Annotated in this window: 46 protein-coding genes and 3 pseudogenes (2 of these 49 only partly in view); 27 read left to right on the top strand and 22 right to left on the bottom strand. The window is 71.4% G+C overall.

Annotated elements, in window-relative coordinates; genetic code table 11:
- Window positions 1-934, bottom strand: partial view of a substrate-binding domain-containing protein gene (locus C3492_RS28815; protein WP_181140601.1) — the 5' portion only. 158 nt of this gene lie to the left of the window's left edge; 934 of the gene's 1,092 nt are visible here — the first part of the coding sequence; the start codon lies at window positions 932-934; the stop codon falls past the left edge of the window.
- Between the two features lie 388 nt (window positions 935-1,322).
- Here C3492_RS28815 and C3492_RS28810 point away from each other — a divergent pair, with 388 nt between their 5' ends.
- The 5 genes from C3492_RS28810 (at window position 1,323) to arr (ending at window position 9,590) form a co-directional block, all read left to right on the top strand.
- On the top strand, window positions 1,323-2,534 hold the full coding sequence (locus C3492_RS28810) for an ROK family transcriptional regulator (protein ID WP_181140600.1): 1,212 nt from the start codon (window positions 1,323-1,325) through the stop codon (window positions 2,532-2,534).
- Window positions 2,535-2,895: 361 nt separating this feature from the next.
- Window positions 2,896-4,770, top strand: a complete 1,875-nt coding sequence (locus C3492_RS28805; protein WP_103815483.1) for a carbohydrate-binding protein — start codon at window positions 2,896-2,898, stop codon at window positions 4,768-4,770.
- A gap of 112 nt (window positions 4,771-4,882) precedes the next feature.
- Complete coding sequence (locus C3492_RS28800) at window positions 4,883-7,300, top strand: glycoside hydrolase N-terminal domain-containing protein (RefSeq protein WP_103815481.1); 2,418 nt, start codon at window positions 4,883-4,885, stop codon at window positions 7,298-7,300.
- A gap of 310 nt (window positions 7,301-7,610) precedes the next feature.
- Window positions 7,611-8,792 carry an SGNH/GDSL hydrolase family protein gene (locus C3492_RS28795; RefSeq protein ID WP_258055943.1) on the top strand — a complete coding sequence of 394 codons (1,182 nt, stop codon included), beginning with the start codon at window positions 7,611-7,613 and terminating at the stop codon, window positions 8,790-8,792.
- 369 nt (window positions 8,793-9,161) lie between these two features.
- Window positions 9,162-9,590, top strand: coding sequence for an NAD(+)--rifampin ADP-ribosyltransferase (gene arr / locus C3492_RS28790; protein WP_103815478.1), 429 nt, complete (start codon window positions 9,162-9,164; stop codon window positions 9,588-9,590).
- Window positions 9,591-9,805: 215 nt separating this feature from the next.
- Here arr and C3492_RS28785 read toward each other — a convergent pair whose 3' ends face one another.
- The 3 genes from C3492_RS28785 to C3492_RS28775 form a co-directional block, all read right to left on the bottom strand.
- Window positions 9,806-10,249 (bottom strand): universal stress protein, encoded by a 444-nt coding sequence (locus tag C3492_RS28785; RefSeq protein ID WP_103815476.1) that lies wholly within the window; start codon window positions 10,247-10,249, stop codon window positions 9,806-9,808.
- Between the two features lie 537 nt (window positions 10,250-10,786).
- Complete coding sequence (locus C3492_RS28780; protein ID WP_181140599.1) at window positions 10,787-11,662, bottom strand: universal stress protein; 876 nt, start codon at window positions 11,660-11,662, stop codon at window positions 10,787-10,789.
- 223 nt (window positions 11,663-11,885) lie between these two features.
- Window positions 11,886-14,270, bottom strand: a complete 2,385-nt coding sequence (locus C3492_RS28775; RefSeq protein WP_103815473.1) for a phosphoketolase — start codon at window positions 14,268-14,270, stop codon at window positions 11,886-11,888.
- 671 nt (window positions 14,271-14,941) lie between these two features.
- Here C3492_RS28775 and C3492_RS28770 point away from each other — a divergent pair.
- The 5 genes from C3492_RS28770 to gap all read left to right on the top strand — a co-directional run bounded on the left by C3492_RS28770 (window position 14,942) and on the right by gap (window position 19,874).
- Entirely contained in the window at window positions 14,942-15,151 is a 210-nt protein-coding gene (locus C3492_RS28770) for a ferredoxin (RefSeq protein ID WP_103815594.1), read from the top strand.
- The gene (locus C3492_RS28765; protein ID WP_103815472.1) at window positions 15,141-16,496 is read left to right on the top strand and encodes an NAD(P)/FAD-dependent oxidoreductase; all 1,356 of its coding nucleotides are present in this window, start codon (window positions 15,141-15,143) and stop codon (window positions 16,494-16,496) included. The genes C3492_RS28770 and C3492_RS28765 overlap by 11 nt, the downstream gene beginning before the upstream one ends.
- Before the next feature lie 31 nt (window positions 16,497-16,527).
- Window positions 16,528-17,712 (top strand): cytochrome P450, encoded by a 1,185-nt coding sequence (locus tag C3492_RS28760; protein WP_103815470.1) that lies wholly within the window; start codon window positions 16,528-16,530, stop codon window positions 17,710-17,712.
- Between the two features lie 94 nt (window positions 17,713-17,806).
- The gene (locus C3492_RS28755; RefSeq protein ID WP_103815469.1) at window positions 17,807-18,763 is read left to right on the top strand and encodes a GlxA family transcriptional regulator; all 957 of its coding nucleotides are present in this window, start codon (window positions 17,807-17,809) and stop codon (window positions 18,761-18,763) included.
- A 112-nt stretch (window positions 18,764-18,875) separates the two neighbouring features.
- Window positions 18,876-19,874, top strand: a complete 999-nt coding sequence (gene gap / locus C3492_RS28750; RefSeq protein WP_103815467.1) for a type I glyceraldehyde-3-phosphate dehydrogenase — start codon at window positions 18,876-18,878, stop codon at window positions 19,872-19,874.
- Window positions 19,875-19,973: 99 nt separating this feature from the next.
- On the opposite strand, the gene C3492_RS28745 is transcribed toward gap, so the two are convergent.
- The 4 genes and pseudogenes from C3492_RS28745 to C3492_RS28730 form a co-directional block, all read right to left on the bottom strand.
- Window positions 19,974-20,861, bottom strand: a complete 888-nt coding sequence (locus C3492_RS28745; protein ID WP_103815465.1) for an SDR family NAD(P)-dependent oxidoreductase — start codon at window positions 20,859-20,861, stop codon at window positions 19,974-19,976.
- A 70-nt stretch (window positions 20,862-20,931) separates the two neighbouring features.
- Window positions 20,932-21,684 (bottom strand): annotated as a pseudogene (locus tag C3492_RS46690) (TauD/TfdA dioxygenase family protein).
- Between the two features lie 31 nt (window positions 21,685-21,715).
- Window positions 21,716-22,542, bottom strand: a pseudogene (locus tag C3492_RS28735) (ABC transporter ATP-binding protein).
- Window positions 22,543-22,814: 272 nt separating this feature from the next.
- Window positions 22,815-23,618, bottom strand: a complete 804-nt coding sequence (locus tag C3492_RS28730) for a tetratricopeptide repeat protein (RefSeq protein WP_103815464.1) — start codon at window positions 23,616-23,618, stop codon at window positions 22,815-22,817.
- 624 nt (window positions 23,619-24,242) lie between these two features.
- On the opposite strand from C3492_RS28730, the gene C3492_RS28725 reads away from it, so the two are divergent.
- From C3492_RS28725 to C3492_RS28710, 4 genes are all read left to right on the top strand, one after another.
- The gene (locus C3492_RS28725; protein WP_181140598.1) at window positions 24,243-25,148 is read left to right on the top strand and encodes an NAD-dependent protein deacetylase; all 906 of its coding nucleotides are present in this window, start codon (window positions 24,243-24,245) and stop codon (window positions 25,146-25,148) included.
- Window positions 25,149-25,546: 398 nt separating this feature from the next.
- A complete protein-coding gene (locus C3492_RS28720) occupies window positions 25,547-26,038 on the top strand; it encodes a sortase (RefSeq protein ID WP_103815462.1) in 492 nt (163 codons plus the stop codon).
- A 152-nt stretch (window positions 26,039-26,190) separates the two neighbouring features.
- Window positions 26,191-26,775, top strand: a complete 585-nt coding sequence (locus tag C3492_RS28715; protein WP_103815590.1) for a class F sortase — start codon at window positions 26,191-26,193, stop codon at window positions 26,773-26,775.
- Between the two features lie 61 nt (window positions 26,776-26,836).
- Complete coding sequence (locus C3492_RS28710; RefSeq protein ID WP_103815461.1) at window positions 26,837-27,604, top strand: class I SAM-dependent methyltransferase; 768 nt, start codon at window positions 26,837-26,839, stop codon at window positions 27,602-27,604.
- A 174-nt stretch (window positions 27,605-27,778) separates the two neighbouring features.
- Here the strand turns inward: C3492_RS28710 and C3492_RS28705 are convergent, their stop codons facing one another.
- Window positions 27,779-28,738 carry a hypothetical protein gene (locus C3492_RS28705; RefSeq protein ID WP_103815459.1) on the bottom strand — a complete coding sequence of 320 codons (960 nt, stop codon included), beginning with the start codon at window positions 28,736-28,738 and terminating at the stop codon, window positions 27,779-27,781.
- Window positions 28,739-28,820: 82 nt separating this feature from the next.
- Here C3492_RS28705 and C3492_RS28700 point away from each other — a divergent pair, with 82 nt between their 5' ends.
- Complete coding sequence (locus C3492_RS28700) at window positions 28,821-29,108, top strand: hypothetical protein (RefSeq protein WP_258055941.1); 288 nt, start codon at window positions 28,821-28,823, stop codon at window positions 29,106-29,108.
- A gap of 86 nt (window positions 29,109-29,194) precedes the next feature.
- Here C3492_RS28700 and C3492_RS28695 read toward each other — a convergent pair.
- A pseudogene (locus C3492_RS28695) lies at window positions 29,195-29,449 on the bottom strand (VOC family protein); the annotation flags it as partial.
- 44 nt (window positions 29,450-29,493) lie between these two features.
- Window positions 29,494-30,255 (bottom strand): TioE family transcriptional regulator, encoded by a 762-nt coding sequence (locus C3492_RS28690; protein WP_103815458.1) that lies wholly within the window; start codon window positions 30,253-30,255, stop codon window positions 29,494-29,496.
- A 58-nt stretch (window positions 30,256-30,313) separates the two neighbouring features.
- Between C3492_RS28690 and C3492_RS28685 the strand changes: the two genes are divergently transcribed.
- On the top strand, window positions 30,314-31,516 hold the full coding sequence (locus C3492_RS28685) for an erythromycin esterase family protein (protein ID WP_103815456.1): 1,203 nt from the start codon (window positions 30,314-30,316) through the stop codon (window positions 31,514-31,516).
- A 129-nt stretch (window positions 31,517-31,645) separates the two neighbouring features.
- Here the strand turns inward: C3492_RS28685 and C3492_RS28680 are convergent, their stop codons facing one another.
- From C3492_RS28680 to C3492_RS28670, 3 genes are all read right to left on the bottom strand, one after another.
- Window positions 31,646-32,572 (bottom strand): NADP-dependent oxidoreductase, encoded by a 927-nt coding sequence (locus C3492_RS28680; protein WP_103815586.1) that lies wholly within the window; start codon window positions 32,570-32,572, stop codon window positions 31,646-31,648.
- 81 nt (window positions 32,573-32,653) lie between these two features.
- On the bottom strand, window positions 32,654-33,997 hold the full coding sequence (locus C3492_RS28675) for an MFS transporter (protein WP_258055940.1): 1,344 nt from the start codon (window positions 33,995-33,997) through the stop codon (window positions 32,654-32,656).
- Window positions 33,998-34,022: 25 nt separating this feature from the next.
- On the bottom strand, window positions 34,023-34,661 hold the full coding sequence (locus C3492_RS28670) for an HD domain-containing protein (protein ID WP_181140596.1): 639 nt from the start codon (window positions 34,659-34,661) through the stop codon (window positions 34,023-34,025).
- Window positions 34,662-34,796: 135 nt separating this feature from the next.
- On the opposite strand from C3492_RS28670, the gene C3492_RS28665 reads away from it, so the two are divergent.
- The 4 genes from C3492_RS28665 (at window position 34,797) to C3492_RS28650 (ending at window position 38,463) form a co-directional block, all read left to right on the top strand.
- Window positions 34,797-35,771 (top strand): GlxA family transcriptional regulator, encoded by a 975-nt coding sequence (locus tag C3492_RS28665; RefSeq protein ID WP_103815453.1) that lies wholly within the window; start codon window positions 34,797-34,799, stop codon window positions 35,769-35,771.
- A 222-nt stretch (window positions 35,772-35,993) separates the two neighbouring features.
- Window positions 35,994-36,608, top strand: a complete 615-nt coding sequence (wrbA, locus tag C3492_RS28660; RefSeq protein WP_103815451.1) for an NAD(P)H:quinone oxidoreductase — start codon at window positions 35,994-35,996, stop codon at window positions 36,606-36,608.
- Window positions 36,609-37,117: 509 nt separating this feature from the next.
- Complete coding sequence (locus tag C3492_RS28655) at window positions 37,118-37,804, top strand: TetR/AcrR family transcriptional regulator (RefSeq protein WP_103815450.1); 687 nt, start codon at window positions 37,118-37,120, stop codon at window positions 37,802-37,804.
- A 125-nt stretch (window positions 37,805-37,929) separates the two neighbouring features.
- A complete protein-coding gene (locus C3492_RS28650; RefSeq protein ID WP_103815448.1) occupies window positions 37,930-38,463 on the top strand; it encodes a DUF4863 family protein in 534 nt (177 codons plus the stop codon).
- A gap of 131 nt (window positions 38,464-38,594) precedes the next feature.
- On the opposite strand, the gene C3492_RS28645 is transcribed toward C3492_RS28650, so the two are convergent.
- The 3 genes from C3492_RS28645 to C3492_RS28635 are packed head-to-tail and all read right to left on the bottom strand — an operon-like array spanning window position 38,595 to window position 39,602.
- Window positions 38,595-38,921: a DUF1048 domain-containing protein gene (locus tag C3492_RS28645; RefSeq protein WP_103815446.1), complete on the bottom strand. Its 327-nt coding sequence runs from the start codon at window positions 38,919-38,921 to the stop codon at window positions 38,595-38,597.
- A 1-nt stretch (window position 38,922) separates the two neighbouring features.
- Window positions 38,923-39,279 (bottom strand): DUF1048 domain-containing protein, encoded by a 357-nt coding sequence (locus C3492_RS28640; protein WP_103815445.1) that lies wholly within the window; start codon window positions 39,277-39,279, stop codon window positions 38,923-38,925.
- Window positions 39,276-39,602: a PadR family transcriptional regulator gene (locus C3492_RS28635; protein ID WP_103815443.1), complete on the bottom strand. Its 327-nt coding sequence runs from the start codon at window positions 39,600-39,602 to the stop codon at window positions 39,276-39,278. Before C3492_RS28635 ends, C3492_RS28640 begins: the two co-directional genes overlap by 4 nt.
- Window positions 39,603-39,782: 180 nt before the next feature.
- Here C3492_RS28635 and C3492_RS28630 point away from each other — a divergent pair, with 180 nt between their 5' ends.
- Window positions 39,783-40,508, top strand: a complete 726-nt coding sequence (locus tag C3492_RS28630; RefSeq protein WP_103815441.1) for a bifunctional 2-polyprenyl-6-hydroxyphenol methylase/3-demethylubiquinol 3-O-methyltransferase UbiG — start codon at window positions 39,783-39,785, stop codon at window positions 40,506-40,508.
- 119 nt (window positions 40,509-40,627) lie between these two features.
- Here C3492_RS28630 and C3492_RS28625 read toward each other — a convergent pair whose 3' ends face one another.
- Window positions 40,628-41,755: an ABC transporter substrate-binding protein gene (locus C3492_RS28625; protein ID WP_374938383.1), complete on the bottom strand. Its 1,128-nt coding sequence runs from the start codon at window positions 41,753-41,755 to the stop codon at window positions 40,628-40,630.
- A gap of 128 nt (window positions 41,756-41,883) precedes the next feature.
- Entirely contained in the window at window positions 41,884-42,870 is a 987-nt protein-coding gene (locus C3492_RS28620; RefSeq protein ID WP_103815437.1) for a helix-turn-helix domain-containing protein, read from the bottom strand.
- A gap of 221 nt (window positions 42,871-43,091) precedes the next feature.
- On the opposite strand from C3492_RS28620, the gene C3492_RS28615 reads away from it, so the two are divergent.
- The 4 genes from C3492_RS28615 to C3492_RS28595 all read left to right on the top strand — a co-directional run bounded on the left by C3492_RS28615 (window position 43,092) and on the right by C3492_RS28595 (window position 48,719).
- Complete coding sequence (locus tag C3492_RS28615) at window positions 43,092-43,697, top strand: sulfite oxidase-like oxidoreductase (RefSeq protein ID WP_219822100.1); 606 nt, start codon at window positions 43,092-43,094, stop codon at window positions 43,695-43,697.
- 2 nt (window positions 43,698-43,699) lie between these two features.
- On the top strand, window positions 43,700-44,422 hold the full coding sequence (locus C3492_RS28610) for an FAD-binding oxidoreductase (RefSeq protein ID WP_103815433.1): 723 nt from the start codon (window positions 43,700-43,702) through the stop codon (window positions 44,420-44,422).
- A gap of 29 nt (window positions 44,423-44,451) precedes the next feature.
- Window positions 44,452-44,724, top strand: a complete 273-nt coding sequence (locus C3492_RS28605; protein ID WP_103815431.1) for a DUF6510 family protein — start codon at window positions 44,452-44,454, stop codon at window positions 44,722-44,724.
- Between the two features lie 164 nt (window positions 44,725-44,888).
- The gene (locus C3492_RS28595) at window positions 44,889-48,719 is read left to right on the top strand and encodes a S8 family serine peptidase (RefSeq protein ID WP_258055937.1); all 3,831 of its coding nucleotides are present in this window, start codon (window positions 44,889-44,891) and stop codon (window positions 48,717-48,719) included.
- A 171-nt stretch (window positions 48,720-48,890) separates the two neighbouring features.
- On the opposite strand, the gene C3492_RS28590 is transcribed toward C3492_RS28595, so the two are convergent.
- The 3 genes from C3492_RS28590 to C3492_RS28580 form a co-directional block, all read right to left on the bottom strand.
- Window positions 48,891-49,895 carry a LuxR family transcriptional regulator gene (locus C3492_RS28590; protein ID WP_103815430.1) on the bottom strand — a complete coding sequence of 335 codons (1,005 nt, stop codon included), beginning with the start codon at window positions 49,893-49,895 and terminating at the stop codon, window positions 48,891-48,893.
- A 105-nt stretch (window positions 49,896-50,000) separates the two neighbouring features.
- Window positions 50,001-51,119: a glycosyltransferase family 4 protein gene (locus C3492_RS28585; RefSeq protein ID WP_219822099.1), complete on the bottom strand. Its 1,119-nt coding sequence runs from the start codon at window positions 51,117-51,119 to the stop codon at window positions 50,001-50,003.
- 206 nt (window positions 51,120-51,325) lie between these two features.
- On the bottom strand, window positions 51,326-53,476 hold the full coding sequence (locus C3492_RS28580) for a glycogen debranching N-terminal domain-containing protein (protein ID WP_103815428.1): 2,151 nt from the start codon (window positions 53,474-53,476) through the stop codon (window positions 51,326-51,328).
- Between the two features lie 253 nt (window positions 53,477-53,729).
- Here C3492_RS28580 and C3492_RS28575 point away from each other — a divergent pair, with 253 nt between their 5' ends.
- Both C3492_RS28575 and C3492_RS28565 read left to right on the top strand, forming a co-directional pair.
- Entirely contained in the window at window positions 53,730-54,479 is a 750-nt protein-coding gene (locus tag C3492_RS28575) for a hypothetical protein (protein ID WP_103815426.1), read from the top strand.
- Window positions 54,480-55,572: 1,093 nt separating this feature from the next.
- Window positions 55,573-57,166: the 5' end (the start) of a discoidin domain-containing protein gene (locus tag C3492_RS28565; protein WP_103815425.1), read on the top strand. 2,495 nt of this gene lie beyond the right edge of the window; 1,594 of the gene's 4,089 nt are visible here — the first part of the coding sequence; its start codon is at window positions 55,573-55,575; the stop codon falls past the right edge of the window.

Raw genomic sequence — 57,166 nt, 5'->3', positions numbered from 1 at the left:
GCAGCAGCGCCAGCACCCAGGTCCCCACCTCGGCCTGTCCCACGGGGTTCTGCACGACGGTCGCGGCGACCGAGCCGTCCTTGATCGCGCCGAGGATCTTGGCGTCGTCGTCGATGGCGACGACCTTGGCGGCGGACCCGGAACTCTTCACCGCGTCGGCGGCGGCGACGGCCGGGTTGTAGGCGGTGGTGACGATGCCCTGGATCCGGTCGCCCTTGGCCGCGAGCAGGTCGGAGACCGCCTTCTGCGCGGTCTGCAGGTCCTTGTCGACGTCGGTGACGGTCTGCAACAGCCTGACCTGGCCGCCGGACTCCTGCACCGCCTTGGCCACGCCCTTGATGCGCAGCTGCGTGTTGGCGTCCACGTTGTTGCCGGTGAGGTGGACGAGCGTGCCCTTGCCGCCCATGGCGTCGATCGCGGCCCTGGCGGCCTTGTAGGCGGCGACCTCCACATCCGTGGACAGGCAGAAGTCGGCCTTGTCGGTGGGGCCGGCAGGGCAGGACGCGAGCGAGGCCACGGCGAAACCCTGTGACCTGAGGTCCTGGAAGGTGGTGTTGATGTCGGTGGGCGACACCCCGAAGACCCCGAACGCGTTGTAGCCGCGGGCCGCGAGCGTGGAGAGCAGGTTGTCCTGCTTCTGCTGGTCCCACTCGGAGGTCTCGTCGAAGGTCACGTCGCCGAGGCCGTACTCCTTCCTCGCGGCGGCGCCCGCCGCTTTCCAGGGCTGGAAGTACGGGTGGGCGCCGCCGGGCACGAGGGCCACCTTGACGCCCGACCCGTCGGCCAACTCGGTGGTGCCGGTGCCGGACTTGCCGGGCGCGGGGGCCCGGGTGCCGGTCCCGGCACCGGAGTTCTTGATGGTGCAGGCCGCCGGGGCTGCCAGGAGCACGGCGACGGCGACACCTGAGAGGACGGAACGGGTCGGGGGACGCATCTCCACCACACCCCAGAATCACATAGGAAATTGGTACGGCGATGCTTGGCCACCGAGCGTCGCCCGTCAACCCCTCGAACCACACAATCGGCTTCGACCTGGTCAGGGAGGCGGAGGAATCCGGCTGTGACGGGTCCACCGATCAGTCATCGTCGGTTCGAACCGGATCAAAACCCTATAGGAACCGGGAAGTCAGCGGTGGGCCCCAGGACCTGCCGGGAACGGCCGAGATGCTTCCCGGGTCGCCAGGACCGATCCCTTGGATCCACCGTCAACATCCGTGCAGAGCTCGCCATTTCCTAGGTTGAGCACCCCTCCAGTAAGCACTTCTGAAGAAGTATGGTTTTTTCATTGACAGCGGAAAAGAGGGACGCCTAGGTTTCCGGCCATGCGCCCGACCTCCCCCCGTGAGTCGGTCCCCACCATGACTCCGGCCGCTTCCCTGGTCTTCACCACGCTGCTCTCCCACGGTCCGCTCACCCGGGCCGAGGTCGCGCGGCGGACCAGCCTGTCCGCCGCCGCCGTCACCAAGGCGGTTCGTCCGCTGATGGAACTCGGCTATCTGGTCGAGGGGGTGGACGAAGAGGCGCCGCCCGCCGTGGGACGCCCGGCCAACCTGGTGTGGGTGGACGGCGGGAGGGCGCTGTTCATCGGGCTCAAGGTGACGGGCGACGAGATCATCGCCGTACTGGCCGATCTGTGTTGCCGTATCCGGATGTCCCGGCACGTACACCTCACGGGCCGCGAGCCGGAGGTGGTGCTCCCCGCCATCATCGCGCTGGTACAGGAGTTGCTCACCGAAGCGGCCGGATTCGGCGTACGGGTGCGGGGGTTGGGCATCGCCATCTCGGGGGACGTGGACCGGGCCGAGGGGGTCGTCCGTTACTCGCCCTTCCTGGAGTGGCGGGACGTGCCGCTCGCCGAACTCGCCGCGGCCGCGACCGGATTGCCGGTCACGGTCGACAACGACGTGCGGGCGCTCACGGTCGCCGAGCACTGGTTCGGGGCCGGAGTCGGACTCTCGCACTTCGCCCTGGTCACCGTGGGCGCCGGCATCGGCTGTGGCCTGGTGGTGCACGGACGGGTGGTGTCGGGCGCGCACGGCGTGGCCGGTGAGATCGGGCATCTGTCCCTCGACCCGCTCGGCCCGCCGTGCCACTGCGGAAACCGGGGGTGCGTGGAGGCGATCGCGGCGGACCCCGCGATAGTCCGCGCGGTGCGCGCGGCCACCGGCGAGCGGGTGGCCGACACCGCTGAGGCGCTGGATCTGGCCCGCCGCGAGGACCCCGGTGCCCGGGCGGTCTACGCACGGGCCGGCGAGGCCATCGGCAAGGCGATCGGCTCCCTGGTGAACCTCCTCGGTCCCGAACGGGTGATCATCTCCGGGGAGGGCCTGGCCGCCTACGACCTCTTCGCCGAGGGCATCCGGGACGCGTTCGCCGCGTCCGCCTTCGGTACCGCCGCGCGATGTGACGTGGTGACACGTCCGCTCCCCTTCGAGGAGTGGGCGCGCGGGGCCGCGGCCACCGCGATCCAGTCCTTCATGGGATCGGACACGTACGAGGAGCAGCCCATGACGCTGCAGAGCCGCAGCCCGTAGACCGCGGGCGCCTCCGGCCGCCGGACGGCCCCCGGACGCCAGGGCCGTCATCAGCCCGGCCCTGCCCGCTCTCGCCGTCGGCGGCACCGTGCCGGCGCGAAGGCGGTTCCCCCTCCCCACGTTCGTCGCGGCAGGTGCGTCCACGACCACGACCCCCCTGCTCCCGGTGCGCCGCACGCCACGGCGACAGCGCACCAGCGGGCTCCCCATCGGCTCGGGCACGGACCGGGCCACCGATCCGACGCCCCGGCGGCCGGCCGCTCGGCCGCCTCCCCCGGCGTCCGTCCTGCCCGATACCACACCCGACCCCCACCGGGTACCACCGCACGATTCCGCTCACCCCACCCCCAGGAGGCGACCCATGCGGTCATCCCCGTACACAGCCCTGCGCGGAACCCACCCCGGCCTCCCGCGCCGTACCCTCAGAGCGACGCTGGTCCTGGCCGTCACGGCCGGGCTCGCCACAGCGGTCCCGGCCGTCGACCGGGCCGTGGCCGCCACCCCCGACTCCCCCGTCGCGGCCGTCGGTTCCGCTTCGACGACGGCCGACGCCACCCCCGGCCTCGCGGCCAAGCCCTACATGGGCTGGTCCAGCTGGAGCATGCAGTCCTCCCAGTACCCGGGGCTGAACCCGAACGGCAGCTACAGCTACCTCACCGAGGCCAACGTCCTGAAGCAGGCGGACGCCTTGGCCACCACCCTGAAGAAGTACGGCTACGAGTACGTCAACATCGACGCCGGCTGGTGGATGGACCAGAACTGGACGTCCGAGTTCGACCAGTACGGCCGGCAGACGCCCGACCCGGTCCGGTTCCCGAACGGCATGAAGTCCGTGGCCGACCACATCCACGCCAAGGGCCTCAAGGCCGGTATCTACCTGCCCGTCGGACTGGAGAAGGGGGCGTACGGCGAAGGGAAGGTGCCGATCCGGAACGCCCCCGGCTGCACCACCGCGGACGTGGTCTACCCCGACCTGCGCACCACCAACGGCTGGGACAGCGCCTACAAGCTGAACTTCGACAACCCCTGCGCGCAGAAGTACATCGACTCGCAGGCACAGATGCTCGCGGACTGGGGCTACGACTTCCTGAAGCTCGACGGCGTGGGTCCCGGCTCGTTCAGGTCCGGAGACAACTACAACAACGTCCCGGACGTCGCCGCCTGGCACAAGGCCATCGGCGACACCGGACGCCCGATGCACCTGGAACTGTCCTGGTCGCTCGACATCGGCCACGCCGCCGACTGGAAGAAGTACTCCAACGGCTGGCGCATCGACACCGATGTGGAGTGCTACTGCAAGACGCTGGTCACCTGGGAGAACTCGGTCAACGACCGTTGGGACGACGCCCCCGCGTGGAGCGGCAAGGCAGGCCCCGGGGGCTGGAACGACCTCGATGCGATCGACGTCGGCAACGGGGAGATGGACGGCCTCACCCCTGCCGAGCGGCAGAGCTATATGACCCTGTGGGCCATCAACAAGTCGCCCCTGTTCACCGGTGACGACCTCACCAGACTGGACGACTACGGCCTCTCCCTGCTGACCAACCAGGAGGTCATCGCCGTCGACCAGAACGACTCGCCGGTCGCACGCCCCGTCACCCCGATGGGCGACCAGCAGGTCTGGGGGAGCAGGAACCCTGACGGCAGTTACACCGTCGCCCTGTTCAACCTCGCTGACTCTTCGGCCTCCGTCACCGCCGACTGGGCATCGTTCGGCTTCACCGGCGCGGCCTCCGTGCGCGACCTGTGGAGGCACCAGAACCTCGGGACGTACAAGAACAGGATCACCGCGACGCTGCCCGCGCACGGCTCACGGCTGTTCACCGTCAAGCCGGGCGGCCCTGCGCTCGCGACCACCCGCTACGAAGCCGAGTCCGGGAACAACACCCTGACCGGGAACGCCTCCGTCGCCTCGTGCGACGCCTGCTCCGGCGGCAAGAAGATCGGCAACCTCTACCTCGACAGCCGGCTGCAGTTCAACGACGTCAAGGTGAAGAAGGACGGCATCTACACGATCGACGTCGCCTACGTCAGCGGCGATCCCCGGTCGGTGACCGTCTACTCCAACAGCGGCAACGGCACCCGGCTCAAGTTCCCCTCCACGGGTGACTGGAGCACGGCCCGCACCGTCAGCGTCCAGTTGGCCCTGAAGGCGGGCTCCAACAGCATCACGTTCGACAGCGGCTGGGACTACTCCCCCGACATCGACAGGATCGACGTCCCCAAGTCCGCCTGACCCGCGCGTGGGCCCGGTACGGCTCCGGGCCCACCCGCCTCGCACCACACACCCGACGGCCCCGCATCCGTCGTTCCCGCATGCGCCGTTCCCCGGACATGGAGTGCACCACGTGGACACCCAGCACACCGAATCGCGCGAGAACCGTCCCAGCCGCAGAGGCTTCCTCTCCCTCGCCGCCACCGCCGGCGCGGCCGCCGCGCTCGGCGGTCTGCCGAGCTTCACCGCGTCGGCGGCCCCTTCCCGCCCCACTTCCTCGCCCATGCTGTCCGGCGCCGCCGCCACGAAGAACCAACTGTGGTGGCGGGCCCCCGGCTCCCCCACCTCGATGATCCGGCAGGGCCTGCCGGTCGGGAACGGGCGCCTCGGGGCGCTCGTGAGCAACGACCCCTCCAGCGAACTGCTGACGATCACCGACGCCACCCTGTGGACCGGTGGCGTCAACGACACCCTGCAGAGCGACGGCCAGTTCCCCTACGGGCGGGACGACTTCGGGTCCCTGACCCTGCTGGCCGAGCTCACCGTCGACATCCCCGGTCACGACCTGGGCTCCGTCGACAACTACCGTCGCACCCTGGACCTGGCCCAGGGCATCGTCAGCGCGTCCTACGACCTGTCCGGCGTCACCTATCAGCGGCAGATCTTCGCCAGCCGCCCCGACGACGTCATCGTCGTCCACTTCTCCCAGCTCGGCGGCGGCACCTACACCGGCACCGTCACGCTGGCCGGCACCCACGGCGAGCACACCACCGCGGCCGGCGCGGGCCGCTACGCCTCGTTCGGGGCTTCCCTCGCCAACGGCCTGAAGTACGGCGCCGCCGTCACCGCGACCAGCGGAACCGGCACGGTGACCGTCAGCGGTACGTCGATCACGTTCAGCGGCTGCAAGGACCTCACCGTCGTGTTCAGCGGCGGCACGAACTACGCGCCCGACGCGGCCACCGGGTTCCGCGACCCGGCCCTGGACCCGGAGCGTCTGGCGCGCACCAAGGTCCAGGACGCGGCCGGCCACTCCGCGAGCACCCTGCTGCACACCCACGTCGCGGACTTCCGCCCGGCGTTCGAGCAACTGGCCGTCGACCTCGGCACCTCGTCCACCGCACAGCGCAAGCTGGACACCTGGCAGCGCGTACAGGCCCGCTACCGGGACAACGTGCCGGACCCGGAACTGGAGGCGGCGTACCTCCAGTTCGGGCGCTACCTGATGATCTCCGGGTCACGGGGCGTCCTGCCGATGGGGCTGCAGGGACCGTGGCTCGACGGCAACGACCCGGACTGGATGGGCGACTACCACACCGACATCAACGTCCAGATGAACTACTGGCTGGCCGACCGCGCCGGCCTGTCGGACTGCTTCGACGCCTTCACGGACTACTGCCTCGCACAACTGCCCTCATGGACGGACGTCACGCGGCGGCTCTTCAACAGCCCGACCAACAGGTACCGCAACTCCAGCGGGAAGATCGCCGGTTGGACCGTGGCCATCTCCACCAACCCCTACGGCGGAGGCGGCTGGTGGTGGCACCCGGCGGGCAACGCCTGGCTCTGCCAGAACCTGTTCGAGCACTACGAGTACACCCAGGACCGCGCCTACCTGGAGAAGATCTACCCCCTCCTCAAGGGCGCCGTGGAGTTCTGGGAGGCCCGGCTCATCACCACGACCGTCACCGACGCCTCCGGCTCCGCACGCGAGGTCCTCATCGCCGACAGCGACTGGTCCCCCGAGCAGGGACCGCTGGACGCCAAGGGCATCACCTACGCCCAGGAACTGGTGTGGAACCTCTTCGGCAACTACCGCACCGCGACCGGAGTGCTCGGCAGGGACGCCTCCTACGGTGTGACCGTCGACGGACTGCGCCAACGCCTGTACCTGCCCGTGGTCAGCCCCAAGACCGGCTGGCTGGAGGAGTGGATGTCGCCCGACGACCTGGGCGAGACCACCCACCGGCACCTGTCCCCGCTCGTCGGTCTCTTCCCGGGTGACCGGATCCGGCCCGACGAGTCCACGCCGAAGGACATCCTCGCCGGCGCGACCGCCCTCCTGACCGCGCGCGGCATGAACAGCTACGGCTGGGCCAACGCCTGGCGCAGCCTGTGCTGGGCCCGGCTGAAGAACGCCGAGAAGGCCTACCAACTCGTCGTCAACAACCTGAAGCCGTCGACGGGCGGCAGCAACGGGACCGCGCCGAACCTCTTCGACATCATGGACATGGGGCAGGGCCGCGGCATCTTCCAGATCGACGCGAACTTCGGCACCCCCTCCGCGATGATCGAGATGCTGGTCTACTCGCGGCCGGGCCACGTCGAGCTGCTGCCCGCACTGCCCGCCGCGTGGGCGGCGTCCGGCTCGGTGTCCGGCGTCGGCGTGCGTGGCGGCTTCGTCGCCGACCTCAGGTGGAAGAACGGCAAGGTCACCCAGGTGACCTTGAAGAGCGTCGGCGGCCGTGACACGACCGTGTTCGCGGGCGGCACTTCGCGGAGGATCAGCATCGAGCCGGGTGGGTCCGTCACGTTGAACAACCTCGGCTGACGGCACGCTCAGCGGCCTCGGCCGAGGCCGGTACGGCACCCACGAACCCCCCGAGCCAACCCCGATGACCCGTCGTCAGCGGACCGTCCCGCCGCCCGGAGTCCCTCCGTCCGGAATCCCTCCGTCTTCGGCGGAGGCGGGACCGGGCCGGACTCCCCGCGGAGCCGGCCCGCCGCGGACGACGCGGAGAGTGGAGAGAACAACGATGTCCCCGGAGAAGGAAGGCACGGCGGCGGATCGCCGACCGCGTCGCGGATCCCTGCTGTCCGTGTTCGGCGCTGTGACCGGAATGATGCTCACGGTCGTTCCGTTGAGCACCGCGCACGAGGCGGACGCCGCCGCCACATCACCGTCGCAGGGCAAGGGCACCAGGGTCAGTGCCTGGTCCCCCAGCATGACGACCGGCGGCCCGTCCTTCGACAACCAGACCATACGGATGGTGGTGCACAGCAGCGTCGCGGGCTCGGGCGTACGCATCACCCTGTCGAACCGGTACGGCACCGCGCCCCTCGATCTCAGCACGGTGGACCTGGCCGTCCAGGCGAGCGGCGGCGAGGCGACGCGCGGCACCACTCGGAACGTCGCCTTCGGCGGCTCGCGGCACGTCACGATCCCCGTCGGCGAAGAGGCGGTCAGCGACGTCGTCCCGATCTCGGTCAGCGCCGGCGAGAACCTGCTCGTCAGCCTCTACGTCCCCGGCGCCACGGGAACGTCGACCTGGCACTCCGACGCGTTCGACACCACGTACATAGCCTCCGGCAACCACGCCGGGGACGACGGCGCCGCCGCGTTCGGCACCACCACGACCTCCTGGTACTACCTGGCCGGGATGGACGTCGTGTCACCGACCGCGAGGGGCACCGTCGTCGCCTTCGGCGACTCCATCACGGACGGCTACCATTCCTCGACCGGCACCTACACCCGGTGGCCCGACTTCCTCGGTCGCCGGCTGGGCTCCGGACCGGGCCCGCAGAAACTGAGTGTCGTCGACGCCGGAATCGGCGGCAATCGGGTTCTCACCGACGTCCCGAACCTGTGGCAGGGGGTCAGCGCTCTCAAGCGCTTCTCCCACGACGCCCTCGGCCAGCCAGGCGTCAAGGACGTCATCCTCTTCGAAGGCATCAACGACATCGGCAACAACGCGGGCCCCGACGGCCGGGCACTGACCGCGCAGGACCTGATCGACGGCTACCGCACCCTGATCGACGAGGCACACGCCGCCCACGTCAATATCATCGGCGCGACGCTGATGCCGGACAAGGGCAACGGGTACTACACGCCCGACGCGGAGAGGATCCGCCAGAGCGTCAACCAGTGGATCCGCACCAGCGGCGCTTTCGACGGTGTCATCGACTTCGACCGGACCATGCGCGACCCCGCCGACCCGGCGGCCCTCAACCCGGCCTACGACTCGGGCGACCACATCCACCCCGACGACGAAGGGATGGAGGCGATGGCCGACGCGATCGACCTGCGGCTCCTGCGCACCTGACACGGCGCCCCGAACCGGATCAGCACCGCCCGCTCGCTGATCATCCGCCGTCCGCCGTCGCGATGGACTCCGGCCCTCGTCTCAGGTGACCGGCCCGCCGACGGGCGGGCGGCGACGGGCGGGCGGCGACCGGTCCAGGGAGCCCGGGGCGCCGCTCTCGCGCCCTCGCATGGGGGCAGATGGTGACGCACCGGGGAAGGGTCCGGGTCGAGCGGCCGGCAGCCGAGGTCGGCTGGAGCCGTAAGCGTCCGTGGTCCCGGCGCCCGGTGTCGAGCCCGGCGGGGCGGGCACGGGGGCATACTCCGGGCAGGCGCGCGCAAGGAGCTGTGGTTCCCTGTAACCCCGAGCCCAGGCCCCGAGGAGCAGCCCATGACCAACGCACCTGTCCCCTTCCAGGTGTACGAGGCGGGAACCTACCTGCACGGTACGAAGGCGGCGCTTGTTCCAGGGGATCTGCTGATCCCCGGGTACGCCTCCAACTTCGAGGAGGGGCGTACGTCCCGCCACGTGTACGTTTCCGAGACCCTGGATGCCGCCGTCTGGGGCGCCGAGCTCGCAGCCGGCGACGGGCCGGGGCGGATCTACGTGGTGGAGCCGACCGGCGACCTGGAGGACGATCCCAATGTCACCGACAAGAAGTTCCCGGGCAACCCCACCCGCTCCTATCGCACACGCGAGCCCGTGCGCGTCGTGTCGGAGCTCAAGGGCTGGGTCGGGCACTCCCCCGAGCAGATCGAGGCCATGCTGACCGGGCTGGCCGACCTTCGCCGCCGCGGCATCGCCGAGATCCTGGACTGACGAGGGCCACCGAGCCCCCGTGGGCCGTGTCATCGGTCCGGGCCGCCTCGCGCGGCACCCGTCAGACGGCACCCGTCAGGCGGAAGCCGACCGCTGCGGATCCGGCAGGTCCGGGTGGCGGGGTGGGCCGGTCAGCGCGCGCTGTCCGGTCTCGTGGCCATCCTCGTCCTGCGCGACGGCCGCCCCGGGGTGCCCGGCCCCACGTGCCGTTGCTTTCACTGCTGCGCGGAGCGCACGATCACCACCGGGCAGCTCGCGTGCTGCGAGACGTGCTGGCTGACGGAGCCCAGCAGGGCGCGCGCGAACCCGCCCCTGCCCCGGCTGCCGACGACCAGGACCTCGGCTCCTTCGGCGGCCCGCAACAGGACGTCGGCGGGGTTGCCGTGCACCACACGGGTCCGCACCGAGCCGGCCGTGTCCGCGCCGAGCACGTCGGTCAGCTCCTGGCCCATCTTCTGGCGCGTCTCGTCCTCGTCGACGTCCATGTCCACGGCGGGCCCCGACCAGCCGTACAGGCCCGGCAGCTCCCACACCGCGACCGCCTCCACAATGCCGCCGACCAGACCGGCGTAGCGCACGGCCCAGCGCAGGGCGTCGTACGAGGACCGCGACCCGTCGACACCGACCACCACCCGGCGCTCGGAGGCATCCTTGTCCATGCGTCCCACCTCTCGTTCGGTGTGACCCGGTTCTTCGGTGTGCGCCCACCGGGCCGGTCCGCCCCTGTTCCCCACGCTGCGGGACCCGTCGCCACACCGCCACCCAGCCGGTTCCACTTGCTCCCACGGGTGTGCGATTCGGCCCCGCCTCCGGGTACAAGAGGAGAGATGCTGGGTGTGTGACCGGTCGCTGTCCGGTCATCGGGGCGAGCCCCTCCGCCAGGAAGGGCCCGGCGTTCCCCGGAGCATCCCGCACTCGCGAACTGGAGGGCCGATGAGCCGACGCACTCAACCTGATGCGCGGGCCGAGCGGACCTGCCGCGGTCCGGCGCTGCCCTCGACGAGGAAGACCCGGCGGCGAGCGGGGCCCCGGCCGGCCGGTTCCGGTCGGTTGAGCGCTCGCAGCGCCGACGGCGAGCGGATGCTGCTGCCCGGTGGCACGTGGCGGCGCGTCGAGACCATCAGGGTGCGCAGCCTGTTCGGATGAGTCCGCAGGACCGCTCCCGCCCGTGCGCCCGGAAGCGTGCCGCGCCGCCCTCACCGCCGTTCGGGCACGACCGCGACCGGGCACTGGGCATGGTGGAGGAGGGCATGGCCCACACGGCCGAGCTGGAGTCCGAAGTGTCCCTTCCCGCGTCGTGCCCCGACGATCACGAGGTCCGCCGCGGCCGACCGGTCCACGAGGACCCTGCCGGCCGGCCCCTCGACGACCGCCGGGCGCGTCCGGACGTGCGGATACTCGTCGATCGCGGCCATGAGCCGGGCGTCGACGACGGCGGAGGCGTTCTCCCCGGATGTGTCGACCGGCCCTCCGGCCTGTATCGGGTTGCCGCTCCTGTCGTGGGCGGTCCTGCGCCAGGCACGCACGACGTCGAGGACGCAGCCGCGCACCCCTGCCTCCTGGAAGGCGAAGCGCACGGCTTCCGCGCCGGCACCGGTTTCACCGAGGCCGAGCAGGATGCGCCCATGCCCACCCTCCAGGCCCACCCGGTCGCCCCGGACGACGACCGCCGGGCAGGGGGCCCGGGCCGCCACGGCCAGACCGACCGAGCCGAGCAGCAGTCCCCTGAGCTCGCCGCGGCCGCGTGAACCGGTCACCAGCGCGAAGGCCGCGCCGCCCTCGCGCACGAGAGCCGCCGCCGCGTCCTCGGGCACGATGTCGGTGGTGATCTTCACGTCCCGGTGGCGGCGTTCCGCCCGGTCGGCCGCCGAGGCCACGATCTGCTCGGCCAGCACCTGCTCGGAGGGCCGTCCCGGACCCGCCGGGGGCAGGCCGGCCTCGTAGCGCTCCCAGAGGGAGGCGTGGACGAGCCTGAGCGGGAGACCGTGCCGGACGGCTTCGTCCACGGCCCAGTCGACCGCGACGAGGCTCGGCTCCGATCCGTCGACTCCCACGACCAGAGGGAGTGTCATCGTCCCCACCGCCTTTCCTGGGGCCGCCTGTCGCGCCGTACACCGCGAGCGCGTTCACGGTCCCGGCCGGAGGTCGTCGGCTCCTCACGAAGACGTGGCCGTACCAGAACATCATGGTCTCTCACCTGCTTCGGCCCTGCCCCGTGGCCGGATGCGCGAGCCCGCGGGGACAGGGCGGAGAGCGCCGCGGCGATGCTCCGCCGGGGCGCTCCCGGGCGGCGGTTCAGCCGTCCCATGTCCAGTCGGCGACCTCGGGCAGGTCCGTGCCGTGTTCCCGGATGTGGACGTGGTGGCGCTGGCGGGCGTCCTCCATGTGCTGGCGTACGGCGGCCGCGCGGACGGCGAGGCCGGGGACGCGGTCGATGACGTCCATGACCAGGCGGTAGCGGTCCAGGTCGTTGCGGACCACCATGTCGAAGGGGGTGGTCGTCGTGCCGATCTCCTTGTAGCCGCGCACGTGCAGGTGGCGGTGCCCGGTACGGCGGTAGGCCAGGCGGTGGATGAGCCAGGGGTAGCCGTGGTAGGCGAAGATCACCGGCTTGTCCGCCGTGAAGAGCCCGTCGTACTCGAAGTCGCTCATGCCGTGCGGGTGTTCCTCGCTCGGCAGCAGTCGGGCGATGTCGACCACGTTGACCACGCGCACGGCCAGGTCGGGCAGGTGGCGGCGCAGTAGCTGGGCCGCGGCGAGGACCTCCTGCGTCGGCACGTCACCCGCGCACGCGAGCACCGCGTCCGGTTCACGCGTACCGTCCTCGCTGCCGGCCCACTCCCAGATGCCGGCGCCCCGGGCGCAGTGGACCTTCGCCTCCTCCATCGGCAGCCAGTCGAAGCAGGGCTGCTTGCCCGCCACGATCACGTTGACGTAGTCGCGGCTGCGCAGGGCGTGGTCCGCCACGGACAGCAGTGTGTTCGCGTCCGGCGGGAAGTAGACCCGTACGGCCTCGGGGCTCTTGTTCAGGATGTGGTCCACGAAGCCGGGGTCCTGGTGGGAGAAGCCGTTGTGGTCCTGCCGCCACACATGGGACGTGAGGAGGTAGTTCAGGGAGGCGACAGGAGCGCGCCAGGGCAGGCGGCGGGTGGTGCGCAGCCACTTGATGTGCTGGTTGACCATGGAGTCCACGATGTGCACGAAGGCCTCGTAGCAGGAGAACAACCCGTGCCGGCCGGTGAGGAGGTAGCCCTCCAGCCAGCCCTGGCAGGTGTGCTCGGAGAGGATCTCCATGACCCGGCCGTGCCGGTCGAGGTGTTCGTCCACGTCGAGGGTGGCGGCCTGCCACGCCTTGCCGCTGGCCGCGTAGACGGCCTGGAGCCGGTTGGAGGCGGTCTCGTCGGGGCCGACGAGCCGGAAGTCGCGGCGGTCCGTGGTCGCCCGCATGACGTCTTCGAGCAGGTCACCGAGGACACGCGTGGGTTCGTGCAGAGTGGCGCCGTGCTTGTCCACCTCGACGGCGTACTTCTCCAGGGGCGGCAGAGGCAGTTCCCGCAGGAGGAGGCCGCCGTTGGCGTGCGGGGTGGCACCGAGCCGCCGGGCACCCTCCGGGACGCATGCCACGACGTGTGCGCGAGGGGCGCCGTGCTCGTCGAACAGTTCCTCGGGACGGTAGGAGCGCAGCCACTGTTCCAGCTGCCGCAGGTGTTCCGGGTTGTCCCGTACGGCGGCCAGCGGCACCTGGTGCGCCCGCCAGGTGCCCTCGACCGGCAGTCCGTCCACCTCGGCGGGACCGGTCCAGCCCTTGGGCGTGCGCAGCACGATCACGGGCCAGCGGGGCCGGTCCGTGGCCTGCTCCTCGCGGGCGGCACGCTGGAAACCGGCGATGCGGTCGACCGCCTCGTCCATCGCCGCGGCCATCGCGCGATGGACGGCCGTCGGGTCGTCACCGGTGACATGGATGGGGTCGTGGCCGTAGCCACGCAGAAGTTCGTCGAGTTCGGTTTCCGGGAGCCGGGCCAGCACCGTCGGGTTGGCGATCTTGTAGCCGTTCAGGTGCAGGATCGGCAGCACGGCGCCGTCGTGGACCGGGTCGAGGAACTTGTCGGAGTGCCAGGAGGCGGCCAGCGGCCCGGTCTCCGCCTCCCCGTCACCGATCACGCAGGCGACCAGCAGGTCCGGGTTGTCGAAGGCCGCGCCGTAGGCGTGTGACAGGGAGTAGCCGAGTTCACCGCCCTCGTGAATGGAGCCGGGGGTCTCGGGGGCGACATGGCTGGGCACCCCGCCCGGGAAGGAGAACTGCTTGAACAGCCGGGCCATGCCGGCCGCGTCCCGGGTGACGTCCGGGTAGGTCTCGGTGTACGACCCCTCCAGCCAGGAGTTGGCGAGCACGGCCGGGCCGCCGTGTCCGGGCCCCCAGATGCACAGCGCGTCCAGGCCGCGGGCCTTGATCACGCGGTTGAGGTGGGTGTGCACCAGGTTCAGGCCGGGTGAGGTGCCCCAGTGGCCGAGCAGCCGTGGTTTGACGTGCTCGGGCTGGAGCGGCTCGCTCAGCAGGGGGTTCGCCATGAGATAGATCTGGCCGACGGAGAGGTAGTTCGCGGCGCGCCAGTGGGCGTCCAGGGAGGCGAGCTCCTCGTCCGAGAGTGCGGCGGGCGCCGTGCGCGTGTCGACGGACATCCGGATCCCTTTCGTGTCGGGACGGCGTTCGGGGGTTTCTTGTGTCTCGGCCTCTGTACGACCACCTTCCATCGACGCGCCGGGTTCCCGACAGGGCCGTTCGGGCCACCGACCCCGGAACGGGCGGTGCCGTGGGACCTGACTGCCCCGGTCGGCACCCGATCGGACCACGCGTCCGGTCGGCCGACGGTGCCGTGCCCTGCCGTCGCTCCGACGGGGAGCCGTCGGGCCGACGACGATCGACGGGTCCGGCGACCACGACGGGGGCGGCGCGGGCACGGTGCTGCGTCCGGGGGGCGGGGCAGGGAGCCGGCTTCGGTGCCCTCGGCAACGAACCGGTCTCCGGCTCCTGGTCCGGTGTCACGGCACCCAGGCCGGCCCGACGGCCCGGAAGGCGACGGGGACGCCTGCTCCGTCTGCTCCCTCCAGGTCCGCCTGGCCATCGAGGAGATGCCGACCTACGCCGACCATGTCGGCCTGCACGCCGAGGAGATGAGCCACGGGACGAGCAACTGGGCTGAGCCCGCCCCGCGTTCAAGCACTCCGCCCTCGACCGCGCCCGCAACTGACGGCTCACCGGCCGCGTCCCGCAGGCGGTCACCGTGCGAGCGCACGGGTCTCCGCCCATTCTGGAGGTGAGGGGGGGTGTGACGGCGGAGGAGGTAGTGAAGATGCGGACCGTTGTCGATCTCACGCGCTGCCAGGGATACGCACAGTGTGTGTTCCTCGCGCCGGGCGTGTTCGAGCTGCACGGCGAGGAAGGCCTCCTCTACGCCACGGCCGTACCCGACGACCAGGAGGAACGCGTACGCCAGGCCGCGGCGGCCTGTCCGGTCCAGGCCATCCTCCTGGGTGAAGAGGTGAGCAGCGGTGCCCGATGACCTCAAGGACGGCCGCATCGTCATCGTCGGTGCGTCGCTGGCCGGGCTGCGGGCCGCGGAAGCGCTGCGCGAGGAAGGCTTCACCGGCTCACTGACCGTGGTCGGGGACGAACCCCACGCACCCTACGACCGTCCGCCGCTGTCCAAGCAGGTGCTGCTCGGGCAGGCGACGGCGGAGACCACCGAGCTGCCGATGCGCCGGGACCCGGACGCCGAGTGGCGGCTGGGCGTCCGCGCCACGGGCCTGGACCTGCTGGAGAAGCGGGTGCTGCTGGAAGAGGGGGAGTCACTGCCGTACGACCGGGTGTTGATCGCCACTGGCACCCGGGCGCGGCCCTGGCCCAACAAGGAGGAGGCCGCGCTGGAGGGCGTGTTCACCCTGCGTTCCCGGGAGGACGGCGCGGGGCTGGCCGAGCGGCTCGCCGCGAGGCCGGAGCGCGTCCTGGTCATCGGCGGCGGCTTCACGGGCTCCGAGATCGCCTCGGCGTGCCGGGAGCTGGGAGTGCAGGTCACGGTCACCGAGCGCGGCCCCGCTCCGCTGGTCGGCGCGCTCGGCGGCACCCTGTCGAAGCTCGCGGCCGTCATGCAGCGCAACCACGGCGTGGACCTGCGCACCGGCGTGACGGTCACCGCCCTGAACGGCAACGGAGCGTTCACGGGTGCGGAGCTGTCCGACGGCAGCCGGATCGACGCGGACGTGTGCGTGGCGGCGTTGGGAGCGATCCGCAATGTCGAATGGCTGGCGGAGTCGGGGCTGGCGGTGGGCCCGCGCGGCATCGCGTGCGACGCGGGATGCCGGGCCTTCAACATGTACGGGATCGTCACCGACGACGTCTTCGTGGCCGGCGACGTCTCCCGCTTCCCCCACCCGCTCTTCGGCTACCAGATGCTGTCCCTGGAGCACTGGGGCAACGCGGTCGAGCAGGCCCAGGTGGCGGCCCACAACATGGTCAGCCCGGGCCCGCTGCAACGCCCGCACCTGGCCGTGCCGGTCTTCTGGTCGACCCAGTTCGGACTCAACATCAAGTCCGTGGGCGTGCCCACCTACTCGGACCACGTCGTCATCGCCCAAGGCTCGCTGGAGGCCCGCCGTCTTGCCATGGTCTACGGGTACAAGGGCCGGGTCACCGCGGCCGTCACCGTCGACATGGCCAAGTCGCTCGACTACTACCGGCATCTGATCGAGACGGCCGCCCCCTTCCCGCCCCCGCCCGGCGCGCCGGACCGCGCGATCGCGGCCGACGTCACGATCCCTTCCGACGTGCCCGATCCGTCGGTGCTGTCCCACGGCCCGACCGTCGCGCTCACCGGTCACCTGCCCGACCGCCGACTGACCGTGGTGTAGCCCACGTCCCGCTCGACCCCGAGGAGCCGCCATGGCCTCCGAGACCCTGCTGGCACGCATCACCGACTACTCCAACCGCCCTGACCCGTACCCGCTGTACGCGGAACTCCGCGCGGCCGGTCCCGTGGTTCAGCAGACCGACGGCAGCTACCTGGTCGGCACCTACCACGAGGTCGCCGCCCTGCTCCACGACCCGCGGGTGAGCGTCGATCCCCGTACCCGCGGCGGGGAGGCGCAGCAACTGCCGTTCCTGCGGCTCGACGACCCCGAACACCACAGACTGCGCACCCTGGCCATGCGGCCCTTCGGTCCGCCGCACAGCCCGCACCGCGTCGACGGCATGCGCGGCGAGATCGACCGGATCACCCAGGAGCTGCTGGCCTCCTTCCGTGCGGGCGAGCAGATCGATCTGGTCGACGACTTCGCGTACCCGCTGCCCGTCACGGTCATCTGCCGCCTGCTCGGCGTGCCACGCGAGGACGAGCCCCTCTTCAGGGCCTGGTCCGACGCCCTCGTCGCCGCCGCCGACGTCAGGGCCGGTGCGGACACCACCGAGACGGACAAGGCCGGTGAACAGGCGAAGATGGAGATGGGCGGCTACTTGGTGAACCTCGCCGAAGAGCGCCGCGGCAAGCCCAGCGACGACATGCTCTCCGCCTTCGTCAACGAGCCCGACCCGGCCCTGCGGCTCACTCGGGAGGAACTCGCCGAAACAGCGGTCCTGCTGCTCATCGCCGGGCACGAGACCACGGTCAACCTCATCACCAACGGTGTGCTCACCCTGCTGCGCCGGCCCGAACAGCTGGACCTGCTGCGCCGCGAACCGGACCTGCTGCCCCGGGCGGTGGAGGAACTGCTGCGGTACGAGCCTCCGGTCCACATGCGCGAGCGCATCCCGCGGGCCGACATCGACGTCGCCGGCACCACCGTCCCGGAAGGCTCGTCCGTCATCCTGGTACTGGCCTCGGGCAGCCGCGACCCCAAGCGGTTCCACGAACCCGACCGGTTCGACCCCACCCGTCCGGACAACCAGCACTTCGGCTTCGGCAGCGGCATCCACATCTGCTACGGCGGCCCCCTGGCCCGTATCGAGGCGTATTCCGCGCTCGGCGCCCTGCTCCCCCACCTCGGCACCGCCCGGCTGGTCCAGGACCCGCCCCCCTACCGTCAGAACGCCATGCTCCGCGGCCCCCGCCACCTGCCCATCCAGCTCTGAGGCACGGCACCGCACACGGCAGGAAGGAGCGACGGGACGGGGACGACGACCGCGCGGTGGCGAACCGGCGTCACGTCCCACGTAACCTTTCCCTGTGCCACCCTCCCGCCTTCGCCGCGTCGCCGTCCTCGTCCTGGAGGGTGCGAAGCCGCTCGACGTCGGAATTCCCGCGCAGGTCTTCACGACCCGCGCGAGCATGCCGTACGAGGTGCGGGTGTGCGGGGCGGCACCCGGTCTCGTGACCGGCGGGGACGGCCTCGCGTACCACGTCGCCCACGGCCTCGACGCGCTTGCGTGGGCCGACATCGTCTTCGTCCCCGGCTACCGGTTCCCGGATCGCGACGACCCGCCGCAGGCCGTGATCGACGCGCTGATCACGGCCCACGACCGGGGCGCGCGGCTGGCCGCCATTTCCACGGGCGCCTTCGCGCTCGCCGCCACGGGCCTGCTCGACGGCAAGCGCGCCACGACGCACTGGCACTACACGCGGGCACTCGCGGCCGGGCATCCGCTCGTCCAGGTGGACGAGAACGTGCTGTTCGTCGACGAGGGCAGCGTGCTCACCTCGGCGGGCGCCGCCTCCGGCATCGACCTGTGCCTGCACATCCTGCGCGGTGATCTCGGAGTGGCCGCGTCCAACCACGCGGCCCGGCGTCTGGTCGCGGCCCCCTACCGCAGCGGCGGCCAGGCACAGTACGTCCCGCGCAGTGTGCCCGAGCCGCTCGGCGAGCGGTTCGCCGCGACCCGTGAGTGGGCGCTGCACCGGCTCGGCGGGCCCCTCACCCTCGACGTACTGGCGCGGCAGGCGGGAGTCTCGCCCCGCACGTTCTCCCGGCGCTTCGTGGAGGAGACCGGCTACACGCCGATGCAGTGGGTGATGCGCGCCCGCATCGACCTGGCCCGCGAACTGCTTGAACGCTCGCAGCGCAGCGTCGAGCAGATCGCCGACGACGTCGGGCTCGGCACCGGCGCGAACCTACGGCTGCACTTCCAGCGCATCCTCGGCACCACACCGAGTGAGTACCGGCGCACCTTCACCCGGGGCGAGTGACCCGCCCGGCACCACGGCGGCTGGCGGGATCCTTTTGGACCCTGGCGATCCCGCCACTGTCGGCGGTGCGGACCGCGGGCGAGTCTGGTGGCGAACGGAAGGGACATCACTCATGACTCGCATCGCCATCAACGGATTCGGCCGCATCGGACGCAATGTGCTGCGCGCACTGCTGGAGCGCGACAGTGCCCTGGAGATCGTCGCCGTCAACGATCTGACAGAGCCCGCCGCGCTCGCCCGGCTGCTCGCCTTCGACAGCACGGCCGGCCGGCTCGGGCGCCCGGTGGCCGTCGACGGCAACACCCTCGTCGTCGACGGCCGGCGGATCACGGTGCTGGCCGAGCGGGAACCGGCGCAGTTGCCGTGGGCCGAACTCGGTGTCGACGTCGTCCTGGAAGCCACCGGCCGCTTCACCGCGGCCAAGGCCGCCCGGGCCCACCTCGACGCCGGGGCCAAGAAGGTGCTCGTGAGCGCGCCGTCGGACGGCGCCGACGTCACTCTCGCGTTCGGCGTGAACACCGACGCCTACGATCCGGCGGTGCACACGATCGTCTCGAACGCCTCCTGCACCACCAACGCGCTCGCGCCGCTGGCCGCGGTCCTCGACGAACTCGCCGGCATCGAGCACGGGTTCATGACGACGGTGCACGCCTACACGCAGGAGCAGAACCTGCAGGACGGCCCGCACCGTGACGCCCGTCGCGCCCGGGCCGCAGGCGTCAACATCGTGCCGACCACGACCGGCGCCGCCAAGGCGATCGGCCTGGTGCTGCCGAACCTCGACGGCAGGCTGTCGGGCGACTCGATCCGCGTGCCGGTGCCGGTGGGCTCGATCGTCGAGCTCAACACGACCGTCGCCCGCGACGTGACGCGCGACGAGGTGCTGGCCGCGTACCGCGCCGCGGCGGAGGGGCCGCTCGCCGGCATCCTTGAGTACTCGGACGACCCGCTCGTGTCGTCCGACATCACGGGCAATCCCGCCTCGTCGATCTTCGACTCGGCCCTCACCCGCGTCGACGGCCGGCACATCAAGGTGGTCGCGTGGTACGACAACGAGTGGGGTTTCTCGAACCGCGTGATCGACACGCTGGAACTCCTCGCCACCCGCTGACACCCCAGCGCGGTTCGGGGGGTGTCCGCTCGGTGGGGGGACTGCCCGGCGGTCGATGGCGCCGCGACTGTCCAGGTTGTGTGCGACGGCCCCGCGTGTTCACGGTGTGAGCATGCGGTCCTGCTCCACCGGGGGTGTGCCGTCGTACCAGTCCAGGGCTTGGCCGAAGCGGACGAGTTCGCCGTAGAGGGCCGGATCGACATGTTCGGCGAGGACCAGGTCGAGCACGGCTTCGGCGGCCCGGGCCGGTGACTGGGCCTGGCTGTAGTCGCTGAACCAGGGGCGGGAGGTGGCGGTGTCGACCATGCCGGGACACACCGCCGCGATCAGTGTGCCGTCGGCGAGATCGCTCTCACGGCGCTCGGCGGCGACGGCGCGGACGGCGGCGACCTGAGCCACCTTCGAGGGGACGTTCAGCCAGACCGGCCAGCCGGCCTCCTGCGCGGTCCGGTCGTGGACGGCACGGCGCCACGATTCGACGGCGCACTCGACCTGGTCGAGACTCGCGCCGTCGAAGAGGTGGTGCAGCCGGGGATCCAGGTGACCGAGGGTGCCCAGGCTGCTGGCGACGACGAGCAGCCGGCCGCCGGGGCGCAGGACGGGGCCGAAGGAGCGCAGAATCGCGTGCGTGGCGGTGTTGGAGACGTCGATGAACTCGTCGGCCCGCCCGGCCTGTGACTCCTCGGGCAGCACGCGGGCCACCGCGTTGGACAGGACGACGTCGACACCTCCGTACCGGGCTCGGAGATCCCCGGCGAGACGGGCGACGGCGTCGGTGTCGGTGACGTCCAGGACCCGGCCCTCGACCTGGGCGCGGGTGCCGGGCAGCCGGCCGACCTCGTGTGCGGCGTCCGTCACGCGCGGGCGGCTGCGGCCGGTGAGCAGGACCAGGTCGTCCGAGTCCATGCGGGCCGCCAGTCCTTCGACGAGGGCGCGGCCGAGTCCTTGGTTGGCGCCCGTGACGAGGGCGATGCGCGGAGCGTTCATGCACGCCACGCTAGGAAGCGGGGTGGTCATGAGTCCAACGAAACCTGGGCACACCCCCTATGCGCGAACGTCATGGCGTTCCCGGAGGCGTCGTCGCGCTTCCGCTCGGTCGTAAGGTGATGCGGTGCATGACCCGGTGGCGGTCGCCGTAGTCACGGTTGGCGTAGTGGGCCGTACTGCGGTTGTCCCACAGGGCGACGTCACCGGGTCGCCAGCGATGGCGTACGACGTGCTCCGGCTTGGTGACACCGGGTGCTCGACCGGCGTCAGGTCGGTGAAGACCTGGCCCTCCCAGAGGTTTCCGCGGCCTTTCCGACGCTGGGCGAGGTAGTACCCGAACTCGCGGGTGCCGTCGTGCACGGCGGTGAGTGGGTCGACCAGCTTCCGCAGGCCCGGTAACAGCGATTCGTAGGCGAGTTGGCTGTCGGCCCAGTTCGTGTCACCGCCGTTCGGCGGCAGCACCACGGCCCGCAGGACGGAGATCGCGGGCGGCCGTCGTACGAACGTCACGTCCGTGTGCCAGACGTCGGCGAACCCGTTGTCCTGGCTGTCCAGCGAGTACACCTCGGGGGCCACGTCACCGGAGTCGTGGATCGGGTACCTCGCCCAGGCGCCGGCCGAACTCGATCTGCTGGGAGTCGTCGAGGCCGTCCTGCCCTCGCACGAAGAGCACCTTGTACTTCACGAGTGCTTGCCGGAGCGCGAGGACCTGGTCGTCGTCGAGGCGACCGAGATCGATGCCGCGGATCTCGGCTCCGAAGTGCGGGCCGAGCTCGGTGATCGGCAGCCGTACCGCTGCGGGCCGTTCACTGAGGCTGCTCATCCGTCTGTGTTTCCTTTCCTCGATAGGGAGGTCAGGCCGCGGCGGCGGCCTTGACGGCGTGGGAGACCTCCGCGCGCAGTTCGGCGAACTCCAAGGAGTTCCGGAGCTCTTCGGCGTCGACATCGCCACGCGGCAGGGGGTTCGGCAGGTCCAGGGCCACGGTTCCCGGCCCCTTCGTCAGCACCACGATGCGGGAGCCGAGGAACACCGCCTCGTCCGCCGAGTGCGTCACGAACACCGTGGTCCGCCCGGTCTGGGCGGTCACCTGGCGGACGTCCTCCTGGAGCCGTTCCCGGGTCAGCGCGTACAGCGCCGCGAACGGCTCGTCGAGCAGGAAGAGCGGGTTCTCGGCGGACAGGGCGCGGGCGATGGCGACCCGCTGCTGCTGACCGCCGGAGATCTCCCAGGTAGCCTCTTGTCGGTGCCTTCGAGACCCACCCGCGCCAGCAACTCCGCCCGCCGCTCGGGCCATTGGCCGCGGTTCACCCCGGCGTACCGCAGTGCCAGGTCGATGTCGCCCCGCACGGTACGCCACGGGAACAGCCGGGGCGTCTGGAACACCACGCCGGCCGACTCACCGGGCCGCGGCTCGGCACCGGAGACCCGCAGCGAGCCGTGGGTGGGCTGCTCGAATCCGGCGATCAGCCGCAACAGCGTGCTCTTGCCGCAGCCGGAGGCGCCGACCAGGACCAGGAACTCGCCGGCGGGGACGGTCAGGTCGACCGGCCCGACGGCGGTGACGGTCTTCCCGCCCCGGCGGTACTGGTGGGTGACGTGGTCGAGGCGCACGGATCCGGCATCCGGGGTCTCCGTTCCGCTGTCCTCAACTGCCAGGTGTGCCGCTTCACTTGAGGACATCCGACAGCGGGAGGGAGAAGCGTCAGAAACGCTGAATCATGCGCCTGTTTCCACAGCAGTACCCGCTCCCCGCAAAGAGCGTCCCACTCTCTGGACCAGGTCTCTTGCCCGATCGTTTCGACCCCGGGCCGCCGTCGCGGTACGCCCTGCCCGGCGGGCCCTCGAAGAGCGTGCCGAGCCCGCCTTCCGTCTGCGTTCCCGCCCGCGGGCCGCCGTCCGACCCGGGCGATCCGTGACGGGTACGCCGGACCGGTTCCCGGTCCGGCGTCGCATCAGTCCCGGCTGCCGCCCAGAACCGTGTCGATCAGGGCCTCCGCCGCCTCGGGGGCGCCGGCGAGCCGCCCGGCCTCGCGGATCTGGCCCTCGTCCAGAGCCCCCGCCTTCACCAGCTCGATCGCCTCGTGGATGCCGTCTCCGTCGCCGTGCGCGAACATGACGAAGAACCAGCGCACCGCCTGCACCGGGTCCGGAGTGGTGCCGAAGCCGTCGCGATACCAGCGGGCTGCCGCGTTCATCGCCCCGGTGTGCCCACGCCCGGCCGCCCAGACGTACCAGCCCAGCGCGTCCTCGTCGCGGTCCAGCGCGGACAGCCGGTCGCCGAGGACCGCGCCGGCGGCCACGATGCCCTCGCGTGCGGCGGCCTCGAACAGTCGCAGGGACTCGTCGGGGTCGTCGACCAGTTGGGCGAGGTTGAACATGGCGTAGGCGTCCCCGCCCTCGGCCGCCGCCCTGAACAGTCCGGCGGCACGCGCCTCGTCCTTCTCGACGCCGAGACCCGTCGCCAGGATGTGCCCGTAGGTGCGCTGACCGGCCGGAAGCCCGGCCTCGGCCGCCGCGCGGGCGTGACGCACGGCCCTGGGGAGGGCCGACGCGTCGAAGTACTCCAGGTAGATCCCGGCGAGCAGCGCGGCGGCCTCCGCCGACCCACCGTCCGCCAGCGGTTCCAGCTCGACGGTCACCCGGGCCGCCAGCTCGGCACCCTCCGCACTGCCGTCCATGGCGGCCCGGACGAAGGCGTGTCCCGCGCCCACCCAGTCCCCGGCCTCGGCCGCCCTGCGCCCCTCGTCCAACTCCATGCCGAAACCTTATGCCGTTGTCCCGTGGTTCAGGCTCGGCGCCCTGCCCGGTCTCGGCGGCGGTGACGGTGCCGTCGAGGCGAGGATGCAGCCGGAAGCCGACGACGAACAGGACCCGGCGATCATTCAGGGCGTGCTCGACGGGCGTCGCCCCTCTCTGCGCGGGCGGTCCCAGGGGAACCAGGTCGCGTCGTTGCGGGCGTTCCCCACAGCCGCCCTGCCCCGGCCCGTTCCGGCGCAAGGTCCCGAGCCGCTCGCCGAGCCCGTCACCCGGGCGGAACCTCCAGTTCGTCCGCCCACCGCGCATCCGGTGGCGCCCTCATGCCGGAATGACTGGTGAGGGTCCGGGACGATGCGCCCGGACGAGCGCCCGTGACCTGAGGGATGCGGGGAGTCGGTGCGCTCCTGAGCCCCTGCGCCACGGTGTACGGGGCTCAGCCCTCCCACGCGGTCCGGGCACGCCTGGGGGCACACCGACGTCCGTCCCCGTCCGGGAAGCGACGCGGACTCGGAACCCGGCAGCCACGGGCCGGTGCGGTCCGGTGCCGTGCGGTGCGCTGCGCAAGAGTCGGGGGGACGCCGTACCGGACTCCCCGACGGCAGCCGGTTTCGTACTCTTGCGGCATGCGTATGCGCCCCACTCTGAGCTGGACCCCCACCGAGGACCTGCCGCCCGGCACCACGGATCTGGAGCCGGTCGCCGATGCGCTGAGCGCCGGCGGTGTGCTGGTGCTCAGCGGGGCGGGCATCTCCACGGAGTCGGGCATCCCCGACTACCGGGGCGAGGGTGGGAGTCTGAGCCGGCACACCCCGATGACCTACCAGGAGTTCACCGCCGGCGCACGGGCCCGGCGCCGGTACTGGGCGCGCAGCCACCTCGGATGGCGCACCTTCGGCCGTGCCCGCCCCAATGCCGGGCACGGGGCCGTGGCCGCGTTCGGACGGCACGGCCTGCTCTCCGGCGTGATCACCCAGAACGTGGACGGCCTGCACCAGGCCGCCGGCAGCGAGGGCGTCGTGGAACTCCACGGGAGTCTGGACCGGGTCGTCTGCCTCGGGTGCGGCGCCCTCAGTCCGCGCCGCGAACTGGCCCAGCGGCTGGAAGCGGCCAACCCGGACTTCGCACCGGTGGCGGCGGGCATCAACCCGGACGGTGACGCCGACCTCACCGACGAACAGGTCGAGGGCTTCCGCGTACTGCCCTGCGTGATCTGCGGCGGCATCCTCAAGCCGGACGTCGTGTTCTTCGGCGAGGCGGTCCCCCCGCAGCGGGTCGAACACTGCCGCGAGCTGGTCCGTGAGGCAGCCTCACTGCTGGTCCTCGGTTCCTCACTGACGGTGATGTCCGGACTGCGGTTCGTCCGCCAGGCGGCCCAGGCCGGGACGCCGGTGCTCATCATCAACCGCGACCAGACCCGAGGCGACCGGCACGCCCTCACCCGGGTCGCGCTCCCGCTGGGGAGAGCCCTCACCACCCTGGCCGACCGACTGGACATCCCCGTCGACGTACCGGCCTCGCCCCGGACCTGAGCCTCGACCGGAAAACGGCCCCCACAGGAGCGGCCCGCGCGACGGCGGCGGGCGACGCTACCGCGATCCGGCGGATCGTCACGCTGTGGTGACCCGTTCAGCAGGACCATGGCATGCCCCGTGCCCGCCCGGCCCCGGACCACCCGCGGGTGTGCCGCGCAGGACAGACCGGTCGGCTGTCACCGATATGGAGACGGGGCGGTGGGTGATGAGTACTGATGACCTCCGCATCGGTGACCTGCGTAAGCGATCAAGAGGGAACCCCGGTGCGCCTGACCGGGTGACATGTTCGGCTGCTCGTCAGGTTGCGGAACTGACGGACTGTCGGTTGCCTCGTGTGCGGAACACACGAGACGTGCCGCGCAGCAGGCCGGACACGGTTCCGTTGGAGGATTCGCATGCGCTACAGACACATGGGTGCGGGTATCGGCCTGGTTCTCGGTGCCCTCGGGCTGCAGATCCCGGCCGCTGCCGCCGCTGACGACTCGGATGTCAGTATCGAGCCGTGGAACGCCCCACCGGGTTCCACGGTCACGGTCAGTACGAGCGCCTGCGACGCTGACGCGGATTACGGCAAGGGCTGGTCTGAAGCGGGAGGGGAGTTCCACCTCTTCGCAGGCGAGCAGGAGGGGGTGCTCACCGGCGAGTTCCAAGTCCCCGAAGGAACCCGGCCGGGCGACGACACAGTCACCGTGAAGTGTCCTCCGCTGACCATGGTGACGGAGACGTACCGGGTCGTCGGACGGCCTCCGAGCGGTTCGGTCAGTGCCGGCTTCGGACCGGGCGAGGACACGGATGTGGGGCTCGCCCTGGGCGGTGGGCTGCTCGTCACGGCCGCCGCCGGGGGTGCGGTCTGGTTGTGCCGCCGCCCGAACGGCAACCGAACCTGATCAGCGACCCTGACCACCGAACGTGATCAGCGAACACACCACCCACTGCGACACACCCGCCGTGAAGCAAAGACTCGACCGCGATGGCATCCAGACACCACACCAACGCTCACCGAGCTCCGTTCATCCCCGCGGTGCTGCTTCTGACCTGCATGATGACGGCCGGTGTCGTGCTGCTGATCAGCGCGGTGGACGACGGCAAGCCACCCCCGCGGCCATCGGCAGCCCAGTCCTTCTCGACCTCGGCGGCCCCCACCCGCCCTGCCGTCCACCCGCTGCCCCCCGCAGATCCGGTCCGGCTGCGGATCGCTGCCATCGGGGTGAACGCCCCGATGACACGAGTGGGCCTGGACGCGGCAGGAGCACTACGGACTCCGCCCCCTGACAAACCCGGCAGCGCCGGCTGGTACGGCGACGGCACGCCTCCCGGCTCGGCAGGAACCGCCGTCGCCACCGGGCATGTGGACACACCCACCGGCGAGCCCGGCGTCTTCTACGACCTCGGCGCCCTGACCGAGGGAGCCACCATCGAGATCAGCCGGGCGGACCGGCGGACAGCGGTGTTCACCGTAGGCGCCGTCGAGCTCTACGACAGGGAGGAGTTCCCCAGCAAGAAGGTCTACGGCAGTTCCGGACGGCCCGAACTCCGGTTGATCACCTGCGGCGGCGGCTACACCAAGCGCACCGGCTACCTGGGCAACGTCGTGGTCTACGCGACGCTGACCGCGGTGACGTGACCGGCCGAACGGAGCCTGACCGCGAGCGCCTCCGGGAGCCCAGCCACAGTAATCTCGGGTCATGTCCGAGACATCGGTGGCGCGCTTCTACGACGAACTGGCCGACGACTACCACCTGATCTACTCGGACTGGGATGCCGGCGTGCGTCGGCAGGGGGAGGCCCTGGACGCCCTGGTCGGCCAGGATCGCGCGACGGTGCTCGACTGTTCCTGCGGCATCGGCACGCAGGCCATCGGCCTTGCGCTGCGCGGGCACAGCGTCACCGGCACCGACCTCAGCCACCGCGCCGCCGCCCGCGCTGTCCGTGAGGCCGCCCGCCGGGGCCTGAGCTTGCGCACGGCCACCGCCGACATGCGACGTCTACCGTTTCCCGATGGCCGGTTCGACGCCGTCGTCTGCGCAGACAACGCGCTGCCTCACCTGCTGACAGAGCATGATGTGCGGGCCGCCTTGACCGAGATGCGCCGCGTGTTGCGTCCCGCCGGCCTGCTGCTGGTCAGCACGCGCCCCTACGAGGACCTGCTGCGCGACCACCCCTCTTCGACGCCCCCACAAGTGCACCGGGCCGCCGACGACGGAGAGCGGACCGTCACCTTCCAGCTCTGGCGCTGGCACGACGACGGCGAGCACTACGACATGGAGCATTTCCAACTCCTCCCGGAAGGCGGAGAGTGGCGCGTCAGGGTCCGCCGGACCACCTGTTGGGCGCTCGGCCAGAGGCGGCTGGCCGACCTCGCCGCCCAGGCCGGATTCGTCGATCCCGGCTGGCGGACGCCGCAGGAGACAGGCTTCTTCCAGCCGCTGCTCGTGGCCCGCGCCGGCGAGTAGGGCAGGGCGGCGCCCGGGCACCTCAGGAACCGCGCGTTCGAGCTCGACACGCGGTCCAGGGCCACCGATACACGCCGTGTCCGACAGCCCCGGACGACGGGCGACTCCAGTGGGTGAAGGAGCGGGCCAAGTCGCCCGGATTCCGCGGGCAGGCCCGTGTCTCCGGCGGTGCTGTCAGCCGTTCAGGGGCTGCCAGTGGTCCTTCCGGGTGGGACCGACGCTGCTGAGCCATACCAGCGTCCCGCCGATCAGGCCGGGCTTGTCCCGCGTGGCCAAGGTCGGCGCTTCGAGCATGTCGGCAGCCTCTTCCAGGTAGGTGACGAGCGTGTCGAGTTCTTCGCCGGGGTCATCGTTGTAGCGGGACCAGCAGCCCAGGAAGCCGGTGGCCGCGTCCAGGTACATGCCTGAGCTGTGGTCAGCCGGGCCGAAGGAGAGGACCGGGATCCAGGTGGGCTTCCAGAAGGTGATCCGCCCGTCCACTGGACGGTTGGCGTTGAGAGTGTCCTGGTGAGCCTGCACGTCCATGTTCAGCCGGTAGGTGGCGGCCACGGCGTCCAGGGGCATCAGAGTCCGGTTGCCGGGTAGGCATCCCCAGCCGTTGACTCCGTCGTCACCCGCGGTCATCAGCCACAGGACGTGGAGCTCAAGGGGTATCCGGATGCCGAGGTCGCCTTCCAGAGCCGCGACGGCGGCGGGCTCGGCACCGGCGCGCAGAGCGGCATAGGAATCGGGGGCCTTGTCCTGCAGCCGGCGGACGATGCGGTGCCAGGCGTCGGCGATCTCCCGTACGGTGACCGCGGCGGCCGCGGTGTCGGCCGGCTGGTCCTGGTCTTGGTCCTGCCCCTGGTCCTGGTCATGCTCATGGGTGTCCGGGTCGGGCTCGGTGGGCTTGGTCAGTCCCAGGTAGCGGAACTGGATCCGGTCCGGCTCGCGGACGTAGCCGACGGAGAAGTCGGGACAGTCCTCGAACATGTCGCCGTCGACCGCCACACTGAGGATGCCGGGCAGCCCCGAAGGCTCGCCCATGTCAGGGTCGTCGGCCAGTCGGCCGGCCAGGACTTTCAGGGCGTAGGGGACGCCGGCGCCGAGCCGGGCGGCGGTGTCGCGTACGTCCGGTGGGATTTCGACGTTCACGCCTGGTGCTCCTCGCCGGCCGGGTGAAAGGGGTGATTCATTATGAGGAGGAGTACGACGTGCTGACCAACATGGGGGAACCGTGCCGTCCGAGACTGGTTCGCAGTCCGTCAGGGAAGCCTCCCGCCGCATCGTGGACCTGGTGCTCACCGAGGACGACGTCTACCTCGACAGCCTCCCGGACGAGGTCGAGGGGGCCATCGGCACCGCGTTGACCGAGGTGGCGAGGATGCTGGAAGAGCCCCACGGCGACAGGGAGTTCCGGCGCGGTGTCCGGCTCCTGCTGGAGGTGGGCGCGGACGTGGCGCCACGCATGCCGAGCGAACTCCGTGACCTCTTCGAGGAGTTGCGCCTCGCCATGCGTGGGTGACCGTGCGCTGAACAGGGTCCGCGAAGGTCCGCACCACCGCGGTGTCGACGCACGGCACCGGAAGAAGGACGAGGGTGATCTCAGGACGGGGCGAGGACACAGAACTCGTGGCCCTCCGGGTCGGCGAGGACCGTCCACGGCACGTGGCCCTGGCCCACGTCGACAGGTGTCGCACCGAGAGCCTCCAGGGGCGCGATCAACTCCGCCTGACGGGACGTAGAGGTGGTGGCGAGATCGAGGTGCACACGCTTCTTCGTCGTTGTCCTGGGTTCCGGGCCGGGAACGACATCGACGCGGACGGCGACCGGGTCGGGCCGGACGAGGCCGCCGGCGGGTCCGACGGGCACGTCTCCTTCGGCGAGCGAGCGTGAAGTGTCGGCGCGGCTCAGGTCTTGGTGGGGACGCGCTCTCGGAGGTAGGCCTCCAACTCGGCGGCCCCGGCCAGCATCGCGCGCCCGCGGGCGGACAGCCGGCCGTGCCAGTCGCGCAGTGCGGTCTCCAGGGGCTCCACTCCGCCGGCCGCCCGCACCTGGGCGATCAGTGGGGCGATCTGTTCCAGGAGGTAGCCGCCCCGCCTCAGCTGGTGGGCCAGCCTGGCGTCCCGTACGTCGGCCGCGTCGTAGACGCGGTATCCGGTCCGCGGGTCGCGGCGCGGGCGTACGAGACCGGCGCGCTCCCACTTGCGCAGGGTCGCGGGCCGGATGCCGAGCTTCACCGCCAGTGGTCCGATGAACGTGTCGCCGCTCCTAGACCCCGCGGTCGGCTCGGACCCCGTATCGGGCTCGGGCGCGGCCGTGGTCGCCAGTTCGCGGAGGGCGTTCTCCACCGCGTGCAGGGTCCGCCGGTCGTCGAGGAGTTGGGCGTGGCTGTCGTCGATGAGCCGAAACGCCTCGTCGATCGCGTCCTGGTTCACGGCTCGCATGATCGACGTCGCCGTCTGGTGGCCGTGGCCGGGCACCAGGGCGAGAAACGCGCGCAGGGCCCGGTCGTGCAGCGAGGTGTAGACGCGGTAGCCGTGGGGTGTGCGACCGGCGACCGGAAGGATGCCGGCCTCCTCGTAGTTCCTGATCGCCTGCGTGGACAGACCGCTCCCCCGGGCCAGGTCGACCGGTCTGAGTCTGTCGCCGCTTTGAGGGTTTCGTCCCATGATCCTGCCGATATTGCGGAAAACCTTCCATCGAAGGTTCAAAGATACCGTTTAATGCATGGCTACTGACATCAAGGGCACCGCCCAGGCCGTCGAGGCGGACGCCGTCATGAGGCTGCTCCCCGCCCGGCCGCGGCTTCTCGCCCTGGGCGAGCCCACGCACGGTGAGGACACTCTGCTCGACCTGCGCAACGAGCTCTTCCGGCAGCTCGTCGAGGAGGAGGGCTACCGGACGATCGCGATCGAGAGCGACTGCATGAGGGGTCTGGTCGTGGACGACTACGTCACCTCGGGCACGGGCACGCTCGACGAGGTCATGGAGCACGGCTTCAGCCACGGCTGGGGCACCTCCGCGGCCAACCGCGAGCTCGTGCGCTGGATGCGCGCCCACAACGACGGCCGCCCCGCGTCCGAGCGGCTCCGCTTCGCCGGTTTCGACGGCCCGTTGGAGATCACCGGCGCCGCGAGTCCCCGGCAGGCCCTCGCCGCGCTCCACGACCACCTCGCGGCCCTGGTGGACGCGGAACTGCTCCCCTCCACCGGGGAGACACTCGACCGCCTGCTCGGCGCGGACGACCGGTGGACCGATCCCGCCGCGATGACGGACCCGGCCCGGTCCGTGGGGCAGTCGGCCGAGGCCGGCCGGCTGCGGCTGCTCGCCGACGATCTGGTGACGCTGCTGGACACGCAGGCCCCGCACCTGATCGCGGCGACCTCGCGGGACGAGTGGGAGCGGGCGCGTCTGTACGGGCGCACCGCCACCGGACTGCTGCGCTACCACTACTGGATGGCCGACGCCTCACCGGCCCGCATGACGCGGCTGTGCGCGCTGCGGGACGCGATGATGGCTCACAACCTCCTCGCCCTCGCCGCTCGGGGCCCGGCCCTCGTCCACGCCCACAACTCCCATCTCCAGCGGGAGAAGAGCAGGATGCAGATGTGGCAGGGGCCGGTGGAGTGGTGGAGCGCCGGTGCGCTGGTGAGCGCGGAGCTCGGCGAGGAGTACGCCTTCGTGGCCACGGCCCTCGGCACGATCCGGCACCAGGGGGTGGACACCCCGCCGCCGGGCACCCTGGAAGGACTCCTGTACGCGCTCCCGGAGGACCGCTGCGTCATGGACGCCCCACGGCTGGCCGCCGCCCTCGACGGCAGCCGCCCCGCGCCCCGCGTGTCCCCCTGGTTCGGCTACGCCCCACTCGACCCGGCCCATCTGGCGAGCACCGACGGCGTCGTCTTCGTCAAGGACGTCACGCAGAAGTAGCCCCGGCCGCGTGAGCCCACGCCCGCGGCACCCGCCGCGCTCGGACACCCTGCGCGGCAGATCAAAGCCCACGTATGACCGAGCTTCATGGCACGCCTCTGCGGTGGGGTGCCAGGACAGCCGGCCTTCTCACCCTCGGTCCTCGGTGACGCGGATGATCGTGCGGCCGGCGACGCGCTGCTTGCGGGTGAAAGCGGCGGCTGCCTCGGTCAGCGGACGGACCTCGCCGACCCGTACCCGGAGCCGGCCGTCCCGCAGTCGCTGGGCCAGGTCGGCGAGGCGTACCCGGTCGGGTTCCACGACGAAGAACAGGGCTCGTCCGTCGTCGGGGCGCACGGTGGGCGGGTGGGCGATGGTGACGAGCGTGCCGCCGGCGCGCACCAGCGCGGCCGAGCGGTCGAGGATGTCACCGCCGATCACGTCGAACACGACGTCGACCTGGCCGACGTCCTCGAACCGGCCGGCCTCCAGGTCGAGGAACTCGTGGGCGCCCAGGCCGAGGACGGTGTCCCGGTCGGCGGCGCGTCCGGAGCCGACCACACGGGCTCCCGCCTGGTGCGCGAGCTGGACGGCGATCGAGCCGACCGCGCCGGCGGCGCCGTGGATCAGGACGGTCTGCCCGGTGACGAGGTGGGCGTGGTCGAACAGCCCCTGCCAGGCGGTCAGTCCGGAGATCGGCAGTGCGGCTGCCACCGTGTGGTCGACGTCGGCGGGCAGCGGGGCGAGGTTACGGGCTTCCACGGCGACGTACTCGGCCAGCGAGCCGTTGCGGGCCCAGTCGGTCAGTCCGAAGACGCGCTGGCCGACGGTGAGACCGGTCGTTCCGTAGCCGAGTTCGCTCACCACCCCCGAGACCTCGTGGCCGGGGACGCTGGGGGTGCGGTCGCGGCCGGCCCGGTCGGTCCAGCTGGCGGGCCAGTCGAGCTCTCCTCGGGTGAAGCCCGCGGCGTGCACCCGCACGATGACGTCGTTCTCGGCGGCGTGGGGACGGGGCAGGTCTTCCAGGGTCAGTCCGGTGATCCCGGCTTCGCGGTCCCGGACGGTGATGGCTCGCACGAGCACTCCTTTCCTGGTGTGTGGTGAGAGTTTCTTGGTGTGTGGTGAGAGTTTCTTGGTTGTGGTGAGAGGTGGAGGACTTCAGCGGTTGCTCGGCGGGGAACCGTCGCCGCTCGTGGGTGAGCGATGTGCGACAGCGGGCCCCGTCTGACCGGTACGGCCGGCGCAGGCGGTGGAAGCGCCGGCGCGGCGTGGCGATCCTGTGTCGCGCCCCGAGGGCCCGCCGGCCCCCGACCGGGCCGCGTGGACCAGGGCGAGCAGCGACAGGGCGCCGACGAACGCGATGTAGAGGAAGCTGGTGGTCCTCAGGCCGCGTGCCGGTGCCAGGAGGCCGGCCGCGAGGGCGGGAAGACTCAGCGCCGCATAGCTGACGACGTACACGGCCGAGAACACCTCCGATCGTGACTGCGCGGTGGTGACCTCGCCTATGGCGCGGAGACTGCCGTTGTACGTCAGGCCGACGCCCGTCCCCGCCACGACGGCCCCGCCCGCGTAGGCGACCGGGGACGCCAGGGCGATGGCCACGGCCAGTCCAGCCGACCCCAGGGTCAGGAGGACGGCTCCCAGCAGTGTGGCCCGCCGTACCGTGTGCCGGGCGGACCACATGCCGCCCAGACCGCCGGCCAGGAACAGCGCGGCGATGTCGAGCCCGCCGGCGGCTCCCCAGGTGACGTGGAGGACACCGGCGACCACCGAGGGGGTCAGTGCGAGGAACAGCCCGGTCACGGACCAGCCCGCCACGAGGGCGGGTACGGCGGCCAGGAACCGGTGCCGGGCGCCGGGCGGGACGCGCACCCTCGGGCGGAGCCGGATCGGCCCGCCCGCCGGCCGTGCGACGGTCTCGGGGATGTGCCACACGGTCACCGCGAGGAGCAGGAAGGCGCAGGTGAGGACGGAGAAGACGTAGGTGTCCGGGTGGGCGACCGACTGGACCAGCAGGCCCACGACCGCGGCGCCGGCGGCCAGGCCCACACTCGTCCCCACCGCCGTCGCCGTGGTCCCCGCGTGCGGACGCCTCGCCGGGGAGAAGTCGACGAGCCCGGCGGCCAGCCCTCCGACGGCCGTTCCGGTGGCGACGCCCTGCACCGTCCGTGCGATCACCAGGGACAGGACACCGCCGGCCGTCCAGAAGATCGCCGTGCCGGCCGCCGCCAGCAGGAGCGCGGTGAGGAGCACGGGACGGCGTCCCAGGCGGTCGCTCACCGGCCCCAGGGCCAGCAGGGCCGCGAGCAGCCCCACGACGTACACGGCGAAGACGACCGTCACCATGGTGACCGAGAAGTCCCAGCGCTCCCGGTACAGGGGGTAGATCGGCGAGGGTGCGCTCGCGGTCGCCATCAGTACGACGGTGGTGACCGTCAGCACGCCGAAGGCGGCAGGCCGGCTCAGACGGCGGGGACCGCGGCGGGGACGCGGCGGTCGCATCGACTCGTGCCCGGCCGCTGCCGGGTCACCGCGGCCAGGGAGCATCGTTGATGCGCTCGACCATGGACGTACGGCGGAATCCGGGAACGAAGTGTTCCAGGATGTCGGCGTTGATGGTGCCGTATGTGGTGTCCGGGCGGTCTTTGAGACCGTCGAAGAATGCCTGCAGGAATTCCTTCTTGAAATCTCCGCGCGGATGTGCAGCGACGATCTCGTCCAGCTGGTCGCCTTCCAGTCTGTCCATCCCCCAGCCGATCGCGTCGGTCAGCACGCCGTAGTTGGTGGCAGCGATCTCGGGGCCCATGCGGCCGGGGATCTCCGGGGTCGTGTGCAGCGCGATCGCCATCCAGACCACCTCGGCGGCGCTCTCGGAGAACCCGCGGTCGAGCAGGAACTTCCGCGCGTGGTCGGCGCCGTCCACCTCGAAACGCTGTGGCGTGTCGGAGAACGGGATCAGAAGGCCCGTGTCATGGAACATCGCGGAGATGTAGAGCAACTCCGGGTCGGGACGGAGATCCAGCTTCCGCGCATGCAGGGAACCGAGGAGAAACACCCGCCGGGAGTGGTGGAAGATCAGGGGGTTCGTCCGTTCCCGGAGGAATTCCGTGGCCTCCGCGACGGCCGATGTCTCGGGTATTTCCACGCCTGCGATGATGTCGGTCATGATGTCCGTGCTTTCCGGTGCGATGTGCTACGAGTGGACGGTGCGTCCGCTCTCCACGGTGCCGACCGTGCTGCCTCCGGCGCCGCCTCGGTCCGGCCATGAACCACTCGAATCCAGTCACCTCAGGATGGCTCTGTGAGCTCCGACACGCATCGTGTGGCGATCCTCGTCTACGACGGGGTCAAACTGCTGGACGTCGTCGGCCCCGCCGAGGTCTTCGGGGAGGCGAATCTCCTCGGTGCCGACTACGGCATCGCCCTGGTGTCGACGACGGGTGCCGATGTCGCCTCCTCCATCGGCATGCGGATCGCCGTCGACGGCGGCGCCGCCGCGGAGCCGGACCCGGACACCTTCCTGGTGCCGGGCGGAGACGTCTACCCCAGGACCCCGGTCACGCGCGATCTGGTCGATGCCGCCAGGGATCTGGCGGCCCGTTCCGGCCGGGTCGCCTCCGTGTGCTCCGGTGCCTTCGTCCTGGGCGCGACGGGCCTTCTGGACGGCAAGCGGGCGACCACCCACTGGAAGATCGCGGGCGAACTCGCCGCCAGGCACCCGAAGACCCGCGTCGAACCCGACGCCATCTACGTGCGCGACGGCACGACGTACACCTCGGCGGGAGTCACCGCCGGCATCGACCTGGCGCTCGCCCTCGTCGAGGAGGACCACGGTCCCGACGTCAGCCGGGAGGTGGCCCGCTCCCTGGTGGTCTACCTGCAACGGGCAGGCGGCCAGTCGCAGTTCTCCGCCCCGCTCCAGGGGCCGCCGCCCCGGTCGCCCGCCCTGCGCCGGATCGTCGACCTGGTCACGGCGGATCCCACCGGCGACCACTCCCTCACCGAACTCGCCGGGCATCTCAACCTCAGCACGCGTCACCTCACCAGGCTGTTCCGGGAGGAACTGGGCACCACGCCGGCGCGGTACGTCGAGTCCATCCGGTTCGACATCGCGAAGTCGCTGCTCGACCAGGGGTACACCGCGACCCAGGCGGCGTCCTTGGCGGGCTTCCCGAGTTACGAGAGTCTCCGGCGCGTCTTCGCACGGGAGTTGTCCATCTCCCCCGCCGCCTACCAGCGCCGCTTCGCCAGCGCCCGCCGCGCACAGGCCGAGTAGCGTCCGACCGGCGGCACGGGCGGGGGGCACGGCGACGCCAGTGGGGGTGGCACGACGACGCCCGCGGGGTGGCACGGCGACAGCCCGGTGGTTGACGATTGAACAAACTCGTTTAAGATTCACCTACCGCGTCGGACAACGTGCCCGCACGGCACCTGCGCCCCAGGTGACCTGCGTCCGCCACGGCGCACTGCACGCATCCTCAGGATCGGAGACGACTCCATGACCACCCCTGTCCGCCTCGCCGTCATCTACTACTCCTCCACCGGCTTCTCGGCCGAGATCGCCAAGGAGATCTCGGAGGCGGCCGAGAAGGCGGGCGCCGAGGTGCGCCTGCTGAAGGCCGCCGAGCTGGCTCCGGAGGCCGCGATCGCCTCCAACCAGGCGTGGGCCGCCCACGCCGCGGAGAGCGCGGGCGTACCCGAGGCCACGACCGCCGACGTCGAGTGGGCGGACGCGATCGTCTTCGGCACTCCGACCCGCTTCGGCAACATCTCGTCGCAGCTGAAGCAGTTCATCGACACCCTCGGCGGCCTGTGGGCGCAGGGCAAGCTGGCCAACAAGGTCTACAGCGGCTTCGTGACCACCGCCACCGCGCACGGTGGCCAGGAGTCCACGCTGCTCGCCCTGTACAACTCCATCCACCACTTCGGCGGGATCATCGTGTCCCCCGGTTACACCGACCCGGTCAAGTTCGTCGACGGCAACCCGTACGGTACGTCGCACGTCGACGCCCAGGGCAACAACCCCGTCGGCGAGCAGACCCGCAACGCGGCCCGCCACCAGGCCGAGCGTGTGGTTCAGGTCGCCGCCGCCCTGAAGGCCGGCCTCGCCTGACACACCTGACGCGCGGCTCGCCAGTGTGAGTGCCGCGTGCGGCCGGGGCGTTCCTTCCGCGAGATGTCGCGCAAGGAACGCCCCCGCGCGTCTCATCTCTCCCTGGCCTACGACGTGTTGGAGTGGCCAGGTGCCGCCGTGCCGCCTGCGGCGGGTACGCCAGGCGGTGGTGCTCCGCCGCAGACAGCTGCGGCGATCAGGCATCGGTCGCCGCTCCAGCCGGGCCGGTGCAAGCGCACGGCCCGGCTGGAGCGGCGACGCGCTCGTCATCGCACTCACGGCCGCCGGTACCGGTCGGGCTCCGGCCCCCGGTGCCGTCCGGTCCTCACTGCGGCGGACCGGCTTCCGGGCGGCCACCGTCGTGGCATCGGGTGGCCCCTGCCCCGGACCTGCGGTGCGTCCTCGGTCCACCCCGGGACGCTCCCCCGACTTCGCGTAGGGTGCTGGTGCGGCGGGGAGCGGATGCGCGACCCGGCTCCGACTGGCCCTGTGTGTCGGGAAGGGATGAGATGGCGAAGGCGAGGACGACGCGTTCCGATGGGCGGGCCGGCGAGCGCGGCGGGCGCTCGGGCGCGGAGCAGGCAGCCCCCGCCAGTGGCCGGCCTCGGGATCCGGCGATCGAGGAGGCGATCATCCAGGCCACGCGCAAGCGACTGGCCACGGATGGCTACGCGTCCATGACGATCGGGGACATCGTCGCCGACGCCGGCGTCACCCGGCCCACGCTGTACCGGCGTTGGGCGAACAAGTACGACCTCGTCATCGACGCCCTGGACTACGGACTGCGCAAGCAGCGCGAGGCCTACCCTCCGCTGGACATGGACCAGCTGGCTCCGCGCGAGGCGCTCGTCGAGGCGGTGCGCCGTCTCGACCCGCGCTATCACAACGAGCGGGCCATGGCCCTGCACGGCAATTTCATGGCCGAGGTGGAGCGGGTGCCGGGCCTGCTGGAGCAGCTACGGGAACACGCCGTACGCCCTCGCTGTGAGGAACTGCTGATGACGCTCGTCTCGCTGCAGCGCCGGGGCGCGGTGCGTGAGGACGTCGACCTGGACATGATCGTGACCCTCTGTTTCGGCAGCTACTTCGCCGACTACCTGCGGACCGGCCGGGACGTGCCGGCCGACTTCGCCGAGCGGGTCGTCGCAGCCGTGTGGCCCACGCTCGCCGTGGACGGGGAAAGCCACTCCGCCTGAGGAAGGTCCAGCGGTGCCTCACAGTGAGCACCCGCTGCCCCTCTTACGTTACAGCTATTGACTGTAACGAAAAGCGGGAGGATGGTGGTCGGGTCGGACCCCTGGCGACACGAGAGGACCCGCGCATGAGCGAGGACAGCCGCAAGGCACTGGTCGACCGCAGCATCCCGTTCCTGGACGAGGTGAGGAACCGTACGGCCGGCAAGGACCTGGAGGCTTGGCTGAACGCCACCTACGGTCCCGGAAGCGGGCTCTACCAGGACTTGGCGCGCCTGATCAGGATCGGTGTCCTGGTAGAGGGCTGGGCGGCGAACATCGAGGTCGACGGCCCGCGCTACCGACGCAGCCGCATCGCCGAACCGACCGAGCAGACCCACTACTTCAGCATCACCGCCGTGTACATGGACAGCGTCGAGCGCTACCGCGGCCAGTACCACGCGCACCCCTACGGCGAGCTGAACCTGGTCGTCCCCGTCGACCCCGGCGCCGAACTGGCGGGACCGAACGGCTGGCAGGGACCGGGCTGGACCGCACCCGCTCCGGGCAGCCACCACTACCCCGAGGTGCGAGGAGGCGCGCTGATCGCCCTCTTCTACCTCCCCGCCGGACGCATCTCTTACGACATCCGCCCTTCCCGGCCCGCCGGTACCGCCGCGTAGGAGGCTCCCGGGAGAAGGGGGCAGTTGTCTGCGGCAGCTTCTGGCGGCCGGTCGGCCCGCGCTGCTCGCGCTGCGGCGCGGTGAACGAACCGCGGGGGCGTCCCATGCCCCCTGGCACGGGACGGCGGGTGTCACTTCTCGGCCGTGCCGGGTTCCCCGCCGAGGGATTCCTGGTAGACGTCCGCATAGGTGGGAGAGTCCTTGACCAGGTCGTCGCAGAACGCGGCGACGTCGTCGCCGATGAGTTCCAGGACTCCCTTGCCCGCGGCGACACCCTCCTCGAAGAAGTCGACGATCCCGGGGAGCAGGGGCCCGTCAGACAGGTCGACCGGTCCGACCTTGAACAGGTACCTCTGCATCTCCTTGTAGACGATCTGGTAGTCCGGCGGGAGCGCCTTGACCCGGGCCATGTGCGCACGCCACTGCTTCTTGCCCTCGATGATGTCCTGGATGCTCATGTCAGCCTCCCAGCCGGCCCAATTTCCTTGCGACGTTCCTGTTCAACTGCTCGCGCCACCGGTCGCGACAGGTGCGAGCCCCTTCTCCACCGACCAGCGCGGTGCAGAAGGCCCGGATGTCGTCGCCGAGCACCTCCTGGACGCTCTGCCCGTCCGCCGCTGCTTCTTCGAGCAGCCCCAGGGCGGCGTCGAGGATCGGCGTCAGGTTGCGGCCGGTGAAGTCCGCATGGGGGAAGAGGTGGCCCTTGATCTGTTCCCACGCCGCGCGGTAGTCGTCCGGCAGGGCCTCGGCCCGGGCTTCGAACGCCTGCCATTCCCTGGTGAGATCGCTGCCGGTGATGGTCTCCCAGAATTTCATCTCCCGCCCTCCTTGAGCCGGTTGATGCGTGATGACACGTACTGCCATTTCGCCCAGAACTTCGCGAGTTCCTCGCGTCCAGCGTCGTTGAGCGCATAGAACTTGCGCGGCGGACCGACCCCGGACGGTCGTTTCGTCACCTGGACGAGTCCCTTCCTCTCCAGCCGCAGCAAGATGGTGTAGACCGTGCCCTCGATGACGTCGGCGAAGCCGAGCTCGTTCAGCCGACGGGTGATGGCGTACCCGTAGGTCTCCTCGCTGCCGATGATTTCGAGCACGCACCCTTCGAGCGTGCCCTTCAGCATCTCCGTCAGGTCGTCCATCGCGGGTCCTCCTGAGCCCCCTCGGTACTTGGTGCTACCGAGTACTGCTATACGGTATCACCGAGTAGTGGAGGACGGCAGTACCTCCGGCGGACTCGAAGCGCGCCCGAGAAGCCGGGCCGATTGAATCCGACGAAACCCGGTAGCCCTTCGGGGCCGCCTCCACATACGTTCGGCCGCATGGCAGACGAATGCTTCGCGCATCCACGACTCGCCGCGATCTACGATCCGCTCGACCCCGACCGCAGTGACCTCGACGCCTACCTCCGGATCGTGGAGGAGCTCGGGGCGCGCCAGGTTCTGGACATCGGCTGCGGCACAGGGGTGTTCGCCCTGCTTCTGGCCGACCGCGGGATCGACGTCGTCGGCATCGATCCCGCCCGGGCGTCCATCGACGTCGCCCGGTCCAAACCGGGGAGTGACCGCGTGCGGTGGTTCTGCGGTGACGTGACGGCCCTCCCGCCGCTGCGGACCGACCTCGCGACGATGACAGCGAACGTCGCCCAGGCGATCGCCGATCCGCACGCATGGCGGAAGACGCTGCGGGGAGCTCACGAAGCGCTGCGGCCCGGCGGGCACCTGGTCTTCGAGACACGTGATCCGACCGGACGCGCCTGGGAAGAATGGACCCGCGAGACCTCCTACCGCGTGACGGAGATCCCGGGTGTCGGCTCCGTCGAGACCTGGGTCCAGCTGATCGAGGTGAGCCCGCCTCTCGTGACTTTCCGCTGGACCTACGTCTTCGCAGCGGACGGACAGGTGCTGACGTCGGATTCCACCCTGCGCTTCCGGGATCGGGACGAGGTCGAGTCGGACCTGGTCGCGCACGGGTACGTGGTGCAGGAGGTGCGCGATGCGCCCGACCGGCCAGGCAGAGAGTTCGTCTTCCTGGCACGACGCCCCTGAGCCGCAGTGATCCACGCCAGACGGCACACGCCCGTCTGAACAGCAGCGGCTGCTGACACCTTCGCCTTTTGCGGCCACTGCAGGATGTCCACGCACGACCCCGGCGAGGGCGGCTGTTCTCAGCCGGTGCGAAGGATGCGGAAGCGGTCCGGGTGCGCCGGGTCGCGGTCAGCGACGTGGATGGGCGCCCCGTCCCACTGCCACACGCCGATGCCCGGCACGCGGGAGAAGCGGATCGGCCCGCGGGTGCCTTCGACCGCGACGCCCGGCCAGTATTCGGCGGTGCGCGTCCGGTCCGCGCCGGAAGAGCGGAGCACATCGGTGAGGACGGCGATCGTGTCGTAGCCCTCGAAGGCGACGAAGGAGGGTGCTGCGGTCAGCCGCTCGCGGAGGGCCGTCCCGACTCGTGCGCCGAGCGGAGTCAGGCGCTCGGGCAGGTAACGCAGGAACGGGATACCGGCGCCGTCCTCGCCCAGCAACGCCGCCCATTCGGCGAACTCCGGCTGCCCGGCCGGAGCACCGATCATCAGCCCGGCGAGGCGCTGGTCCCGGCGGACGGACTCGGCGATCGGCACCGCCGGCTCCGGATGGCCGACCAGGAGGAGCAGGGCTGTCGCGCGGTTGTCGACGAGTTCGTCGCACACCTCCGTGGGCGTGAGCGCGCGCATGTCGAGTTCGACGACGGTGCCGCCGTACGGAGCGAGGCGGTCCCGCAGAACGCGCGCCCCGGATGCCCAGTACACACTCGGCTCGGTTGCCACGGCGATGCGGCGGTGACCCTCGCCGAGGAGGAAGTCCGCGTAGAGCCGCCAGCCGCGCGACTGCGGCGGGGCCAGGCGCGCGACCCACTGCGTCGGCTGCTCGGTGAGCCCGTCGAGAACCGCCGACGAACAGAGGAAGGGCAGGCCGAGGGCGTCGGCCCGGGCGGCGGCCGTGCGAGCGACGACGCTGTGGTACTCCCCCGCCACGGCGGCCACACCCGGGCGAGCCAGTTCGTCCACGGCCGCCGCGGCCCTGTCAGGATCAGCCGCGGTGTCCCGGACCACCAGCTCCAGTGGCCTTCCGGCGATCCCGCCGGCGTCGTTGACATCGCGCACGGCCAGCTCCAGTCCGGCGAGCAGGTGCCGGCCCGCCTCGGCCCAGCCGGGCCGAGTCAGCGGGGCGAGGGCGCCGATCCGGACGGACGGTCCGCTCGGTCGCCGGCCGTCCGGGGCGCGGAGCGGCGAGGCCTGGTGGTACGCGTTCATCTCGTCTCGCCGTGGCCGGCGCACCCGGGTGTCCATGCCGGGCATTGCAGCCACCACCGCCGCCGATCGGCAACCGATTATTCGTCCGCCGGGCTGCGCGGCCCGGCCCCGGTCCACGGAGCGGGGCCTCAGGCGGCCACGTCTCCTCCTGGCCGCCGTGCGTCCGACAGACCGTACGCCAGCCACTCGCGGGGTGTCATGCCGTAGGCGTCGCGGAAGGCCCGGCTGAAGTGGGCGGCGCTCACGAAGCCCCACCGTCGTGCGATGACCGCCACTCCGGTCTCCAGTGCCCGGGGGCGGAGGAGGTCACGGCGGCACCGCTCCAGGCGCTGCGCCCGGATCCATCCGGCCACCGTGGTTCCCTCCTGCTCGAAGATCTTGTGCAGGTAGCGCACGGACATGAAGTGAACGGCGGCGATCGTGCGTGGTGAGAGGTCGGGGTCGCCGAGGTTCCTCATGATGTGGTCCTTGACGCGCACCAGAGTGGCGGCAGCCGTCGCCGAGTGCGGCCGGGACAGACGGCCGCGGCGCTCGTCGATGAGCAGGGCCAGCAGATCCAGCGCGGTGACCGCGAGCTGGCGGCCGACGGCGTCGTCGACGTCGGCCGCCACGCGTGCCAGGCCCGTGAAGTACTGGGCCAGGACGGCCGAACTCCCCTCACTGCCGGTGAAGGTGGTCGCGGTCAGCAGCCGCAGGTCCTCGGGCGGTACGGAAAGCACTTCGCGAGGAAAATGGAAGGAGGTGAAAGCGAATCTCTCGTGGAGCGTTTTCCGGAACGCGCGGGAGGAATCCGAGAGGGAGAACTGGCCGGGCCGGACCACGCACTGCCGCCCGTCCTGTTCCTTCATCGCGGTACCTCGCTCCTGGAGAGTGAGGATGATGAATTCCTGGTCCTCGCCGGTTATCAGGCGTCTGCTCCGCGTCACCGTCTGCGGCCCCGCCTGGACACGGGAGATGCGCAGGACGCCGAGCCGGTCGCTGACGATGTCGGCAGGTGACGGCTCCTCCTCAAGAAGATCGACACCGAGCGGTATGAAGGTGTTCGTCACCGCTTCGTGCCACCGCTCCACCCGGTCGGCGGCGGACAGCTCCGCAGTGGACACAATGACGGGCATCGCTCTTCCTCCACGAGGCGTGCGGTGAACAGGAGGCTGTGGCCGGCATTGGGCCCACCCTTACGCCTGGTGGCCGGAATGTCCACCCATGAGCGGGTCGTGTTCATGACCGGCGAGCGGTTCCACCCCGGTCCCGGCCCGAGTGGTCGAGCCGCCTGTGTGGTCCGAGACTGGAGAAGGAGCGCCCTGCTCCTCCAGCGGCGGGTCACAGCGCGCAGGAGATGACGTTGACTTCCTTCTCACCCGGCTTCCGAGGACGACCCCACGCGTTGGCGGGACGGCTGCCGCCCGGACAGTATCCGACCGAGTCGTTCCCCGTCCTGTCGGCCGGTCCCACTCCGCGGGTGCCGACCGAGGCGTGGTCCTTCACCCTCACCACGGAACTCGGTGAGACGCGGAGCTGGACCTGGGACCAGATGATGGCCCTGCCCCAGCAGGACACGGTGACGGACATCCACTGCGTCACCCGCTGGTCCAAGTTCGACACGCGCTGGCGCGGAGTGTCCCTCGACGCCTTCCTCGAAGGAGTGGAGACGACCGCCGAGTACGTGGTGGTCGACAGCTACGGCGGCTACACCACCAACCTTCCGCTCGCCGACCTGCTCGGTGGCAGGGCATGGATCGCCCACACCTACGACGGCTACGCACTCTCGCCCGAGCACGGCGGACCGGCGCGACTGCTGGTCCCGCACCTGTACTTCTGGAAGTCGGCGAAGTGGGTGCGCGGACTGCGGCTGACACCCGAGGACGACCCGGGTTTCTGGGAGTCCGCCGGCTACCACAACTACGGCGACCCCTGGCGCGAGCAGCGTCACTGGGGCGACTGACCATGGCTCTCGGCTGGCTGCCGGCGCGGCTGGTCGGGCGCCGCGCGCAGAGCGCGACCGCCCGCACGCTGGTGTTCACCGTGCCCGGCTGGCCCGGCCACCTGCCCGGCCAGCACGTCGATGTGCGTCTCACGGCCGACGACGGCTACCAGGCCGTGCGCAGCTACTCCCTGGCCGCGCCCGCCGCCGACGACCGGCTGGAACTGGGCGTGCAGGCCGTGGCCGATGGCGAGGTCTCGCCCTACCTGGCCGACCAGCTGCCGCCGGGCGAGGAGGTCGAGATACGCGGACCGCTCGGCAACTGGTTCGTGTGGCGCCCGGAGCAGACCGAGCCGGTGCTCTCGGTGGCGGGCGGTTCCGGTGTCGTACCGCTCATGGCCATGATCCGCGCCCATCGCTCGGCGGGCTCGCGCAGCCTCTTCCAACTGGTGTACTCCGTGCGCGATCCCGAGGACATCTGGTACCGCGAAGAGCTCGTCGACGGCGGCCCGTTCCTCGACATCCGGTTCGTCCACACCCGTCGGACCCCGCACGGCACCTCCCGCGCGCCCGGCCGCATCACGGCGGCGGACCTGCGGGAGCCGACGGCGCGCCTGGATCCGGTGAGTCCCGTCTACGTCTGCGGTTCCACCGGATTCGTGGAGGCCGTCGGCGACCTGCTCGTGGAGTTGTTCGCCGGTCAGGGGAAGGAACCCGCGACCATCCGCACCGAACGCTTCGGCTGACCCTTCTGCTCCGGACAGGGGAGATTCTCATGGGTGACCCCGCCGCCTTCCTCGACGGCAACGCTCTTGCCGGCCCGTTGTCGGAGATCCTCTCCGTGGAGCCCACCACGGCCTGGTGGCGATGCCCGAACTGCCGGCGGTCCGGGACTCTGGCGCAACTCCACCTCTACGGCCCCGAACCGGGGATGACCGCCCGCTGCCCGGGGTGCGCCCATGTCGCGCTGCGCCTGGTCAAGGAGGAGGACCACATCTGGCTGACCCTGGGCAGCGGGACGGGCGCCTTCCGGTTCCGTACTGCCTGAAGGGGGACGCGGCGGCACGAGCCGCGCGCGTCCAAGAAGCTCGTGCCGTGTCGCCGTTGGGACATGTCGCAGCTGTGACAGCGCGCGCCAGTGACAGGTCCGGCCTTCTCGCCAAATGATTTCGGACAGTTGTGATCTACGGCTGTTCGAAAGGTGTTTCCCTGATGGCAAAGTTCCGCCTCATGGCGGCGATATCAACAGGATTGATACTGCTTGCTGGAGTCGTACCCACCACCGCCATGGCGCGGACGGCCACCAGCGGTACCGGCACCCGTCCCGCGGCCGGGCCGGGGGCGCGCTCCACGACCGTACGGCTGATCACCGGGGACCAGGTGACCGTGACGTCGCTGCCCGGCGGACGGCGCACCGCGTCGGTGCGGCCCGGGCCCGGTCGCGAGCACATCCCCTTCGAGACGTTCGAAGAGGACGACAAGTCGCTGACCGTGCTCCCGTGGGACGCCGAGGACCTGGTGTCCGCGGGCACACTGGACCGCCGGCTGTTCGACGTCACCTCCCTGATCTCCCAGGGCTACGACGAGGCACACGCCTCCGCGCTTCCGCTGATCGTCTCCTCCGATCCGTCACGGGAGGGGGCGGCCAGGGTCACCGCTGAGGCGGCAAGAGCCGCGGCGGCCACCGCCGACCGGCTCGTGGCGCTCAACACCCCAGGGGTTCCCTCCCGGAACCTGCCGAGCATCCACGCGCGGTCGCTGCGGGTCGCCGACCGCCAGCTGGGGGACTTCTGGAAGACGTTGAACCCCGGTGGCAAGGCCGGCGCCGCCCGCGCCGCACTGACCCCCCGGGTGTCGCTGGACGGCAGGGTGAAGGCCGTACTGGACCGCAGCACCGCGCAGATCAACGCCCCCACTGCCTGGAAGGCGGGTGACGAGGGCCAGGGCGTCAAGGTGGCCGTGCTCGACACGGGGGCCGACGCGAACCATCCCGACCTGGCGGGCCGGATCGCCAAGGCCGAGGACTTCTCGGGCAGTTCCAACACCGACGACCACTTCGGTCACGGCACGCACGTCGCCTCGATCGTCGGCGGCAGCGGCACCGCGTCGGGCGGGACCCGTCGGGGCGTGGCGCCCCGGGCCGACCTCCTCATCGGCAAGGTCCTGGGCGACGACGGCTACGGTACCGAGTCGGCCGTGATCGACGGCATGCAGTGGGCGACACGCGAACACGCCAAGGTCGTCAACATGAGCCTGGGGTCGGGGTCTCCGTCCGACGGCACCGATCCGCTCAGCCAGGCGGTCGACTCCCTGACCGCCTCCAGCGGCACGCTCTTCGTCGTCGCGGCGGGCAACGAGGGGGAGACAGGTCCGTCCAGTGTCAGCTCCCCGGGTGCGGCCGACGCCGCGCTGACCGTGGGGGCCGTCGACCGTGACGACTCCCTCGCCCCGTTCTCCAGCCGCGGCCCGCGCCTGGGCGACGGCGCGGTCAAGCCCGACGTGACCGCCCCCGGGGTCGGCATCGTCGCCGCCCGCGCGTCCGGCACCACCCTGGGCGACCCGGTCGACGCCCACTACGTCGCCCTGTCGGGGACCTCCATGGCCACCCCGCACGTCGCCGGCGCCGCCGCGCTCCTGGCCCAGCAGCACCCGGACTGGGACGCCCAGCAGCTCAAGGACGCGCTGATCAGCACCGCGCACACCGTGCCCCACACCGAGGTGACCGAACAGGGCGGCGGCCGGATCGACCTGGCCACGGCCATGGGCCCCGTCCGGGCCGGCGGTTCCGTCTCCCTCGCCCCGCTGCGGACCGGCGGCCCGGGAGGACGGCAGCGGTCGGCCACCGTTCGCTACACCAACTCCGGCGACCGCCCGGTCACGCTCTCCCTGTCCCTCTCCCTGGCCACCGAGTCCGGACGCGCGCTCCCGGACGGGGTGGTCGGCCTCGACTCCGACACCGTGCGGCTCGACCCCGGCGCCACGGCCGAGGTACCGCTGAGCACCGACGCCCGTCACGCGGTCCGCGGCAACTACTACGGGTACCTCACCGCGAAGTCCGCGGACGGTGCCGTACTCACCCACACCACCGTCTCCCTCGCGGTCCACGCCCCGCAACACCGGCTGACCGTGTTCTACCGTGACCGCGACGGCAAGGTGATGCCGGACTGGCTGCCCACCATCTGGGGCCCCGACGGATTCGTGGACTACGCGGACAGGCAGGCCCACGTCGCCCTCGTGGAGGAGGGCACGTACTACGTCAGCTCGGCCTTCTACGACATGACGGATCACGGCGGCGAGGCGGGCACCGTCGTCGCGCCCGAGGTCAAGGTCACCGAGGACCGGACGGTGACGCTGAACGCCGCCGAGGCCACCCAGGTGCGCATCCGCACACCACGCCCGGCCGAGCAGCACGGCATCCTCAGCACCACCGTGTACCGCCGGATCGACGGGCACGGGCTGATCCAGGGAGCCATGTACTTCGACGACGTCACACGCCTCTACGTCAGCCCGACCTCCCGGGTGACCGACGGCGCCTTCGAGTTCTCCTCGCGCTGGCAGATGGTGGCCCCGCAGCTGCGGGCGAAGGTCTCCGGCTCCCGGGAGTTCGTCCCGTTCTACGAGCCCGACTCCGCCGTCTTCCCGGACCGCGGCGCACGGCTGACCGCCGTGGACGCGGGCACGTCGTCGGCGCCCGACTTCCGCCGCGCACGCGGCGGACTCGCCGTCGTCCGCTACGACTTCTCCGTCACCGGGCCGGAACTCGCCCGGTCCGCCGCGAAGGCCGGCGCCAAGGCGCTGCTGATGGTGTGGCCCGAGGAGCAGGGCAGTGCCTGGACCCGGTGGCAGCCGACGGGTGACCGGACGGCGGTGCCCAGCATGCGAGCCTCCTGGAAGGACGGCACCGCCCTGCTGGAACGCGTCAGGAAGGGCACCACGACGGTGGCACTCTCCGGCACGGTGCGCAGCCCGTACCTGTACGACGTGGTGCAGGTGTCGAAGGGCTTCGTCCCCAAGCAGGTCGTGCACACCGTCTCGGAGCGGGAGAGCGCCGTGGTGCGCAGCACGTACACCCGCACCGGTGCCTCGCTGTGGGCCAGCGAGCAGCGTTTCGGGTGGCGGCCGTACCAGGAGACCGCGTGGAACCAGTACAGCCGTTACGTCCCGGTGGGCCGGGAGCGCGTCGAGTACGTGACCGGCGGGGACACGCTGTGGAACCACGTCGTGCACCACAACGTGGTCGACGTCCCCGACCTGCCGTTGGCGGCCGGCATGCGGAACGCGCCGCGTACCTACCGTCCCGGTCAGCGCGCCACGGAACGGTGGTTCGGAGCGCCCGTGCGCCCGTCCGTTCCCCGCGGCTGGACCCGGCCGTCGGTCCGCAACGGCGACACCCTGAGCGTGTACGTCCCGGAGTTCACCGACTCCGACGCCGGTCACTGGTCGTTCGCGGAGGCGGGTGGCTTCGGCACCGGCCGGGCGACCGCCGCCGACGACGTCGCCTCGGCGGTGCTGTACCGCGACGGAAAGCAGACCGCGGTCTCCGACAACGGCGCGTGGGGCAGTTTCGAAGTCGCCCCGGGCAACGCCCGGTTCCGGCTGGACCTGACGACCGCCCGTGTCTCGGACGACTGGCGCCTCGGCGTGCGCACGCGCACCTCGTGGACGTTCCGCTCGGACACCACGGCCGAGTCCGCCCCGCTGCCGCTGCTCCAGCTCGACTACGCCGTACCGGTCGACGCGCAGGGCGCCGTGAGCCGGGCGCGCACACACAGCCTGGGCTTCACCGTCCGCATGCAGGACGGCGTGGCCGCCCCGCGCGGCGTGCGTCTGAAGGCCGAGGCGTCGTACGACGGCGGGAAGACCTGGACCACGGCGCGCACCGCGCGGCACGGCGACGGCCGGCAGTTCACGGCCACCGTGGAACGGCCGTCGAAGGTGCGCGGTGACGTGTATGTGACGCTCCGCGTGACCGCCACGGATTCCGCGGGTAACGGCGTGCGTCAGACCGTGGAGCGGGCGTTCCTGCACCGCGGTACGGCGTGACGCGCGGACTGCACTGACGCGCTCGTGCGGACACTCGGTACGGCGGGTGCCGGGCCCTTGGTGGGCCCGGCACCCGCCGCGCCTGTCGGAGAACGGGACGAGCCGTGGCAGCGATCGGCCCGCGCCTGCGACCCGCGTGCCCATGGTGCGGTCAGCGCCGGGCGGGCCTGTTCACAGCCAGCCGCGTCGCGACGCCTGCCAGGCGAGTTGCATACGGGTCACCGCGCCGGCGCGCTCCATCATCCCCTGGATGCGGCGCTGGACCGTCCGGCGGCTCAGCCCCATCTGCGAGGCGATCGCCTTGTCGGCGACTCCCGCCACGAGCAGCGACAACAGCTTGCGGTCGGTGGCCGAGAGCGAGTCGGCCGGACCGGCACCGTCGGCCTCCGCGAGCATGCCGGTGCCGTCGATGTCCAGGGGGACGGCGTCCTCCCAGTAGCAGTCGAACAGGGCGATGAGGGCCGCGAGCAGATTGCTGTCCCTGACCAGCGCCGTGGTCGGCTCCTCCGGGCTGCCGTGCGGCCCGCCGGCCACGAGGGGGAAGACGGCGACGGAGCGGTCGGCGACGGCCAGACGCAGCGGCAGGTGCGGTACGGCACGAGCCACCTCACCGGCCCGGACGCCCGCCACCACGTTCTCCAGGGCGCCCTCGTCGTCGAAGAACGCCTTCTCGTACAGCACTCGGTAGCGCACGCCCCGGGCCAGCGCCTCGAACTCCTCGGCGTTGGTGCCCGACGGCATGGCCACGTACTGGGCCTTGCAGAACCACAGCATCTCGTGGCGCGCGCTCGACTGGATCTGCCGGAGCTGCTGGCGCAGGGCCTCCGCTCCGGTGATCACCTCCAGCAGCTGGCCGGCGTCATGCCTGCGCATCGTCTCCCGATAGGACTCGATGAGACGTGCGGCCTCGACCCGGGCCAGGTCCAGCGCGTCGGCGCTGTGCTTCAGCCGGGGCAGCAGCGCCGCCTCCGGCGGAGCCGGACGGAACACCCGGGGTGTCCCGTCCGTATGGGTGGCGAGGCCCTTGGAGACCAGTGAGCCCAGGATCCGCTCGGTCTCCGCGTCGGTCAGGCGGGCCCGCTCGGCGATGTCCTCCCTGGTGGCCCGGCCGGACGTCACCAGCATCTGGTAGAGGGACTCCTCCTCGGGCGAGACGCCAGCCGCCTCCAGCGCCACGGACGCCTCCCGGAATCTTGGAATCCAACGGTTGAAGAGCGTACTACGCCGGAGGTCGGCGCCGGGAAGCCGTACGTGCCGCTCGTACCGGCCTCCCGGCGGGCGTCAGGCCACCGGAAGCATGTCCTCCTGGGTGGGCGGTACGGCCGGGGCGATCTCCGGTGCCGGCGTCGTGGTGGTGGCTGTTGCTGTGGCGATCACCTTGCGGTACACCGCCTCGTACCCGGCCGCCATGGTCTCCGGCTGGAAACGGTCGACGACATGATCACGGCAGTCACGGGGATCGAGGGCGCCGACCGCCTCGATCGCCTCCGGCAGCTCGTCGGCGTCGTCACGGACCAGGCCGGTCACCCCGTCCACGACGACCTCGGGGACCGAGCCGCGGCGCAGGGTGACGACCGGGGTGCCGCACACCATCGCCTCGATCATCACCATGCCGAACGGCTCCTCCCACCGCAGCGGGAACAGCAGACAGCGCGCCCGGGCCAGGAGCTGCTTCTTGCGGTCGCCGGTGACCTCGCCGAGCCACTCCACGCCCGGCCCGAGCCGGGGCTCGATCTCGGCCTCGAAGTAGGCATGTTCGGCGGGCTCGCTGCACTTGGCGGCCAGTTTGATCTCCCGGCCGGCGGCGACGGCGGCGTCGATCGCGAGGTGCATGCCCTTGTCGGGTGTGCAGCGGCCCAGGAAGAAGACCCAGTCCTCCTTGTCGCGCCGGTAGGGGAAGTCGTCGGCCCGCAGCGCGTTGTGCACGGTACCGGCCCAGTTGAGGTCGGGCGCCTGGCCGCGCTGGGAGTGGGAGATCGCCACCAGGTGCACGCTGTCGCCCAGGTGCCGGTAGTACTCCCCCGGTTCGCCGTCCAGCGGACCGTGCGTGGTGACGACCGTGGGTGCCCGGTGACCGCGGGCGAGCAGGGGTCCGGCGAGGGTGTGGTCGTGGATGACGTCCACGTCGAGGTCGTCCAGGAACCGGGCCGCGGCAGCGGAGTGCAGCACCTCCGGCAGCGGTTCCCCCAGGCGCCGGCCCTGCGGCACGTCGTAGGTACGCAGCATGCGGTGGGCGCGGGTGCCGTTGCGGCCCGCCGCTACCAGGGTGACGTCGTGGCCGCGGGCCACGAGCGCGTCCGTGAGATCGGCGCACATCGCCTCGATGCCGCCGTAACCGCGCGGCGGGAGCTCGAACCACGGTGGCGCGACCATGGCGACACGAAGCGGCCGGTCGTTCACGAGAGGACTCCTTTCCGGTCGCGCCCGTGGCGTACGCGCACGGCACGGCCGCCGCGCCGCGGCGTGCCGTGTCGTGCCCGCAGGACGGGCGAGTGGGTGAGGGGCCGGGCCGCGGGCGGCGTCGGCCGCGGCGGCGGGTCGCACGCGGCGGCCACACGTCGGCCGCGCGCCGCGACGGAGGGGAGAAGGTCGGAAGGGACGAACGCTCAGGGCGAGCCCGGGAGTTCGGTGGCGACGGCCGTGCAGGGGCACGGGGTGTCCGTCAGCCGTACGCCGTCGGGCAGCCCGGTGATCCGCGGGCGGCCGTCCTCGGACACCGTCAGCGTCGCCCGAGCCTCGCCCAGGGGTACGCCGGTCAGCCGCAACGGGCCGAACCGGGGCGGCATATGGGGGTTCACCCGGACGACGCCGTGCGGCAGGCAGACCTCCGCGCCCAGCAGCACCCGCAGGACGAGCAGCGGGGCGGCGGACGCCCAGGCCTGTGGGGAACAGGCGGCCGGGTACGGCACCGGCTGGGCGTACTCGGCGCGGTCGAAGCCGCAGAGCAGTTCCGGCAGACGTCCGCCGAAGGCCGCGGCGGCGTCCAGCACGGCCTCGGCGATCCGGCGGGCGTGGTCGGCGAAGCCGTACCGCATCAGGCCGGCGGCGACGATGGCGCTGTCGTGCGGCCACACCGAGCCGTTGTGGTAGCTCATCGGGTTGTACGCGGCCATGGAGGTGGCCAGGGTGCGTACGCCCCAGCCGCTGAACAGCTCGGGCGACAGCAGACGCTCGGCCACGGCGGGTGCCCGGTCCGCGTCGACGATGCCGGTCCACAGGCAGTGCCCCATGTTGGAGACGAGCGCGTCCACCGGCCGCTTGTCGCCGTCCAACGCCTCGGCGTACCAGCCCCGTCCGGGCAGCCAGAACCGCTCGTTGAACCGCTGCTTCAGCTCCCGGGCCCGCTTGCGCCACCGCTCCGCGCCGGAGCCGTCCTCCAGCCGCTCCGCCAGCAACGCCCGTGCCAGGTAGGCGGCGTACACATAGCCCTGCACCTCCGCGAGCGCGATCGGTGGCTCGGCGATCCGGCCGTCGGCGCCGTTGACGCCGTCCCAGGAGTCCTTCCAGCCCTGGTTGGCCAGCCCGCGGTCGGTGGCCCGCCGGTACTCGACGAACCCGTCGCCGTCCCGGTCGCCGTACTCCTCGATCCAGGTCAGGGCCCGGTCGGCGTGCGGCAGCAACTCCCGTACGGCGTCCGGGTCGACGCCCCAGCGGCACAGTTCGCCGAGCAGCAGCACGAACAGCGGGGTGGCGTCCACGGTGCCGTAGTACACGGTGCCGCCCAGCGCCAGCGAGGCCTCCACGCCGAAGCGCAGTTCGTGCGGGATCCGGCCCGGCTCCTCCTCGGTCACCGGGTCGGCCGACGAGCCCTGGTGCCGGGCCAGCACCTGGGCGGTGCCGAGAGCGAGATGGGGGTCGAGCGGCAGCGACATCAGCGAGGTCAGGATCGAGTCCCGCCCGAACAGGGCCATGAACCAGGGCGCGCCGGCCGCCACCACGGGCGTGTCCGGCCGCTCCGGGTCGAAGATCCGAAGCGCCCCGAGATCCCGGCAGCTCCGCCGCAAGGTCAGCGCGAGGGTCTCGTCGCCGACCTGGATCCGGGGGCCGGACTGCCGCCACTCGGAGGAGCGCACCGACGGCCCGGCCTGCTCGACGGGCCGCTCCAGGGGGAACGACGTCGGCGTCTCCACCCCGTCGATCACCGGTGTCACCAGCACGGAGGCCCGCCACTCCCCGCGCGGCGGTACGACGGCGCGGAAGGTGAGCCGGCCGGGTGAGCACGCCGCGCCCTCGGCGACGATCCGCACCCCCCGGCTCTCGCCGCGCCACTGCCGGTTCAGTGCCAGGACCCCGTCGCCGTAGTCGACGCCGTACTGCCCTCGCGGCTCGACCCGGCCTTCCTTCACCGCGAACAGGTCGGCGAAGTCGGCCTCGGCGCGCAGGGTGAGGCGGCACGCGGCGGCCTCGGTGCCGAGGTTGCGCAGCACCAGGTCCTCGCGCATTCCGGCGCCCACGAACCGGTGCCGCTCCACCAGCACGGTGGCCTCGCTCTGTCCCGGGCGCGGGCGGGCCCGGCCGAGGAAGAGGGCCTCGTACGGCTCCTGCGCGATGACGGTGAGCGGGTCCACCTCCTCGTCGTCGACGCGCAGCCGCCATGCCGACAGGATGCGCGTGTCGCGGTGGAACAGCCCGTGGGGCGTGCCGGATACCAGGTCACCGCCCCGCTCGGACAGACAGAAGGAAGAGCCTTCGATCAGGGTCACGGAGTCGCTTCCGCCCCCGGTCGCCTCCCCGGCGAACGTCCAGCCCTCGCCCATCGATCACCTTCCTCTGAGGAGACTGCGGAGATAGACGATGGTGAAAGATGATGTCCGGCAGTCCTTATACGATGAAGCTCAACTTTCCTGCAAGTCCGCGCAGCCCCCGGGTGCGCGGGGGCCGGTGATGTGCCGGGGGCGCGTGTGCGTGGGGTGGGTCCGGGCCGAACCGACAGGGTGCCTGGCCCCCACCGGTCCGGCGTCGTGGCGGGCCCGCGAGGACCGCGAGCGGTGCCGGTACTAGCCTGGCCCCATGGCACATGAGGGGGACTTCCGGGTGGGTGACGTACTGTCGGTCGCCTGCCCCTTCACACCGGCCGAAGTCGAACAGGGGCTCACGTGGGGGCACGTGTCGGTGCGGTGGCCATGGTGGCGCATCGACACCGACAGCGCGTTCCTCCACTGGAACGGGATCGTCGCCCTGGGCGTGGACACCGGCGAGAACGTGAGCCCTGAGACGGAGTCGGGATTGTTCCGGACCGACCCGCCGCCCGAGCACCTGAAGGCGGGAGACGTCTGCCGGGTCGGAGTGCCGCCGACCGTGGTTCACGTCACCGCCGTCGACCACCACGACCCTCCCCTGGAGACGGGCTGGCTACCGCGCCCCGGGCTGACCGTGACCGTGCTGCGCCGGGGCCTGTCCTACCGGGAGTTCCCGGACGAGAGCCACCTCGACGGCTTGGGATTCGCCCTTCACCCGGGCGACGGTATCCCGTTCTCCTTCGAGTTGTTGATGCGGCCGTACGCGTTTCTCCGGCCGGGTGACGAGGTCGCGGACGCCGCAGGACGGGCGTGGCGCTTCGACGGGCCGTGGGACTGGACCGCCTTCGACGGGGCGGGAGCCGGCGCGGGCCCCGAGTGGCCGCTCGTGCTGCTGACCCGCGCGGGGGTGCCGTGCTCCGTCGCCGACGCGCAGGCAGTCGCCTCGGGCACGGCGACCGGCTCCCACCAGGAGACACTCCGGCAGTGGATGTCTCTCACCGACGCCTCGCCCACGCCCTGATCGGCGATTTCGTTCAGGTCATGCCGAACGCGCACCACGACTGGGCCGGGCGAGGTCTTCGGCCGGCCCTCCCGAGCATCGCCCTGGGGCCGTTCCCGGCACCCTCCCCGCCGTTCGCCGGTCGGCTGTGCGGTTGACTGGGGCCGGCATCGATCGAACGACGCGGAATCCATGGGGGCCTTACGGTTCTCCTTCACCGTGGCCCTGTGGGGCGACCAGCACCTGATGCTCGGGACGGCGGACGGTGGCATCACCCACTACGACCCCAACGGATGGGACCACGGGGCCGGATGGAAGGGACCGGCCGCCGACTCGCTCCCCGTGCTCCTGGGGCTGATCGCCGAGTCGAGCGACGCCCTGGAGTCGGACGACGACGCGGTACGCGCGGCCGCCGTCGCCGATCTGCGGGAGCGCATGACCGGCCTGGAGCCGTATGTGACGACTCTGCGTTCCGGGACCAGGTCCCGGCGCAGGACATCACCGTCGACGGCACCTGGTCCACGTCGTCGTCACCGAACAGGCGGCCCTCTCGCCCTGCCCACCCGGTGTCCCGCACGTGCCGGACCAGCGCGCGAGGCAGACGACCCGGCACACCGTCACCCGCCGGGCCGGCCGCCCGGCTCACCGGCCGCCGCCGCGGAAGTGGCCGACGGCCCACCGCGGCACACCGATCGCCTCCGGCACGGCGGAGATCACCGCCGCATCCACACTGATCACATCTGCAACCACCCGGTGGGTTCAGGCGGGCACCCACCCCCGCCTCGCAGGGTCGGCCGGCACGACACCCCGCGCCACAGAAGGCCGCATGACACCGATTCGGCGCCGCAGGACCCGCTCAAGCCTCCACGCTCCCCGCAGTACACCCCGAGCCGCCCGCGCACGCGCGGACCGACGACCGCACACTTCCCCCATTCGCTATAGCCATGCTCCACCAGACCCGGCACAAGGCGAGGGAAGCGGTCGGGCAGCGAACCACGTAACAGGGGTTGACACGAGCCGCTGCGCGACCCAGCCTTTGGCAACGTTGTCATGCCTACTGCGGCAGCCCCGGAGAGGTCCGGACTGCACCGCTTTTTGATGGGACGTCACGCTCATGACAGATCAGTCGGATCCGTCGCGCCATCCGTCGCGACGGGCCATCGTCACCACGGGTACCACCTTGCTGGCCGGGTTCGGCCTCGGTTCCGTGCTTCCTGCGGCGACCGCCGTCGCCGCGCCCGACGGCGCGCCGGTGGGCTCCGCCGCCACCCCCGGTGAGCTGGCGCTCTACCGGCCGGTCTCGGTCTCTTCGACGGCCTACGCCGCCACCCCCGGCTCCTTCGTCGTCGACCGGCTCTCCTCCCCCGGCGTGAAGGGCAGCGGCTGGCGTGCCGAGGGCGGCGATCCGCAGTGGATAGCCGTCGACCTCCAGGCGGCCTGCGAGGTCACGCGGGTCCGCCTCACCTTCGAGGCCGACGCCTCCGACCCGGTGTACACGCCGCCCACCACCGGCAACGTGCACAGCGGCACCACGGGCGACGAGATCCAGTCGAGCTTCTCGCTGGTCTTCGTGGTCGAGACGTCCGTGGACCACGAGTCCTGGACCACGGTGTACAGCACCACGGCCGGAACCGGTGGCGTCGTGGACGTCCAGCTGCCCCGCCCGGTGTCCGCGCGCTGGGTGCGCATGACCTCGCGCAAGCGCTCCAGTCCGCTGCCCCTCGGCCTCAACGGCTTCGAGGTGTACGGCACCGCCAAGGGCCACCGCCCTTCGGCCACCGGCTGGACCGACTGGGGCACCCGGCACGACGAGGCGCCGGCGCTCACGGTCGCGGACGACGGGACCGTGCCCGTGGAGTCGGGCTGGCGGCTCACCATGGACGACTGGGCCGGCACGGACGGAGCCGGACTGTCGAAGACGTCCGTCGACACCAGCGGCTGGCTGCCGGCGACCGTTCCCGGCACGGTGCTGGGCTCGCTCGTGGAGCAGGGCAAGCTGCCCGACCCGGTGGCGGGTCTGAACAACCTGCACATACCGGAGGCGTTGTCGCGCCACTCCTGGTGGTACAAGCGGGACTTCGCGCTGCCGCGCGGTCTGCGCACCGGCGCCGGCCGGCACGTCTGGCTGGAGTTCGACGGCGTCAACCACAAGGCCGATGTGTGGCTCAACGGCGAGCGGGTGGGCGACCTGACGTACCCGTTCGCCCGTGCCGCCTTCGACGTCACCCGGCAGCTCACCGAGAGCGGCGAGAACGCCCTCGCGGTGAGGATCACGCCGATGCCGGTGCCGGGCAGCCCCGGTGACAAGGGTCCGCTGGGCGAGTCCTGGGTGGACGCCGGCGCGCAGCAGATGAACCTCAACTCCCCGACGTACCTGGCGTCCTCGGGCTGGGACTGGATGCCGGCCGTGCGCGACCGCGCGGCGGGCATCTGGAACCACGTCCGGCTGAGGTCGACCGGTCACGTCGTCATCGGCGACCCGCGCGTGGACACCGTGCTGCCCGCGCTGCCGGACGTGTCGGTGGCCGAGCTGACCGTCGTGGTGCCGGTGCGCAACGCGGACACCGCCGACCACCAGACGACGGTCACCGCCGCCTTCGACGGGGTACGGGTGTCGAAGACGGTCACCGTGAAGGCCGGTGAGAGCCTGGACGTCGTCTTCGCGCCGGACGCGTTCGGCCAGTTGAGGGTGCGCGAGCCCAAGCTGT

Source organism: Streptomyces sp. Ru62 (assembly GCF_002920615.1).
In the GTDB taxonomy this organism is placed as follows: domain Bacteria; phylum Actinomycetota; class Actinomycetes; order Streptomycetales; family Streptomycetaceae; genus Streptomyces.
Note: the sequence above shows the minus strand (reverse complement) of the source record. Positions and strands in the feature narration are given on the sequence as shown.

What these genes read in the sequence shown, in the direction of transcription:
- C3492_RS28805 (WP_103815483.1), top strand. Translation starts at nt 2,896, where the DNA reads ATGCGGTCATCCCCGTACACAGCCCTGCGCGGAACCCACCCCGGCCTC.
- C3492_RS28720 (WP_103815462.1), top strand. Translation starts at nt 25,547, where the DNA reads ATGCGCTACAGACACATGGGTGCGGGTATCGGCCTGGTTCTCGGTGCC.
- C3492_RS28685 (WP_103815456.1), top strand. Translation starts at nt 30,314, where the DNA reads ATGGCTACTGACATCAAGGGCACCGCCCAGGCCGTCGAGGCGGACGCC.
- C3492_RS28615 (WP_219822100.1), top strand. Translation starts at nt 43,092, where the DNA reads ATGACGTTGACTTCCTTCTCACCCGGCTTCCGAGGACGACCCCACGCG.
- C3492_RS28810 (WP_181140600.1), top strand. Translation starts at nt 1,323, where the DNA reads ATGCGCCCGACCTCCCCCCGTGAGTCGGTCCCCACCATGACTCCGGCC.
- C3492_RS28655 (WP_103815450.1), top strand. Translation starts at nt 37,118, where the DNA reads ATGGCGAAGGCGAGGACGACGCGTTCCGATGGGCGGGCCGGCGAGCGC.
- C3492_RS28745 (WP_103815465.1), bottom strand. Translation starts at nt 20,861, where the DNA reads ATGAACGCTCCGCGCATCGCCCTCGTCACGGGCGCCAACCAAGGACTC.
- C3492_RS28675 (WP_258055940.1), bottom strand. Translation starts at nt 33,997, where the DNA reads ATGCGACCGCCGCGTCCCCGCCGCGGTCCCCGCCGTCTGAGCCGGCCT.
- C3492_RS28770 (WP_103815594.1), top strand. Translation starts at nt 14,942, where the DNA reads ATGCGGACCGTTGTCGATCTCACGCGCTGCCAGGGATACGCACAGTGT.
- C3492_RS28610 (WP_103815433.1), top strand. Translation starts at nt 43,700, where the DNA reads ATGGCTCTCGGCTGGCTGCCGGCGCGGCTGGTCGGGCGCCGCGCGCAG.
- C3492_RS28645 (WP_103815446.1), bottom strand. Translation starts at nt 38,921, where the DNA reads ATGAGCATCCAGGACATCATCGAGGGCAAGAAGCAGTGGCGTGCGCAC.
- C3492_RS28760 (WP_103815470.1), top strand. Translation starts at nt 16,528, where the DNA reads ATGGCCTCCGAGACCCTGCTGGCACGCATCACCGACTACTCCAACCGC.
- C3492_RS28730 (WP_103815464.1), bottom strand. Translation starts at nt 23,618, where the DNA reads ATGGAGTTGGACGAGGGGCGCAGGGCGGCCGAGGCCGGGGACTGGGTG.
- C3492_RS28650 (WP_103815448.1), top strand. Translation starts at nt 37,930, where the DNA reads ATGAGCGAGGACAGCCGCAAGGCACTGGTCGACCGCAGCATCCCGTTC.
- C3492_RS28630 (WP_103815441.1), top strand. Translation starts at nt 39,783, where the DNA reads ATGGCAGACGAATGCTTCGCGCATCCACGACTCGCCGCGATCTACGAT.
- C3492_RS28715 (WP_103815590.1), top strand. Translation starts at nt 26,191, where the DNA reads ATGATGACGGCCGGTGTCGTGCTGCTGATCAGCGCGGTGGACGACGGC.
- arr (WP_103815478.1), top strand. Translation starts at nt 9,162, where the DNA reads ATGACCAACGCACCTGTCCCCTTCCAGGTGTACGAGGCGGGAACCTAC.
- C3492_RS28670 (WP_181140596.1), bottom strand. Translation starts at nt 34,661, where the DNA reads ATGACCGACATCATCGCAGGCGTGGAAATACCCGAGACATCGGCCGTC.
- C3492_RS28605 (WP_103815431.1), top strand. Translation starts at nt 44,452, where the DNA reads ATGGGTGACCCCGCCGCCTTCCTCGACGGCAACGCTCTTGCCGGCCCG.
- C3492_RS28635 (WP_103815443.1), bottom strand. Translation starts at nt 39,602, where the DNA reads ATGGACGACCTGACGGAGATGCTGAAGGGCACGCTCGAAGGGTGCGTG.
- C3492_RS28780 (WP_181140599.1), bottom strand. Translation starts at nt 11,662, where the DNA reads ATGACACTCCCTCTGGTCGTGGGAGTCGACGGATCGGAGCCGAGCCTC.
- wrbA (WP_103815451.1), top strand. Translation starts at nt 35,994, where the DNA reads ATGACCACCCCTGTCCGCCTCGCCGTCATCTACTACTCCTCCACCGGC.
- C3492_RS28775 (WP_103815473.1), bottom strand. Translation starts at nt 14,270, where the DNA reads ATGTCCGTCGACACGCGCACGGCGCCCGCCGCACTCTCGGACGAGGAG.
- C3492_RS28575 (WP_103815426.1), top strand. Translation starts at nt 53,730, where the DNA reads ATGGCACATGAGGGGGACTTCCGGGTGGGTGACGTACTGTCGGTCGCC.
- C3492_RS28710 (WP_103815461.1), top strand. Translation starts at nt 26,837, where the DNA reads ATGTCCGAGACATCGGTGGCGCGCTTCTACGACGAACTGGCCGACGAC.
- C3492_RS28580 (WP_103815428.1), bottom strand. Translation starts at nt 53,476, where the DNA reads ATGGGCGAGGGCTGGACGTTCGCCGGGGAGGCGACCGGGGGCGGAAGC.
- C3492_RS28595 (WP_258055937.1), top strand. Translation starts at nt 44,889, where the DNA reads ATGGCAAAGTTCCGCCTCATGGCGGCGATATCAACAGGATTGATACTG.
- C3492_RS28640 (WP_103815445.1), bottom strand. Translation starts at nt 39,279, where the DNA reads ATGAAATTCTGGGAGACCATCACCGGCAGCGATCTCACCAGGGAATGG.
- C3492_RS28785 (WP_103815476.1), bottom strand. Translation starts at nt 10,249, where the DNA reads ATGGACAAGGATGCCTCCGAGCGCCGGGTGGTGGTCGGTGTCGACGGG.
- gap (WP_103815467.1), top strand. Translation starts at nt 18,876, where the DNA reads ATGACTCGCATCGCCATCAACGGATTCGGCCGCATCGGACGCAATGTG.
- C3492_RS28690 (WP_103815458.1), bottom strand. Translation starts at nt 30,255, where the DNA reads ATGGGACGAAACCCTCAAAGCGGCGACAGACTCAGACCGGTCGACCTG.
- C3492_RS28625 (WP_374938383.1), bottom strand. Translation starts at nt 41,755, where the DNA reads ATGAACGCGTACCACCAGGCCTCGCCGCTCCGCGCCCCGGACGGCCGG.
- C3492_RS28725 (WP_181140598.1), top strand. Translation starts at nt 24,243, where the DNA reads ATGCGTATGCGCCCCACTCTGAGCTGGACCCCCACCGAGGACCTGCCG.
- C3492_RS28620 (WP_103815437.1), bottom strand. Translation starts at nt 42,870, where the DNA reads ATGCCCGTCATTGTGTCCACTGCGGAGCTGTCCGCCGCCGACCGGGTG.